Origin of the sequence: Lysinibacillus boronitolerans JCM 21713 = 10a = NBRC 103108 (assembly GCF_000772935.1) — a bacterium.
Lineage (GTDB): Bacteria > Bacillota > Bacilli > Bacillales_A > Planococcaceae > Lysinibacillus > Lysinibacillus boronitolerans.
The window spans coordinates 282,614-340,284 of the sequence record NZ_JPVR01000081.1 but is presented as its reverse complement, the minus strand read 5'-3'; the positions used below and the strand labels follow the sequence as shown (position 1 = coordinate 340,284).

Below are 57,671 nucleotides of genomic sequence, written 5' to 3'. Positions count from 1 at the left end.
TTAATATCCTCTGCTGAGCGGAGTGATGTACAATTTATTGCACAATGGCTAGCCGGAAATGTGTGGGGCACAGATTGGCCATTTTTCTGGGCGCTAATGCCTTGGCTTGTACTGGGCATCCCTTACATTTTCTATAAAGCCAACGTTTTAAATGTCTTGGCCATGACGGAGCAAACAGCAGTCGGTCTTGGTATGAACATTGGGCGAGAACGTTTCCGATTATTAATTGTTGCGGTTGCATTAGCGGCTGCCGCGGTATCCGTAACAGGTGGTGTAGCCTTCATCGGTTTGATGGCTCCCCATATTGCAAAACAGCTCGTTGGTCCGCGCTACCAATTCTTTTTACCACTGACGCTTTTCATTGGCGCAAGCTTGCTAATGCTGGCTGATACCATCGGACGTGTTGCTATTGCAAGTGCAACGGTTCCTGCTGGGATTGTTGTTGCATTTATTGGCGCACCCTACTTTTTGTATTTATTGCGTAAAAATGTGTAGGCACGTATTAGTTATTGCTCACAAAAACAGTCTTTCGATCTAATAAAAATTATGAAAAGAAGATTTTACATCATCTACCTTTCAAGTTTTTGAGAACCTCATTTATTGAGGTTCTTTTTTTGTATAATCAGAACAGGAGGTGAATACATGATTCTATTAGCACGACAACCATCGGATTTGCAAAAAATACTAGAGGTGGTGCTCCGTAGATTGCCACAGACGCATAATAACTACGCCTATTATGGTGAACGTTTGAGCCGTGTCCAAGCAGGTCTTGCGGGGGAACAGCGTGTTGATGCAGAATGGCTCGAAATCGATTTACCAACCCCACATTATTTTCTACATGATTTTCAAACCACAAATAGCTACGGATCTACCTATCAAATGGATACTATCTTTCTCTGCCCACATTTTTTACTTATTCTTGAAATCAAAAATATAACAGGAAATCTCTCATATGATGTCCCTTTTGCGCAGTTTACACGGACAACATTGGATGGCACGGTGGAAGGAATGACTGATCCATTTGTTCAGCTGGATCGGCATGTCATATGGATGAAAAAGCTTCTACTGCGAGAACATTTCGAATTACCTATTGTACATGCAGTAGTGCTGGCAACGAAAAATGGCATTTTAACAAAGGGTTTTGAGGGGCAACCTATATTTCATGTAAAAGGGTTACGATTTCATCTACAAAAATGGATAGAGCATTATCAACCTAGAGAAAGAGTTGATCTTTTACAATTAGCCAACCTTCTATTATCCCTGCACACAAAGTTGAAAAAAGAAGTAGAGGTGCCGCTCAAGGAAATAGCGAAAGGTGTGCTATGTCCACAGTGCGACTCGGGCAGCGTTTAAAGTATCACTATAAGAAATGGATTTGCCCTCGCTGTGGATTGGTGGACGATGATGCATTGGTTCGAAATTAGAGGACTACAGGTTACTAGTCGGGCAGCAGGTAACCAATCGAAGCTTCCGCGAATTCTTTGGCATTGACTCTCCCGATTTAGCGTATAAGTTGTTGCAGCAACTCCCATTAAAAGCGGAGGGTGTCAAAAAGCATCGGAAATATTGGATTAAGGAATAAAGAGCTAAGAGCTACAATTCAAGCGGTCTGAATTGTAGCTTTTAGTGTTGTAGAGGGAAAGGGCGCTTGAAGTAGGTGGATAGAATGCTGAAAGTGACGGATAGAACAAGGAAAGTAGCGGATAGAACGCGCAAAGTGGTGGATAGAGCAGAGAAAGCGGAGGATACGCTTTGTGTAGGTGGATAGAATGCTGAAAGTGACGGATAGAGCAAGGAAAGTAGCGGATAGAACGCGCAAAGTGGTGGATAGAGCAGAGAAAGTGGAGGATACGCTTCGTGTAGGCGGATAGAATGCTGAAAGTGACGGATAGAGCAAGGGAAGTAGCGGATAGAACGCGCAAAGTGGTGGATAGAGCAGAGAAAGTGGAGGATACGCTTCGTGTAGGTGGATAGAATGCTGAAAGTAGCGGATAGAACGTGCAAAGTGGTGGATAGATCAGAGAAAGCGTAGGATACGCTTCGTGTAGGTGGATAGAATGCTGAAAGTGACGGATAGAACAAGGAAAGTAGCGGATAGAACGCGCAAAGTGAAGGATACCACTCTCACAAGCAATCATCCCGCTTTAGCGGTGTTTCGCTTATTTCCTACTAGACAAATAGAGTTTTTAGGTATATAGTTAGCTAGGCTAACTAATTTAAAAGGAAGTGATAGTGTGACAATTGAACAGGATTTTTTTAATCAGTACCGCTTAATGTATCGGCCGTTTATTAATCAGCTGAATGTGCAGCTTGAACCCTATCAGTTATATAGCTCGCAGTGGGCAGTGCTTCGTTTCTTGAATGATAAGGGTCCACATTCATTTGTGGATATCGCGAATTTCATGTCTATAGAGAAGCCAAGTGTCACAAAGCTTGTACATAAACTTGTGGAGCTAGGCTATGTGGAAACGATGGCGGGCAAGGATAAGCGGGAAAAGCTCGTACACCTAACAATGCATGGGGAAGAGCTTGTGCAGGAAATAAAGTCGCATCTAAATCCGTTTTTTGAGCAGGCTTTGGCTGGCGTGCCAAAGCAGGATATTGACATTGCGACACAGGTTTTAGCAAGAATTTGTATGAATATCAATCAATAGGAGAGAGTAACGTGGAAGCAACCAGAAAGAAACTATGGACAAAGGATTTTTTAATTGTCTCACTTATTAATTTTACCATTACGTTAATCTTTTATTTATTAATGGTGACGATAGCAGCATATGCGGTGGAGCATTTTAATGCCTCTACAAGTACAGCAGGGCTTGTATCAAGTATTTTTATTATCGGGACACTATTCGGTCGTCTTGGGACAGGGCGAATTATTGGAGACTGGGGTAGCAAAAAGACATTATTTTGTGGACTGCTATTATTTATGCTATCAACAATGTCTTATTTTATAGCAGGCAATTTACCGCTGCTGATGATCAATCGTTTAGTACAGGGGATTGCACTAGGGATTGCAAGTACAGCAACAGGTACCATTATTGCACAAATTTTACCAGCTGAGCGTCGTGGAGAAGGGATTGGTTATTATAGCTTAAGCGCCATTTTAGCCACAGCCATTGGTCCATTTATTGGCATATTATTAACACAGCTGTTTGCAGATTATCGTATGATTTTTGCAGTTGATTCTGTGTTAGCGATTATTTGTTTCTTTATGTATTACATTGTGACCGTGCCAGATGCACCGAAAAAGGCGAAGGATACAGCTGTAAAGGCTGGCTTTAAAGTGACGAACTTTATTGAAATGCGCGCAGTACCGATTGCCTTTGTGGCACTTGTGATTGGCTTTGCTTATTCAGGTGTGATGTCGTTTATGACGTTTTATGCAAAGGAGCTAGATTTAGTATCAGCAGGTAGCTACTTCTTTATTATCTATGCCATTGTCATTTTGGCTACACGTCCATTTACAGGGAAATTGCTTGATACAAGAGGGGCGAATATAATTATTTATCCATGCTTAGTGTTGTTTGCCATTGGCATGTATGCCTTTAGCTCAGCAACAACTACGCTTGCCTTTTTAATCGCTGCGGCTTGTATCGGAATTGGCTATGGAAACTTCAACTCAGTGGCACAGGCGATTGCCATCAAAGTAACTCCAAATGAGCGTTTAGGACTTGCGACATCTACGTATTTTATTTTTTATGATTTAGGGTTAGGCGTCGGGCCTTATTTCTTAGGCTTATTTGTACCATCTATGGGCTACAGCTCGATTTTCTTCTCAATGGTCTTTGTCATTTTAGGGTCGATTGTGCTTTATTACCTTTTACATGGAAAACATGAAAATTTGAAACAAGCAAAAATTTTGTAGATTAGAATCATTATATTGTAGAAAAAACGTCTTTTTTCTAGTTGTTTGTAAAGAATAACTGAAAAATGACGTTTTTTTCTATTTACAAAAATAGTTGTTGCAATGGATGATGATAATCATTATCATCACAATATAAAACAATTTCGGAAGTAGGTACGAAGTATGAATAACAAAGCATTTTTGTCGGTATTAGTAGCAGGAGGCATTTTAATGGCTGGCTGTGGCAATACAGAAGAAGTAAAAAAAGAAGATAAGCCAGCAACTGAACAGGCGGAGCAAGCAACAAAAGAGGTGGATTTATCTGCTGAACTATCGACCTATCAACAATTTGCGTTAGAGCAAATGGATCAATTTTTACTAGACACAGAGAAATTTGTGAACCTATTCAAAGCGGGTGATATTGAAGGGGCAAAGGCAGCGTATGCGCCAGCACGTATGTATTTTGAACGTTCTGAGCCAATCGCGGAAAGCTTTGGTGATCTTGACCCTCGCATTGATGGACGTTTAGCAGATATCCAAGAAGAAGGTAAAGGTGAGGAGGAATGGTCAGGCTACCATAAGCTTGAGTATGCACTTTGGGAAGAAAATACAACAAAAGGTTATGAGGCTGTAGCAGATCAGCTTCTTGCAGATACGAAGGAATTGCATGCACTTGTACAAACAGTGGAAGTGACACCTGACTTAATGATTACAGGTGCAGTAGATTTATTAAATGAAGTATCAACATCTAAAATTACAGGTGAGGAAGAAATTTACTCTCACACAGACCTGTATGATTTTAAAGCAAATATTGAAGGCGCAGAAAAAATCTTTGAGATTTTACGCTCAAAATTAGAAGCGAAAGATTCCTCATTAGTGGCAACACTTGATGAAAAATTCAAAGCAGTGGACGATTTATTAGCACAGCATGCAACGGCTAATGGTGGCTATGTATCCTATGAGGAATTAACGGAGGAAAATACGAAAGCACTTGCAGCAGCAGTGAATCAGCTTGGAGAACCATTAAGTCAAATGGGAATCATTTTGGAGTGAACATAAACAATGACAACGTCAAACGAGGAAAAATTTATTCATAAAAAAATTTCTAGACGTGATATGTTAAAGCTAACAGGTATCGGGGTGGCAGGTGTTGCCATCGGTGCCTCTGGCTTGGGTGGTGTCATGAAAGCAATGGGCTATGATGTCTTTGAGCCAGTAGCAGATAGCACGACGGCTAGCAATAAGGTCAATTTCTATGGCAAGCATCAGTCAGGTATTGTGACACCTGTACAGACGAATATTTATTTTGCTTCTTTAGATGTATTAGTGACATCAAAGAAGGAACTACAAGCGTTGTTCCAGCAATGGACACCCCTTATTGTGCGTTTAATGAATGGTGAAGCCATGGTCGATGTATCGACAAATTCAAGAGTGCCAACTGGAGATACAGGAGAGGCAGAGGGCTTAGATGCATCAAATCTATCCATTACCATTGGTGTTGGGCCATCATTATTCGATAAACTGGGCATGCAGCATTTAAAACCAGCGGAGCTAAAGGATTTACCACATTTTCCTAAAGATCAGCTACAGAAAGAATATACAGGTGGTGATTTGTGTATTCAGGCCTGTGCAGATGATCCGCAGGTGGCCTTCCATGCTGTTCGTAATCTAGTACGAGCTGCTTCAGGTAAAGTAGAAATTAAATGGTCGCAGGCGGGCTTTAACTCGTTTCCAGCTGGTGGAGGAACACCACGAAACCTCTTCGCCTTCAAGGATGGTACGGTAAATCCAGCGATTACCGATGAAAAAGACTTAAATGAGGTCGTGTGGGTGGATAAAGGCTGGCTAAAGGGCGGCTCTTATTTAATCGCGCGTAAAGTTCAAATGCATCTTGAAACGTGGGATCGTACATCATTGAAAGATCAAGAGGCAACATTTGGCCGTTACCGTGACAGTGGCGCACCATTTGGCAAAACAAAGGAATTCGATGATTTTGATGTTGAGGCAAAGGATGAGAAGGGCAATTATATTATGCCTGATACATCACATGTCCATTTAGCACGGAAATCCGGTGCGCGTATTTTGCGACGCTCCTATTCCTATGCATCTGGCGTGATGTCGAATACAGGGACCCATGATGCGGGTCTTATCTTTATCTCTTTTCAAAAAGACCCAGCCCAATTTACAACAATCCAAAATAGCTTAGGGCGTATGGATAAAATGAATGAGTACATTACCCATCGAGGCAGTGCCGTGTTTGCTTGCTTCCCTGGTGTACAAAAGGGGAGTTATTTAGGTGAAGCACTTTTTAACGCGCTGTAGTATTGTAATCGCCCTTATGCTGACTTTAGCTTTACCTGTGCACGCTGCGCAATCCTATAGTCATCTATATATTGCGATTAGTGATGCACTGATGAATACAAAGCAGGATAAAGAGGCGGAGGCCAAGCAGGCACTTGAACAATTTGCTGTGGATTGGGCTAAAGTATCTTCTGATCAAACTGAGGCAAAAACCAAGATCGATGAAATTCTTCAGCAGGCCACAGAGGCAACTTCCAAGGAAGAACGCTTAAAGGCGTTGTCGGCTCTATCGAATGCATTACGTGATCTAGAAAAGCTTGAAAATCCTGTAGATGAAGCGGCACAACGAGCGGACTTTGGCCAAAAATTTAAGCCAATAATGGCAGACTTTGAAAAGGCTTTAGCAAGTGGTGATAGTGAAGCTATTGATGAAGCTTATAAAGACTTTAATAGTAAATGGAAAAAAGTAGAGCGACCTGTGCGTGAGCAAAGTATTGCAATGTATGGGCAAATCGAAACACAAATGGCGTTTTTACGTATTGCGATTTCAGCTGAGGAACCAGATATCGCTTTAATGAAAACGCAATTTGCTGAGTTGCAAAAAACCATTGAGGATTTTGTAGCTGGTAAGGATACAGCGGAAGTAGTAGAAGGTAACTATTCCTTAGCAACATTGCTCGCCTATATTGACGAGGCACAAGATCTAATTGATGCTGGTGATTATCAGGCTGCTTCTAATAAAGTACGCGAATTTATTACGATATGGCCAAGGGTAGAAATTGAAATCTCCACACGTAATGGCAGTCTTTATACGAAAATTGAAAGTGATATGCCGATTATTGCGAGTGATTTATTAAAATCAAACGTCGATCAGCAAGCCATTACCAAACAATTAAATACATTCCGTACTGAAATTGAGCTGATTCAAGGGGATTCCGATTACACAATTTGGGACGCTGCGTTAATTTTATTACGTGAAGGGCTAGAGGCATTACTCATTATTTTAGCCTTAGTATCATTCCTTGAAAAATCAGGACAGAAGAAGATGCGGAAATGGATTTATATTGGCGCATTTGCGGGTGTGCTAATATCAGCCATTGCAGCCATCCTTATGTCGACCATTTTGAATTCAGCTACGATTGATACGAATCGAGAATTAATGGAAGGCTATGTGGGCTTACTAGCAGCAGCTATGATGATTGGTGTTGGCATTTGGCTGCATAGTAAATCGAACGTAGTCAGCTGGAATCGCTACATTTCCAAGCAAATGGGCCATGCGATTTCTAGTGGCTCTCTTGTAGCGATGGCCGCTATTAGCTTCTTATCGGTCTTCCGTGAAGGGGCAGAAACACTTGTCTTTTATGCGGGCATTGCACCAAAAATGGAGACTGCGCAATTTATCCTTGGGATTGTTGTGGCATTGGTCATACTAGCAGTGCTGGCTATTGTGTTATTTAAAGCAAGTGGCAAAATCCCTATTCACAAATTCTTTGCCGTAGCGACGATTTTAATTTACGTATTAGCCTTTAAAATTATTGGTGTCAGTCTGCATACATTGCAGCTAAATAATCACCTACCAACAACGATTGTCGATGGCTTGCCAGTCATAAGCTTGATTGGCTTCTATCCAACTGTAGAAACAATGATAGGTCAAGCTATTTTACTAGTGTTAGTGGTAGCGACTATCATCTATAAAAAGAAACAAGCTTAGCAAAAAGGTAGATGACCGAAAATGTCATCTACCTTTTTTATTGCCAATGGGCAGGTCGCTTTATATAGGTTGGTAATTTCGTATAGCGATCACCCTGTGCAGCATTGATTTGCATTTGGGTTAAAAACATACTTGTTGAAAGGTCTGCGCCGCACAAATTGGCATCCCGCAAATCCGCCCCAATAAAGTCTACCTCTCGTAAATTAGCATCTTGTAAATTGGCCGCAATTAAATAGCCACCACGAAGGTCCGTTCCACGTAAATCCTTGCCCTTTAAATTTTTGCCCATCCAATCAGCTCCACGCTGATTCAATTGTCTAGAGTTTTTCCCTTTTATGCGATGTTGACGAACTTGTTCACTTGTTTGTAGCAATAATGCATTGACAGGTACACGAATAGCCACGATATCTAGTGCTAATAAGGCATTTGCATCTAATTCGGTTGTTTGTTGGAGCAATTCCAATTCAGCTTGAAGCTGCCCAGAAAGGTCGTGATCCACTTGATACGACAATGCCTCCGCTACATACGCAATCATTTCGTAAAGCTGTTCCATAATGGGGAAAACGCGAAACATCTTGTCAGCATGCTCACGGGATTGTCGCCAATCTTGCCCCTGAAACGTAACTTGGGAAACCTGCTGTCCTGCACCTAAGCAATCAAAAACAGTACAGCCTTTGAAGCCTGTTTCTCTTAGCTGGCTATGAATGTGACAGCTATAGTTTTCTCGCAAATTAGGGCAGGGAGAGCCTGCGGGTTTGTTGATGGCAAAGTCACTTGATGCCACAATATTTAAAGCCGTACAGCATAAGCCAAAACAGTTTTGACAATCGGCCTGTAAGCTCTCACGGATGTTGATGCTAACTGATGAATCTCTATTTGTCACATTTGACATCGTTAATTTCCTCTCTTACCTTCTAAACTTAGTTTTATATTATCACTAAAAAGGTTGTAGTTGAAATAGAGAGAAAATGGTTTTTTGAAAGATCATAGGGGATATGGTATTCTTCTTCAAAAGAGTTGTAAAGAAAAGTGGTGGTGGAACATGGGGTAACGGTCAATGAATTATTACAATTGCCATCTTTTCGAGGGGCAGAGGTGTTAACAGGGCGAGATAATCTGCATCGTACCGTATCATCTCTATCTGTATTAGAGGTATCGAATGTTGATTTTTATTCGAAAATTATTAACCGTGTACAGGAGGAATGGTATGCAGAGGAGCTTGTCATTAGCTCCTTTTACTCCATTCGAGATAGTGTGGAGCAACAATGTGAAACAATTCAGCATTTACATGATTTAGGAGAGCTGGGGCTGATTTTATATTATGTCGGCATTGTATTGCCTGATATTCCAGAGGAAGTGCTTGCGTTAGCGGAGGCACAAGGCTTTATTATCATTTGTATGCCAAAAAATGATTATTCACTGCGCTATAACGAGGTTATTTATGAGGTTATGGAAGCGATTATTAGTCATCAAGGTGTTAATGATCATTTTGTCAAAGAGACATTAGAAAAGGTATCATTACTACCTGAGCATTTAAGAAGTGTTGAAATTACACTGAAAATGCTTTCAGATCGTTTGAAGGCGAATATTGTGCTCACCAATAGTCATTTTGACATTGTGAACCAAGTGATGTGGCCTCGAAATTCATCATTAGATGTAGCGAATGTCATTGAAGAATGCTCCCAATCCAATTTTCAGAGGGAAGCAGGCAAGCTCGAGCTACTAAGAAGTGATGTCTCCTGTGTCGTAGACTATAAAAGAGTACATCAAAAAAATGGCGAGCCGCTATTTTTATTCCTGATTAAAGAAAATACAAAATTACCTGCTAAGACAATTGAAAAAGTAAGTGAGGTTGTGCAAGTAGCTATAAATTTATGGGGAGACAAGCATGATGAGGTTAGTGAATATGCCTTAGTTAAAGCTATTATCAATGATGAGGGGGAGAAAATGAGAAGATTAGCCAATCTTCTTCATATTGATGTTTCCGCCATTCAAATGATGTGGCTTGTCTACATGCATGATTTAGCAGACGAAAAAAGAATTCGCGATGAATTAGAAGAGCAACTGTCCAAATATTATCAAACAAGAGTCATCCAATGCATTGACCATTGTATAATTGTACTGGTAGGCAATTGCTTTTATAAGCATCATGAATTTGAAATTGCCATTGAATATAGTGAAACTACTCAATACGATGCCCAAATCGCTGAAATTGTTTATGCACCTAAAATGAGAAATACAAAGTCTGTTCGTCAAATGTATCAATTGGTCAATCAGGTGGGGGACAAAGCCCATACGATTTATCCGATGCGAAAATTGTTTACTGCTGCGGAAGTGCGCTCCATAAAAAGGGCAATTGATGTCAGTAAGCAGGGCGAGGAAATGATTGAAGAATATTTGTCTGTAATTGAACCCATTTTACGTGACCATGATGCCTTGCAAACATTGATAACCTTTTTATTAGATGCAAATGCTAGTGTGGAGCGCTGTGCAGAGCTCCTCTATATCCATAAAAACACGGTGAAATACCGCATCAAAAAAATTAGTGAGCTGATTGGCACAGATATTACCGTATATTCGGAATTTTATGATGCCTACATGGCTTGCATGCTATATCGATTGATTAATGATTAGAATAATCTGAAATTTTGTCATTTTGAACAAAATTTCAGATTATTTTTTTCATTTGCGCAAAAGACTCGACTCCTACCTTTCTTCTATAATTAAAAACATTAATCCATCACCAATAAGGAGGGAGTCACATGCAAGATGAAAATAAAGGTCAATCTTGGTATAGCTTAGGCATTATTTGGGCTGGTGCCATGATTTGTATTCCCAGTTTATTAGTAGGTAACGCACTGATTACCAACATGAGTTTATCAAAGGCACTGGCTGTTGCTTTTGTAGGCTATGCGATTGTCGTGATCATCATGATCTTGCAAGGCATGCAAAGCAGTGACCTTGGCAAGCCCACTGTCCATATAGCAGGACAGGTGTTTGGTAAAAAGGGCTCTCGTACAATATTATCCATTATCTTAGCTATTGCTTGCTTAGGATGGTTTGGCATTCAGGCCAATGTATGTGGCGTAGCCCTAGCAAATTTATTAGCAATCTATCATTTGAATATACCCATTCCAATCGCTTCATTCATTAGTGGTATGGTCATGGTTGTATCCGCACTTTATGGGATGAAGGTGTTACGTATTTTAAGCTATATCGCCGTACCCTTGCTCGTTATCATTTGCCTGTACGGTTTAGGTCAAATATTAACTGGTGAGCAACTACAGCTCGTTCGGGATTATCAGCCACAGGGCAATATGAGCTTTATGGATGGTTTAGCTGTAACGATTGGGTCCTTTGCATTAGGGGCTGTTATAGCGGGTGATTATTCACAATTTTCTAAAAAGCGTTCAGACGTTTTCAAAGCCGCTACATTAGGGATTATTCCTGCGGGAGTGCTAATGATTGCTGTGGGAGCTGTCTTAACGATTGCCTATCAAACAAGTGATATTACAGCAGTCTTTCTGCATATCGCAACACCCTTTATTGGTGGAGTGGGTCTAATTTTAGCAACATGGAAAACCAATTTGGTCAATGCAATTTCAGGTGGCATTGCCTTAATAAATGTATTCGATGTGGCTAAAAACAAAGAACGATTAGCAATTGGTGTAGCGGGTACAATTGGCACAATCTTAGCCGTTGTAGGGATTTTAAATTATTTTACACCGATCATGTCAATTTTATCGGCGATGATTCCACCTGTTGCAGGGGTGATGATTGCTTCCTACTGGGTCATTCATAAAGGCAAAACAGATAGCTGGCATGCGGTTGAAGGGGTCAATCGATTAGGTGTTTTTTCTTGGCTAGTAGGAGCTGTAATAGCCTGTATGCCAGTGGTATTCTCCTTATTCCCTGCATTGCCAGCACTACCAAACCAACCGATGATTGGCATCATTATTTCATTCGTGATTTATTATGTTGGCTATCGTGTATCTGTACAAAAAACGGTCATATTGGAGGAACATAGATGAGATATTTAGATCAAGCAGCTATTGAACATATTGCCATTGGGGCAGCATTTCTAGGAACAGGTGGGGGAGGAGATCCCTATATTGGAAAATTAATGGCACTTTCTGCCATCGAAAAAAATGGCCCTGTAAAATTGTATTCAGTGGATGAAATTGCGGATGATGATTTTTTCATTCCAGCAGCAATGATGGGTGCGCCATCGGTTTTAGTGGAGAAATTCCCGCGTGGCGATGAGTTCGTTAAGGTTTTCCAAAAGCTTGCCCAATATTTGGGAAGAGAAAAAATTGCAGGCACCTATCCAATGGAAGCAGGTGGGGTCAATTCGATGATTCCTATTGTAGTAGCAGCACAGCTTGGCTTACCCTTGATTGATTGTGATGGCATGGGGCGTGCATTTCCGGAATTACAAATGGTGACATTCCACTTAGATGGGATTTCGGCAACGCCAATGGCCATCACCGATGAAAAAGGGAATATTGGTATTTTTGAAACGATTGATAATAAATGGACCGAGCGTATCGCCCGAACAGCAACAGTAGAAATGGGCGCTAGTTCTTTAGTGAGCCTCTACCCAACAACGGGTGCGCAAATTAAACAAAGCGGTGTTCATCATATAGTGACGCTTTCTGAAAAAATCGGTGAAATTATTGCCTCGAAAGATCAAGAGGTGAACGATAAGCTACAAAGCCTTTTAAAGCTTGCGGATGGATATGAGCTTTTCCAAGGAAAAATAGTGGATGTTATTCGTGAAACGAAGGGTGGCTTTAACCTAGGTAAAATGAATCTTGAAGGTATTGAATCTTATAAAAATGATCAAATGAAGGTTCATTTCCAAAATGAAAACTTATTAGCTGAGAAAAACGAGCAGGTTATTGCGATGACACCAGACTTAATTTGTTTGGTGGATTATGAAACTTTATTGCCTGTTACAACAGAGAGCTTAAAATATGGTAAACGTGTGCGTGTGATTGGCTTACCAGCACATGAAAAATGGCGTACAGCAAAAGGGATTGAAACAGCTGGACCCAAATACTTTGGCTATGAATATGAATATACGCCAATTGAGGAATTGGTGAAAAAGGAGGTAGCAGAGCATGTATAAAATTGGAATCGATGTAGGTGGAACAAACACAGATGCCATCCTTTTAGACCATAATAGCCAGCTTATTTACAGTGTGAAATCACCAACAAGCTTAGATATTAAAACGGGAATTGAAAAGTCTCTACAACAATTACTAGAGGGTGCAAATATTGACAAAACAAAAATTACTCATGCCATGTTAGGGACAACGCAATGCACCAATGCCATTGTGGAACGTAAAAAGCTAGCAAAGGTGGGTGTCATTCGACTAGGCTATCCAGCGACGGCTTCCGTACTCCCTTATACAGCTTGGCCATCCGATATGATTGATAAATTATCAGGAAATTATGCCATCGCACATGGGGGCTATGAATACGATGGCCAGTTATTGAGTGCGCTTGATCAACAGGAAATTACAAAACTACTAGAGGATTGGCGTGATCAAGTAGAATCCATTGCGATTGTGGGTGTCTTTTCCTCTATTAAAAATGATCAAGAATTGCAGGTTCGTGAATGGATTCAAGAAGTTTATGGCGAGGAATTCCCAATTTCCTGCTCCTCATTAATAGGTTCAGTCGGGTTAATAGAACGTGAAAATGCTACGATTCTAAATGCTGCATTATGTAAGGTCATTGAGACAACAACACAGGGCTTTGTACAGGCGCTACAAGCAGAAGGCATTTTTGATGTAGAAGTTTATCTATGCCAGAATGATGGCACATTAATGTCTATCGACTACGCCAAGCAATTCCCGATTTTAACAATTGCCTGTGGACCAACGAATAGTATTCGTGGGGCATCGTATTTATCCCAAATTCAAAACACAATGGTATTAGACGTTGGGGGTACAACTTCAGATATCGGTGTTTTACAGGATGGGTTCCCCCGAGAATCCTCTGTTGCCGTGGAAGTGGGCGACATTCGGACAAACTTTAGGATGCCAGATATTATTTCAGTCGGTCTTGGCGGTGGTAGTATTGTTCGTGTGAACGGCGACAAAATAACAGTTGGACCAGATAGTGTAGGCTATAAAATTAGTGAGGAGGCCCTTGTTTTCGGTGGCTCGACCTTAACAACAACAGATATCGCTGTCCGTTTAGGCTTAGCAGATGTAGGAGATTCCACATTAGTCGCACATATTGATGAAGCCTTTGCCAAAGCCGTTCAAGAAGAAATTTCTTCGTTACTAGAACAGGCGATTGATAAGATGAAAACTTCCTCAGAGGATGTGTCACTAGTCTTAGTAGGTGGCGGGGGAATCATTGTGCCAGAAAAGATTCGAGGCGTTTCCACAATTGTAAAATCTGAATATGGTGGTGTAGCGAATGCCATCGGTGCCTCGATTGCACAAATTAGTGGTCAATATGAGCAAATTTATATTTATTCCAAAGAACCGCGTGAGGAATCCTTAAAGGATGCACAAAACAAGGCTGTGAAACAGGCCGTATTAGCAGGTGCTCTGGAGGATACGATTGAGCTAGTGGAAGTAGAAGAAACACCTCTCGCGTATCATCCAGAAAATGCGACAAGATTAAAGGTAAAAGTAGTAGGGAAAATGGTCTAAAGTTAAAGGAAGAGTCCTAGTCAAACAGGTCTCTTCCTTTTATTAATTGATCAAATGAATGGATCACGGCATCAGGCTTAATGTCAGTATTATTCGTGAGCCGATGAGGATTGAACCATATGCCCTTCATCCTTGCTTGCTGACAACCAGCAATATCTTTTGCTAAGTCATCCCCAACGAATAAAGCTTCATTTGGCTGAACTTGGAGCTGATGTAGTGCTAATTCAAATATGCGTTTGTCAGGCTTAGTTAATCCTACTTCTTCAGAAATAAGGATGACATCAAAATAGCTAGCTAAGCCTGTATGTGTGATTTTAGCCTTTTGTCGCTGAGTAGTGCCGTTTGTGATAATGCCAACCTGTACATGCTTCTTAATCGTTTGGAGAACCTTCAACGTATGTTGATCGATAGAAAAGCAATATGGAAACTGCTGATCCCAAAAATCTTGCATGTCATGGCGAGGCAATTGACAGGCTGATGGAAACGCATCAAAAAACGATGATAAAACATTGGTTTTATCGGCAATCCCATAGTCTCTTTTATCGTATTCCTTAAATTTTTCCAGCATGTCCTTTTTGAGCGTACCCTGAATAGCTCCATAGTATTTTTCCAAAATAATATGAAACAGGTGATCGACAGCATGATCTCGATTAAGTAAGGTATCATCTAAATCAAATAGTATTGCTTTCAACGAGCTTCATGTCCTTTCTTGCTCATCAAGAGGTTTTCGTTTATGTTTTTCATTTATAATTTTCTTGTTAAGGATCGTTACCTTGCCAACCATGAGCAACCTCATATCTTCCACAATATACTTAGCTAGCTCTTCGTCCGATATGTCATCTCCATCAATATCAAGGCGAAAATCCTGCCCTTGTATTCCACCACCATTAGTAAATTCAATTTCAAAATCAAAGACAACTCTTTTATCCATTCAAGTACCACCTTGCGCTTAGTGTTAGAGTGCTATCCATATATTCTGTGTTTAATAGGTGAATACCTTCTTTGAGCATAAGCGTAATTGTTGAATAAATAAAATTTCCTTTTTCTTGTATTTGACACTTGCCAACAAATAAGTCATAGTGTAATATGTGACTAGTACACTATGACACGAGGTGTTGTGATTGAAAAGCTTTACAGGACTTATAAAAAAAGAATGGGTACTTTATCGCTCATGGTTTTTAGTAGGGATATTTATGGGACTTATGCTATCTTGGATCGTTCCCTATATCTTACATCAGTATGTCGATCTCTTTGCACATGAGCATCAACTAGCATTTGCATTTACGATACTCGTTCTTTTTCTAGGTGGATTCTATTCTGTCTTACAATTTTTAGCATCAATGCGATTGTATATTAAAGCGAAGGAGAGCTGGCTCCATTCAACAAGCTCCATTACAAAGCTTATCGGAGCAAAATTGGTTTGCTCATTAGTAGGTTATGTCCTCTTTAATACCCTTTTTACGAGTATAGCCATTTTCAATATTAAGGATGAGCTGATTGCGAGCGCTGGACAAATATTATTGATTTTGGTAATAATTGTTATTATATTAACTATTTTACAATTAATGCTATTTATTATTCTTTTGTTCTTTTTAGCTTTTTATTTGCAATTGAAGCGCATAATAGGTCGTTTTTCGATTGTGCTGACAATGTTTGCGTTTTATGTAACCACAGCTGGTTGGGCGCGGGTAACGGAGAGTCAGCTGTATCGAACAATCTTCCTCCATGGAGAAGTTTCGCTTCAAAACATCGAACACTATCTACCAAAAGCGAAAGAAATGACAATGGAATGGATGCTTGGCTCAATTTATATCGTTGAGGAAGTAGCCATTACGTTATTACTACTACTGCTGTTTTTAGCAGCATCGAAGTGGCTTGAAAGGGTGGTTTTACGATGACGATGGATTTTTCACGTGATAAACCCATTTATAGCCAGCTTGTCGATCGAATTTGTGGAGATATTTTGAAGGGGAAGTTGCAGCTAGGTGATCGACTTCCCTCCGTTCGAGAATATGCAGTAGAAACAGGTGTCAATGTCAATACGGTGCAACGTGTATACAAGGAGTTAGAGGCAATGAATATAACGGAAACCAAACGAGGACAGGGTACATTTATTACGAGCAATGAGGAGCGCATTGAGTTATTGCGGGAAGAGATGAAAAATCAGCTGGCTGAAAATTTTTTAACATCGATTGAGGCATTGGGCTTTTCAAAGGAAGAGATGCTTGTGGTTTTGAAAAATAAAGCGTGAGGTGAAGGGATGTTACAGCTATCAAATGTATCTTTTCAATATAAGAAAAAGCCAGTTTTACAGGATCTATCCTTTTCCTTTCCGATTGGACAAATTATTGGACTAGTTGGGGAAAATGGTAGTGGTAAATCTACGCTTATGAAAGTTTTAGCTGGCTTACTGCGACCCACTGCTGGTGAGATCACACTAGAGGGTGAGCCGGTCACACGTAGAAGTGCTGACAAAATTGCGTATTTACCAGATACAGATTTGTTTTTTGAATACTACACGGGTGAACAGCTCTTCCAGCATTATGCTTCACAGTTTGAAGATTTTTCCTATGATAAGGCCTGTATCGTCGCACAATTTTTACAGGTAGATACACGCACAAAGCTACGGCAATTATCAAAGGGGAATCGTGGTCGTATGAAAATGGCTGCCACCCTTGGGCGAGAGGTTCCTTATTATGTCATGGACGAACCATTTGCTGGGCTAGATCCAATAGTGAGAGAGCAGCTGATTAAAGGCTTAATTCAATTTACGGACATCGAAAATCAAACGATTTTGCTATCCACACATGAATTATATGAGGTAGAGCCTATTTTAGATCAAATTATTTTATTGCAGGCGGGATCTATCATGGCCTATGAGAACGTGGAAACATTACGCGATGTGGCTAATAAGGATGCAGTTGAGTGGATGAAAGGATTTTATCGACCCTCAGTAAAAAATAGTGATAGCTAAAGGGGAAGAAAGAATCGTCAATAAAGCAATGTTGTCGTGCCAGACTGCATAATGCTCAGGCGAAATAGATGAGAAAGGGTGAAAAATATGACAGAACCAATTGTACAATTGCAAAATTTATCGAAAACCATTCGAGGAAAGCAATTAATTCAACAGTTAAACATTGATTTATATCCTGGCCAAATTACAGGATTTTTAGGACCGAATGGAGCGGGGAAAACAACAACGATCCGAATGATGACAGGGCTTATGCATCCAACAGAGGGCAATGTCATCATCGATGGGCTTTCACTGAAGGAGCATTATGAGGAGGCCATTAGTAAGGTTGGTGTGATTGTTGAAAATCCAGAAATGTATAAATTTATGTCAGGCTATAAAAATTTACTACACTTTGCGCGGATGCATAAAAATGTAACGAAGGAACGAATTCAGGAGGTCATTCAACAGGTTGGGCTTGAAAATCGTATACATGAAAAGGTCTCTACGTATTCACTTGGTATGAGACAGCGCCTAGGATTAGCCCAGGCGCTATTGCACAGACCGAAATTTTTAATTTTAGATGAACCGACGAATGGTCTAGACCCTGCTGGTATTCGTGAGTTTCGAATGTACCTGCGTAAGATTGCTTCAGAAGAGGGCGTATCCGTCTTTGTCTCAAGTCACTTATTATCAGAAATTGAATTGATGTGTGATCGAGTGGCCGTGATTCAAAATGGACAGCTAATTGATCTGCGCGATATTCATAATGAAAGCTCATCGTTTTATTATGTGGAGGCACAGCCAAAAGAGCAGGTGTCTGCTTATCTGGAACAGCATGACTTTACCTTTGTAGCAGAGAATCAAGGCTATGTGGTGGAAATGAAGAAAGAGGATGTCCCAGCTATGACTACACAACTAGTCCAAGCGGGTATTCAATTATTTGCTGTACAGCCACATCAGAAAACATTAGAGGATCAATTCTTAGAAATGACTGGAGGCGGACAAATTGCTGAAGCTAATTCAAAATGAGTGGATGAAATTATGGCATAAAAAAGGAACATGGGCAATGGTGGCCATGCTGATACTTGTCATTCTTGTTCCTGCTGGAATCACCAAATATTATGAAGTAAAATCCCCGACGGAGGGCTCCTGGCAGGACATAGAGCAGGAGGCCATTCAATCCTATAAAGAGACGCTAGCAGGGGAAGATTTAACGGAGGAAGATAAGGCATACTTTCAAGAGCAGATGGCTATTTCTGAATATCGTTTAGCGAATGATGCACCAAGTCAAAAGGATAGTAGTCTTGCAAGCTTTATGTCCTTTACAAGCGGCATGCTGACGCTTGTTACTTTATTTACAGTCATTACCGCAGCTAGTATTGTATCGAGCGAATTTTCAACAGGGACGATTAAAATGCTCTTAACGCGTCCAATGTCACGTGCCAAAGTGTTAACGTCTAAATTACTGACAACATTCCTTTTTGGGTTGTTATTGTATGTGGTCAATGTTGTGGTAAGTGCGCTTATCGGCTTAATCTTATTCGGCATGGGAACAGGTGTCGAATTAGAAATGGTCAATGGACAGGTCGTTGAAAAGGCCGTATGGAGTGATTTAGCCTATCATTACCTATTATCTGGTGGCGATTTTGTGATGTCTACATTATTTGCCTTTTTGATTGGTTCTGTGTTCCGTTCAAGCTCGTTAGCAATCGGTTTAACGATGTTCCTTTCTTTTACAGGCGGCATGATTGTTATGTTCTTAAGCCGATACGACATCGTCAAATATATTTGGCTCACACATTCTGATTTAACACAGTATGAACATGGTGGTGGCTCCATGATTGCTGATGTGACGCTGCCCTTCTCATTAATAGTACTTGCTATTTACGCAGTAGTTTTCCTTGTTATTAGTTATTCAACCTTTATGAAACGTGATGTCACGGCATAAGCTATAGAAGAACTGTGCCCTAATTTCGGATTGGGGTGCGGTTTTTTTGTTTGACATCACGAAATATTAAAAAAGTATTTATTTTTTTTTGAATTGCGCCTATAATAATAGCAACTTAGTGAAAACGCTTTTTTTTTACTAAAGTGGTCTAGACAACTATACCAAAGGGGGATAATGAATGTTTGCTTTCTTACAAAAAATCGGTAAGTCGCTTATGTTTCCAATCGCAACATTACCAGCAGCAGCATTACTATTGCGTTTAGGTTCAGCGGATATGCTTGGGGCCATACCGAATGAAGCCATCCAGTACATTGCTAGTATTATGGCCGCTTCTGGTGATGCTATACTAGGGAATTTACCAATTATTTTTGCTATCGGTATTGCGATGGGCTTTGCACACGATAGTAGTGGCGGCGCAGCTCTAGCGGGTGCGATTGCGCATCTTGTTTTAGTCGCCGTTTTAAAGACTGTTAACGAAGAATTAAATATGGGTGTGTTTGGTGGTATTATTGCCGGTATTACGGCAGGCTTATTATATAACAAATATTATAATGTGAAATTTCCAGAATGGTTATCATTCTTCGGTGGACGGCGCTTTGTACCGATTATTACGTCCATCACCATGGCAATTTTAGGTAGTATTTTAGCGATTGTTTGGGGACCAATTCAAGGTGGCATTGATGCTTTCGGCAATTGGATGATCGGTGCAGGAGCACTTGGCGTAGGGATGTATGGCTTCTTCAACCGTCTATTAATTCCAGTGGGTCTACACCATGTAATCAATACAATTATTTGGTTTGATTTCGGTGAATTTACAAATGCTGCAGGCGAAATCGTGAAGGGAGATATCAACCGCTTCCTAGCAGGAGACACATCAGCTGGACATTTCCAAGCTGGTTTCTTCCCAATCATGATGTTTGGCTTACCAGCAGCTTGTTTAGCAATGTATTTTGCAGCGAAAAAAGAAAAGCGTCCAATCGTTGGAGGGATGTTCGTTTCCATCGCTTTAACAGCCTTTTTAACGGGTGTTACAGAGCCTATTGAATTTTCCTTTATGTTCTTATCACCAGTTCTTTATGGTATCCATGCTGTATTAACAGGTATTTCATTGGCTGTGGCCTATCTTGTTGGATTCCGTGATGGCTTTGGCTTCTCTGCAGGCTTAAGTGACTACTTACTCAACCTTGGTCTGGCAGATAAACCATGGCTCTTATTACCTTTAGGTTTAGGCTTTGGGGCGATTTACTTTGTAGTATTCTATTTCTTAATCAAAAAATTAGACTTAAAAACACCTGGACGTGAAGACGATGAGGATGAGGATGGCGAAGTAAATGCTATTGCGGATGATGTCGATTTACGTGCATATTATACAATTGAAGCATTAGGTGGAAAAGACAATATTAAGCAGGTGGATTATTGTACAACCCGCTTACGCTTGTCTGTACAGGATTCTGGGAGCGTCGATGAAAAAACATTGAAGCAAACAGGTGCAAGAGGTGTTATGCGTATCAGTAAAACCAATGTCCAAGTAATTATTGGGACATCTGTTGAGTTTTTAGCTGAGGCCATAAAAGAACGTTTGAAAAAAGGCAATCCAGCACCAGCCAATGCAGGACTTCCAGCTGCACAGCCTGTTATGGAAGAAACAGTGAAGAATGACACGATGACATTCCGTGATTTCGAAATGCCAATGACTGGCGATTTATTACCTTTAACAGAAGTGCCTGATGAGGCATTTTCAGCAGGCTTGATGGGTCCAGGTTTCGGGATTCGTCCGACAGATGGAGCAGTCTATGCCCCATTTGATGGTCAAGTAGTGATGGTGTTCCCAACAAAGCATGCAATCGGCTTAAAATCGGATACGGGCATTGAGGTATTAATTCATGTTGGCTTAGATACAGTCAAATTAAATGGTGAAGGCTTTGATCTGTTCGTTACAGATGGTCAAAAAATTAAGCGTGGGGATGCGTTATTAAAAGCAGACCTTGTACAGATTGAAGATCAAGTACCTTCTGTTATTACTCCAGTTGTCTTCACAAGCTTAATGGGGCAAGAGATTACACTTGAAAAGACTGGCTATCAACGAGCAGGCTCAACGAATATTATTACAATGAAGAAGTAACGACTAATGGGGCTGTTAGCTAAGGTGCACAGGGGCAATGAGCTATTGCAAATGGATACCTTTACGACAGCCCTTGTTCAAGAAGGAGATGTTTTTCTTGAGTTTACTCATTCGAAATATCACAGTAGTGAATGCCAATGGGCGAGATGAGCAGGTAGATGTATGGATGAAGGATGGTAAAATTGCGCAAATTGCTCCTCATCTCGATATCCACGATGTAGAACCGCTTGATGGTTCAGGGAAATTTTTATTGCCAGGATTTATTGATATGCACATTCATGGGTCCGCTCAAATGGATACGATGGATGCTTCTGATGAAGGGCTTCATACGATGGCTCAATCCCTTTTAAAAGAAGGGACGACAAGTTTTTTAGCCACAACGATGACACAAAGCTATGACAACATTGAACGAGCTATTGAAAATGTGGCACAGTTCCAGCCACAGCCAGACGAAGCAGAGGTACTCGGTATTCATATCGAAGGACCATTTGTCTCGAAGCAGCGCGCAGGGGCACAGCCGCTTGAATATATTGTCGAGCTAGATTTAGATATATGGTCAAAATGGCAGCAACTAAGTGGCCATAAAATTAAGCAAATTACGCTAGCACCTGAAGAACCAAATGGCATGGCAGCTGTGCAAAGTATTTCTGCTAGTGGTGTCATTGTTTCAATTGGTCACTCGGATGCGACCTTTGAGCAAATGCAACAAGCGGCTCAATTAGGTGCCACACAGGGAACACACTTATACAATCAAATGCGTCCATTCCACCATCGAGATCCAGGTGTAGTTGGTGGTGTCCTGCTGCTAGATGCGATTAAGGCAGAACTGATTGTTGATTTTATCCATATGCATGAAGGTGCGGTGGAAATGGCTTATCGCTTAAAGGGAGCAGACGGGCTAATTTTAATTACCGATGCGATGCGCGCAAAGGGAATGCCCTATGGAGCGTATGATTTAGGCGGTCAAACAGTTCATGTGACAGAAGCAGGCGCTCATTTGTCAAATGGATCGTTAGCAGGCAGTATTTTAAAAATGGATCAAGCTGTACGGAATATGCATCACATTACGAATTGTCCGCTGGAGGAGCTTGTCAAAATGTCCAGCTTTAATGCTGCAGAGCAATTGAAGCTAGGTAATAAGGGTCAGCTTGTACAAGGCTATGATGCGGACGCGGTAATTTTAGATGAACATTTAAAGCTCCATCAAACGATTAAGGCGGGCAAGGTCCTATATGATGCAATGCAAGCTGACAATTGTCACTAATATGCAGAAGGTATACAAACATCTAGCATGAAACGATGGAAATGAAAAGGTGATAGAACATGAATACCTATTTTCAACAAGTAAATCGATATTTAACAATGGTGGCACAGCAGGAAAGCAACCAACTTATGCATATTGCCAAGCAAATTGTTAAACGTCTCACAAAGGGAGGCATTATCCAGCTCTTTGGCTCTGGTCATTCCATGCTATTAGCACAGGAATGTTACTACCGGGCAGGTGGCTTAGTGCCTGTTAAACCGATACACATAGAATCGTTAATGCTACATCAGGGTGCACGGCAATCCTCACAAAATGAAAAAAAACAGGCTTTTTTAGCCTCCTATAAGGATCAGCTGCAATTTGATGACCAAGATGTTTGTATCATCATTTCAACCTCTGCCAATAATCCAGCCCCCATTGATATGGCTATCTATGCAAAGGAAGCGGGCGCTTTGACCATATCACTGCAGTCGCTGGAATATCAGCACCAGCCATCGCGCCATCCGTCAGGCAAGCGTTTAGAGCAAGTAGTAGATGAAGTAATGAATACGCATGTGCCATTAGGCGATGGTGTGCTAACCGTTGACCAATTGCAATATGCCCCTGTATCAACGGTGCTAGGTGCGACTTTATTAAATGCTTTATTCGCTCAAATCATTGAGCTGATGCATGCACAGGGCGCTAGTGTACCAGTGTTTGGTAGCAGTAATTTAGGGGAAAATAATAACGATGCGCTTATTAATCAATATGGTCAGCGTATTCATTTCTAGGGTACAAAGGAGGATGCGTGGTGAAAGTAAAAAGATTTTCCGCAATGGATGATTTATATACACATGCAGTAGCGACCATCTTGGAAGCCAAAAATAATGGCGCCACAACGTTTGGATTAGCTACTGGTGGAACAATGGAACCGCTATATGCTAAAATCTGTCAAACAGATGTTGATTTTTCACATTGTATTAGCTTTAATTTGGATGAGTATGTTGGGCTTGAGGCAACTCATAAACAAAGCTATGCCTATTATATGAATAAACATTTATTTAACCAAAAGCCATTTCTAGCATCGTATTTACCAGATGGATTAGCAGTAGATCCTCTAGTGGAAACAGCTCGCTATGAAGGATTATTGCAACAATATCCCTTAGATTTCCAACTGCTAGGTATCGGTCAAAATGGTCATATCGGCTTCAATGAGCCTGGTACGCCATTTGCTTCTTTAACACATCTCGTGACACTTGAAGAATCTACTCGTCAAGCTAACGCGCGTTTCTTTTCTTCCATCGACGAAGTGCCAACACAGGCATACACGATGGGTATTCAATCGATTATGCGTGCAAAATGCATTTTGTTACTTGCAGTGGGAGAAGCTAAGCGTGAGGTGTTAGAGCGCTTGCTGTCTTCTGATTATACAGAAGATGTACCAGCAACTGCTTTATCCAAACATCCAAATGTGATTGTTTTAACAGACTTACAAGAAGAGGAGAATAAATTATGAAAACACAACAATTTACAGTAGTCGATCCTTTAGGTATTCATGCAAGACCTGCGAGCCAGCTTGTGGCAAAAGCAACACCGTTTGCTTCATCTATTGAAATACGTACAGAAGAAAAAGCAGCTAATTTGAAATCCATCTTAGGTGTGATGGGCTTAGCCTTAAAGCAAGGTTCCCAATTTACACTTGTTGTAGAGGGGGAAGACGAAGAGCAAGCATTAGCAGCATTAACGACACTCATCACAGAAATGGGGCTTGCACAATGATACAACTCACTGGTATTGCCGCTTCAGACGGCATTGCCATTGCGAAAGCATATCGTTTCGTCCAACCAGATTTAACATTCGCTAAAACTACTGTTCATGATATCGAGGCAGAGCAGCAACGTTTAGCAGCCGCTCTTGCCAAAGCAGAGCAAGAGCTGGTTGTCATTCGACAGCAAACATTAGAAAAATTTAGTGCAGAAGAAGCCGCGATTTTTGAGGCACATTTATTAGTGGTTCATGATCCCGAATTAATTGGGCCCATCAATCAAAAAATTGCAGACGAAGCGGTAAATGCGGAGTATGCCTTGCATGAAGTATCCTCTATGTTTGTGGCATTATTTGAAGGTATGGATGACGAATACATGAGTGCCCGTGCATCAGATATTAAAGATGTGACAAATCGCATATTAGCACATTTACTCGGTGTACATATTCCAAATCCAAGCAATATCAACGAACAGGTAATTATCGTAGCGAATGATTTGACACCTTCAGAAACAGCCCAATTAGATCGCAACTATGTTCTCGGTTTTATTACCGATATTGGTGGGCGGACATCCCATTCGGCCATTATGGCTCGTAGCTTAGAAATTCCAGCTGTAGTAGGGGTAGGGGCTGCTACGACAACAATTCAGGATGGCGATACTATAATTGTTGACGGTTTGACGGGTCTAGTCCTAGTAAATCCAAGTGCCGATGTGATTGCAGACTACCAGGAAAAGGCTCAAAAGTATCGTGCACAGCAGGCGGAATGGTCTACTTTAGTCAATGAGCAAACCGTATCTAAAGATGGCGTGCATGTTGAGCTAGCGGCTAATATTGGATCGCCAAATGATTTGGATGGTGTAGTGCGTCATGGGGCAGAGGGAATTGGCTTGTATCGAACAGAGTTTTTATATATGGGCCGAGAAAATTTGCCATCTGAGGAAGAACAGTTTACAGCGTATAAAACAGTCTTGGAAGGAATGCAGGGCAAGCCAGTTGTTATTCGAACACTCGATATCGGTGGCGACAAGCACCTGCCATATTTACCTTTGCAAGAAGAAATGAATCCATTCCTTGGTCACCGTGCCATTCGTCTATGTCTAGACCAGCAGGAGCTATTCCGCACACAACTGCGTGCACTACTGCGAGCATCTGTCTATGGGAACTTAAAAATTATGTTCCCCATGATAGCGACCATTCAAGAATTCTGTGAGGCGAAAGCCATTTTGCTTCAGGAAAAGGAAAAGCTGATAGCTGGCGGTATTGCAGTAGGCTCATCCATAGAGGTTGGGATGATGGTTGAAATTCCCTCGACAGCCGTAATGGCAGATATTTTTGCAAAAGAAGTGGATTTCTTCTCCATTGGCACAAATGATTTAATTCAATATACAATGGCGGCAGATCGGATGAATGAAAAAGTTTCCTATTTGTATCAACCATATAACCCAGCCATTTTACGCTTAATTCAAATGGTCATTAAAGCTGCCCATCAGGAACAGAAATGGGTAGGAATGTGTGGAGAAATGGCTGGCGATGAGCTTGCTGTTCCACTATTGCTAGGCTTAGGCTTAGATGAGTTCTCCATGAGTGCTACGTCTATTTTAAAAACGAGGGCCTTGCTAAAGCAATTATCTGTCCCAGAGATGCAGGCTTTAGCAACAGAGGCATTACAGTTAGCGACAGCTGAAGAAGTGCTGGAAAAAGTGAAGCAAGCTGTGAAATAGGATAGAACAAAAACCCATCTACCAACAAGTAGATGGGTTTTTTATTATTGGCTGAAAGAGTCAATGAATAGCGGTATTTCTAATAAATCCTCCACGATGGCATCCGCTTCAACACGTTGCCATTGTTTATCCTTTTTCCAAATGCCTTTCATGCCAACATGTTGAGCACCTTTGACATCATTCACCGGATGGTCGCCGATAAAAACACATTCATGAGGAAGTACATTCAGCTTTTCGATGGCATTTAAAAACAGTTGAGGATGGGGTTTTTTCATTCCTGCCCATTCAGAAACTAAAATGACATCAAAATAATGTTCAATTGCTAATGCCTTTATTGTGTCCATCTGAAATTGCCCATAGCCATTCGTAATGATGCCTAAAGCCAACTGATCCCTTTTCAATTGTTCTAGCATAGGGATAAGGTTAGGAAAAGGGACACAGCTATGTTTAAATTCGTTGAGATAATCTTGAAGAAGTTCTTCCCACGTAATATGAACAAAATGAAATTCTTCTACTAATTGCTGGTAGACGCAATCCTTCCAAACGTAGCCTCGCTTATCTAGTTGGATAAAGCGAGTTCTATACTGTTCTTTTGAAATACTACCGAATACCGACTTTAATCGCTCATATTGCTGCTCAATGAAGAGTTCGATAGATGCATCTCTATTTAATAATGTTCCGTCTAAATCAAATAATGCTGCTTTCATCACATCTTTTTCACCTTCCTATTTGATCATAAAAAAAGTAGCTGAAGTTAGGCTTCAACTACTTTTTTAGTTCATTATGCATGTTTTGAAATGATTTGCTGAAGCTTTGCTTGCAGTGTCGGTAGATCATGCATTGTAACCGTTGTGCGAACATAGCTTTCATCCATATCTAATGCTTCAGCAAAAAAGCTACCAATGCCTTTTACTTTGCGATCAATTTGCATTAAAATCTCTGCAGAATGGTTGGATTGAGAAAGGAAAACTAATTCAAGCTCATCTAAATGGCCTCTATATTGTCCAGTTGGTACAAATTCAAATTCCTGAACAAATGGATAGTAGCCACGGAAGCGTGAAGGAGCTTGTTCACATTCTGCTTCACGTAAACGGAAACCTAATCCACGAATCGCATCTAATATATGTCCTGCTAGTACTGTTGGCTCCACACGAATATAATCCTTATCACTCGGATCGACCGCATTTTTAATATCAAGGCCCGTTTGAATCCATACCTGTGTTTTGCCTGCACTAATCGGTGTTTCAAATGGCAATGTTAATGAAATAGGGAAGATTTTTTCCTCGCCCGCACCCAGTGTGAAAGGCTCTGTTACTTTCACCTTCTGCAGTGCGGCAACCTCTGTATGTTTGTGATCATTCGACTCACGGATATAGGTCGTATTGACGGATAGGTAAATCGTGTCGACCTGTTGCTCCACGTGACCGCCCCGCACAACGATTTCCCCCTGCATGACCTCTCCAGCACGATAACTATCCTTCTCTAATCTTGTATCCACTGTTGCTGAACCTATACCAATACTTGCTAATGCTTTATGAAAAAAAGACATCTTTCATTCCTCCTACTGACATCGTTAGCTATACATACGCTTATGTTAAAAAAAGGTTTCAAGACTTACAAATTTTTCGCTATACTAGTTGAAAACGAAAGAGGGATGGCGATGGAAACAGAGTGGCTACGCACATTTATAGTGGCAGCACAAACCGAAAACTTTCGAGAAACAGCTGAAAAACGATTTATTACTCAATCAACCGTTACAAAGCATATCCAGCATTTAGAAAGGGCATTGCAAACCCCCTTATTTGATCGACAGGGCAAACAAGTGACGTTAAATCGGCAGGGGGCTTATTTTAGTCAGCAGGCACAAAAAATCCTGTCCGCTTTAGATGAAGGGCTACATCAAATGGATTCCTTCGTAAAAGGCTACACCGCTAAGCTTACGCTTGGCGTTGCTCCACAAATTGCGAACTCAACATTACCTGCCATCCTCACAGCATTCCGGTGCCGAAAGCCAACTACTCAAGTAGTGATAGAACTTTTAAAATCCAATGAAATTGGGGAAGCAGTGTTTACTGGAGTAATTGATATTGGCTTATCCAAATTAACCTCAACACGTGAGCTTCACACGGTGATGCTCGCACAGGAACCATTGCATTTAATTGCTCCTATTGCTAAAAAGGAATTGGATGCTTTCACCCTTTTACAGCAGGAAACGCTTCTTACACATGAGTATGCGCCCTATTGGGAGGACGTACAACAGGTGCTACAGCAGTTTGCAAGCCATCAAACAATGCATATTAATCAAACAGAGGTGATTAAGCATTTCGTCAAACATGGTCTTGGTATTGCCTTGTTGCCTAAGAGTGTGATAGAAGCTGATTGTCAGCAACATCTTCTACATAGCTATTCGTTAAAAGAATTTTCCCATATTGTATCGGATACTTATTTGCTTACAAAGTATGTCTCGGCAGAATATGATGCTTTTTTAGAAGCGTGTAATAGCGTGTATGGGTGAAGCAGCTTTCTGCACGGTTTATTCATAATGTACCTTTATACTATTTTAGTATAAAGGATAGATAGAGGGTGTTGATATGTATAGTATGTTGTCCACCATTAGTCAGTTTATTAGTGAGCCGATTACGCAATTTGTACAGGGCTATGAGCATTCTGCTTTGATGATGGCCATCCTTCTTGGCTTGATAGGCGCCTTTGCTCCATGTCAGTTAACAGGTAATATGAGTGCCATTACATTTTACGGCAATCGAACACTACAAAAGAGCAGTAATTGGCAAGAAATTATGTTTTTTATTGTGGGGAAAGTGGTTGTTTTTAGTGTGCTTGGGTTTTGTGCTTGGCTTTTTGGCCAATCATTTGAAACAAAGATGACCGTTTATTTTCCAATCTTTCGTCAGGCTATTGGACCGATGATGCTGGTAACAGGGCTGGTGCTAATTGGTTTATTCAAATTAACCTTTCTACAACGCTTAACATCGTTGCTACCACCTGTAGTAAAAGAGGGGAAATTAGGCTCGTTCTTAATGGGCGCTAGTTTTTCGATTGCCTTTTGTCCCACTATGTTTGTCTTGTTCTTTGTGTGGTTAATGCCCCTTGTGGCAAGCACCTCCTATGGATTGCTTCTACCGAGTATTTTTGGCATAGCGACCGCTGTACCGCTCATTATGATGCTTCTGTTGATCTATGTCTTTGATGCCAAGCGCCTTATCCTACGAAAAAGTATGAAGATGGGAAGGGCTATTCAAACGACGGCAGGTATCCTATTAATTTTAATCGGTATAACGGACACTATTACCTATTGGGGCATGTAAGACATGTATAATAGTGTTAAAACGAGAAAGAGAGATACAGTATGACAGCTATATTATTATTTATCCTTGCAGGAATTGGCGAAATAGGCGGGGGCTATTTAATTTGGCTTTGGTTACGAGAGGGCAAACCTTTTTATTGGGGCATTATTGGCGGTATTGCACTTGCTTTGTACGGCGTTGTCGCAACATTCCAGACCTTTCCAACCTTTGGTAGGGTTTATGCAGCCTATGGTGGGGTATTCATCGTGTTGTCTATTTTATGGGGGTGGGGCATTGATGGCAAAAAGCCCGATCATTTAGACTTTATTGGCGCAGGGATATGCTTAATAGGCGTCATTGTAATATTGCTGCCTCGCTCTTAGCATTGAAAAAAGGTTACTACAACAGAATAGTAACCTTTTGTAATCTATTTTTTACGAGCAATAAAGCGCAGACGATAATAATCAATGACCCATTCATTCTGTTGGAAACAAGTTGGCTTTAATAATTCCTCACATGTCGCATAAACCTGCTCTTTCTCATCAGCCTTTAAGTGCTGAAGAAGATTTTCACTAAACATGCCCAACCAGTTGCGAAGCCCATCCTTCCCTTGAAGTGGTGTAGGGCGTTTATAGAGTGTGATATTCTCGACCTGAAAGCCTGCATTCTCTAATTTTGATTGATATTCCTCGATGCTTGGAAAATACCAAGGGAAATAGTGGTCGATATAGGGAAATTGTAAAGATTCCATACTTTTTTGCAGTGCCCAAACGATGGATGCAATATTGCCTTGTCCGCCCATTTCAGCAACAAAGCGTCCACCGTTCTTCAGCGCACCATAGACATTTTCAATAACTACATCAGGCTCCTTCATCCAATGAAGTGCGGCATTGGAGAAAACGGCATCAAAGTGCTGAGAAAAGTGCATCGCTGTAGCTTCCATCGTTTGAAAGGTAATGGCAGGATATTTTTGCTGAGCAGCTAAAATCATCGTAGCCGACGCATCTACTCCGAGCACAGAAGCTCCAAGTGCTGATATGTCATTAGCCAAATCTCCTGTACCACAACCCACATCTAAAATATGTTCATTTTTTTGCGGCGCTAGTAGATCGACCAAGCTTGTACCCAATTTTGAAACGAAATCATGCTTTTCATCATATAAATGAGCATTCCATTTTGTTTTTGTTGTCATCGTATTTCATCTCCTTTAGTAGAGCATAGCAAAGGAGGCCATCCATCAGAAATGCGAAAAATCATGAATTTTGATTCCAAATTGGAATGATAGATTTCTTCACAACAGAGCTTTACAGGCAAATGATTTGCAAAAATTTCGCAACCCTAAAAATTTTGAGTAAAATAAAAAAGGTAGCTGATGTTTTTTCAGCTACCTTTTGCTATGGTTAAAGCTTCGTTAATGTTTTGCCACTCCAGCCAAACAAGATCGTTAGAATCGGACCAAGTAAACAGAAGAAGGTGAATGGTAGGTAATCCAGTGTGGAAATACCGAGGACACTTGTGATAAAAATACCACAAACACTCCAAGGCACAAGAGGATTGACGACCGTACCTGCATCCTCCATGACGCGTGAAAGGTTTTTTGGTGCAAGACCAACCTTTGCAAATTGTGCCTTAAAGGCCTCACCTGTTAACAGAATGGATAAATATTGCTCACCGATCAATGTATTGACACCAATGCCCGTAATGGCAGCACCTGTAATAACAGAGCCAGCACTTTTAAATAAGCTTTCAACCTTCGCTAAAATGCTTTGAATAATGCCTAGTGTGAATAAAAGACCACCCATTGTTAAGGCAAGTAAGACAAGCGCGATTGTAAATAGCATACTATTCATCCCACCACGAGTGAGCAAGGCGTCTACTTCTTTATTACCAGTTTGAGAGACATAGCCATCAAACAGAATCTTGAAGACATCTGCAGGGGGAATTGGGTCAAGTAGAGCGCCAAGCCCTACGCCAATAATGGACACAACAGCTAAGGTAATGACTGCAGGTGCCTTGTAAAAAGTCATGATAACGAGAACAGCAATTGGCAATAATGTATACCAATGAATAAGTCCTGTAGACAGTAAACCCTCTTTAAATTGCTCGACTGTCTCAAAGGATGTAGCAGCTCCTGTTGGCGAGATAATAGCATAAAGCACAAAGGAGATAAGAAAAGCAGGGATGGTTGTCCAGCCCATATTTTTAATATGCTCAAAAAGGTCTACACCAACTGTACCAGAGGCAAGATTGGTTGTATCGGATAATGGTGACATTTTATCACCAAAGAAGGCGCCAGAAACAATCGCTCCAGCTGTAATCGTTAGCGAAATATCCATGGCACCGGCAATCCCCATAAATGCCACACCAACCGTCGCGACAGTTGTTAACGAGCTTCCAATTGAAATACCAACGATACTACAAATTAAAAACACGATGGCAAAGAAAAAGTTTGGCGAAACAGTTAAAAAGCCATAATAGATAAGCGTTGGGATCGTTCCACCCATAATCCAGCTCGAAATTAAAATACCAATAAAGAAGAAAATAAAAACGGCGCCAAGTCCAGCGCTAGCACCAGCAATCATACCACCTTCAAGATCGCGAAAGGGCACTTTTTTCAGTAATCCATACGCGAGTAAAATGGCAATTACAAGAAAAATCGGGATATGCGGCGTAGCCTTTAAATAGCCAATACTATAAGCCATTGTGGCAATAATTAAAATAGTGATAAAGCCTGCCTCAAGAAATCGAGGGTTACTCTTTGCTTCTATTCGAAACATGTGAATCCTCCTAATAAATACTTCTGCGCTTCAATGCGGTGAAGCCCAAAAGTATTATAGCACGCTAATATTTTTTGTCAATTGACTGAAAATTGGCAGTCTCAATGAAAGAAATCATCCCAGGCATTTTTTCTAAATCTATAAACGGTTCATAACAAAGCCCATCGAAAAACCATATAGAAAATGAACTTCTCCTAAAACTAAATACATGATTAATGCCGCTAAAGTTGAGGTGAAATTAATAGCTTTCGCATTACCAGTAGCTTGAAGAAAATCATCGCCTATCATTAATAGAATAAAAAATGAACCCGTACCTGGTCCAAAAAAAGCCTATAGCCACAAATGCTCCTATATAGGCTAAATTTTGGCTGTACTAGGTACACGCTCTTAATATTGCTGTCCCCAATCTTTTTTAAACATTGTATAAGCAGCTACAAGGACGAGCATAACAAGCTTAAGTGGTTTTAAATAGCAGGGGATACAAGATGGATGGTAAAGGCACCGAGAAAAGACCCCACAAAGATAAAGGGGACGATTTTTCCGATTTTCTTGCTATCTACTTTACCTGCACGCCATTACTAATGGTATTGGCCAGTTTATTTGTGGCAAATGGCTGTACTTGAGGTAAACCAACAGCCATTAATGTAGGTAAGGAGATAAGTCCACCGCCAGTAGTAATACTATTGTGAGTGAAAGTAAATCAATATCCATTAATATGCTCCCATCTTTCATCATCGCGTACTGTGAAAGTCAAAAAATAACAATGAAATTCCAGCATTTTCATGTAAATTTCGTTTACAATTCCTTAACATTTCACAAGGTAAACAAATCAGCAAAAAAAAGTTTATTTCAAGTATTTTTATAAAAATAAAAGAAAAAATGGTCATTTTTAAAGAAAAAATAGTGATTTTTAATATTTGATTTCCAACGTTTACAACTTGGGAAATAGCTTAAAAATAAATGTGGCAAATTTTATATTACAGTTTTGTAAAATCAACATCTGAGTGTTTAAAATTTTGTAGAATTGTGTAAATGTTTTGTTATGATGGTTCAGAAATCGACAATATTTTTTCAACAGGAGGAACAGGATGTTCAACTCAAATAAGCAAGATCCATTTTTTCAGTCATTATTAAAAATCGCGAAAAACGTGAATGAGGGTATTTATTATGCTCATAATGCTCGTATTCAAGATATAGATGCGCTCAAAGAAATTGCAGATACAATGAAGCAATACGAAACAAGTGGCGATAAATTAATCCATGAGCTAATCGTTATGCTGAATAAATCCTTTATGACGCCAATTGAACGTGAAGATATTTTAGCATTAGCAAACAAACTAGATGATGTAATTGATGGAATGGAAGGCTGTATTGCGCACTTCAATATGTACAACCTAACAGAAGTAACAGAACCAATGCGCCAATTCCTCACATATATTGCGAAAAGTACGGACGAAATGGTACAAGCCATGGAACTGTTAAATAGTAAAAAGCTTGTGGAAATGCGTAAACATGCTATTCAAATTAAGGACAATGAACGTGAATGTGATGAAATTTTCCGTTCTTCAATGAAGCAATTATTCATCCAAGAAAAAGACCCAATGCGTTTGATTGTTTTCAAGGATATTTATGAGCAATTTGAAGACATTGCAGACTGCTGTCAAACAGTAGCAAACACAATTGAAACAATAATTATGCGTAATGCATAAGATGGAGTGTACGAAATGGATACGATCTTATTAATCACCATATTAGTCGTTATTTTCGCACTTGTGTTCGACTTTATTAACGGCTTCCATGATACAGCAAATGCGATTGCTACTTCTGTATCAACCCGTGCCTTAAAGCCACGTACAGCAGTTTACATGGCAGCGGTTATGAACTTCGTCGGAGCCATTACATTCGTTGGAGTAGCCAAAGCCTTAACAAAAGATATTGTGGATCCTTTTTCTTTAAATGCCTTTGATGGCGATATTACAGGCTCTGTTGTTATTTTAGCAGCCTTATTATCTGCGATTACATGGAATTTATTAACATGGTATTTTGGGATTCCATCAAGTTCTTCTCATACATTAATAGGTTCTGTTGCAGGGGCAGCTATTGCCGCAGCAGGATTTGATATTTTGAACTATGCTGGATTTATTAAAATTCTTCAAGCACTTATTTTTTCACCATTACTAGCGTTCGCAGCTGGTTTCCTGATGATGACATTATTAAAGATCATCTTCAAAGATATGAATTTATATCGTACGAATAAAGGCTTCCGTACAATGCAAATTGGGACAGCAGCCTTACAATCCTTTACACACGGGACAAATGATGCGCAGAAAGCGATGGGGATTATTACCCTTGCGCTAATCGCGGGTGGCCTACACCAAGGAGATGATATTCCTTTCTGGGTACGTTTTGCTGCAGCAACTGCGATGGGTCTTGGTACATCTGTCGGTGGGTATAAAATCATCAAAACCGTTGGCGGAAAAATTATGAAAATCCGCCCCGTAAATGGGGTAGCGGCAGACTTAGCTTCTGCATCGATTATCTTTGGTGCCACATTAATCCATTTACCAGTTTCTACAACACATGTTATTTCTTCATCCATCATGGGTGTCGGAACAGCTCACCGTGTTAAAGGAGTTAAATGGGGGATGGCACGTAAAATCGTTACAACATGGGTCATCACGATGCCAATCTCTGCTGTCATGGCAGCATTGATTTACTATATTCTAAGTTTATTTTTCTAGTTCGCTAAGGAATGCACAATCACAGTGCATTCCTTTTTTTTGTGCTGGAAAACGGATGCGGGTGATAGAACCGGCAAAGTGTCGGATAGCCCAGTTAAAGTAGCGGTTAGGAGCGGCAAAGTGGCGGATAGCCCAGTTAAAGTAGTGGATAGAACCGACAAAGTGTCGGATAGCCCGGACAGTAGCGGATAGCCCAGTTAAAGTAGCGGATAAAACCGGCAAAGTGGCGGAAAGCCCGGTTAAAGTAGCGGATAGAACCGGCAAAGTAGCGGAAAGCCCGGACAGTAGCGGATAGAACCGGCAAAGTGGCGGAAAGCCCGGTTAAAGTAGCGGATAGCCCCCATAAAAGTGGCGGAAAGCCCGGACAGTAGCGGATAAAACCGGCAAAGTGGCGGAAAGCCCGGTTAAAGTAGCGGATAGAACCGGCAAAGTAGCGGAAAGCCCGGACAGTAGCGGATAGAACCGGCAAAGTGGCGGAAAGCCCGGTTAAAGTAGCGGATAGCCCCCATAAAAGTAGCGGAAAGCCCGGACAGTAGCGGATAAAACCGGCAAAGTGGCGGAAAGCCCGGTTAAAGTAGCGGATAGAACCGGCAAAGTAGCGGAAAGCCCGGACAGTAGCGGATAGAACCGACAAAGTGGCGGAAAGCCCAGTTAAAGTAGCGGATAGGAGCGGCAAAGTGTCGGAAAGCGCGGACAGTAGCGGATAAAACCGGCAAAGTGGCGGATAGCTCAGTTAAAGTAGCGGATAGAACCGGCAAAGTGGCGGATAGCCCCACAAAAGTGGCAGATAGCTCAGGCAGGAAGAAAAACTGCTTCGATGAAATCGGTAGCCTCCGCCCCCTTGTGTAAAGTGCGGATTCGCTCTAAGGTAATTATAAAGAAAGTGTAAAGTTCGGAGAAAATCGTTTTTTCCGTAGTAAGGTGAATGCAGGAGGAAAATGATGAAGGAAAAGTTACTACTGATTGAGGATGATACAGCGATTGGGCGTATTGTGAAGGATACGCTGGAGCAGGAGGGCTATTGTGTAACATGGGCTACTACGGGCCTTGAGGGATTGGCAGATTTTCAAACGCAACCTTTCGATTTAGTGCTGGTGGATTGGATGCTGCCAGAAATGGATGGATTAACGGTTTGTCAAAATATCCGTTGGGAGAGTGATGTGCCGATCCTAATGATGAGTGCTCGCAAGGAAGATGCGGATAAGGTGGAGGGCTTGCAGGGGGCAGACGATTATATCGCTAAACCATTTAGCTTAGAAGAATTAAAGGCACGAGTTGCCTCTCATCTTAGACGCTGGCGACGCTACCATAAGCAAGACGTGATAGAAGAGCATACTGCCTATGCGAATGGATTAACAATAGATTGGCAACGACAAATAGTATGTGTTTATCAGCAAGAAATTGCATTAACTCAAAAGGAGTTTGCTCTTGTTAGGCTGCTAGCTAAAAATCCGAGTCAAACCTTTACAAAAGAGGAACTATATCAGCATATTTGGCAGCAAGCAACGTTAGAGGACACTCATACTGTCACCGTTCATATTAAGGCACTACGCGAAAAGCTCAAGGATTCTGTGAAAAACCCAAATTTTATTCAAACCGTGTGGGGTAAGGGCTACCGTTTTATTGGTGAACCATTATGAAAATAAAAGCGTGGTTACTAATCATGTTTTTTATTGTAATGGTATTACCCATAGTAGGAGCTTATAGCCTTTATGTGTGGATTAATGCTTATTACCAAGATAAAAATGTGGCGGAGTTCTTTGACAAGTGGACAGAGCTAAATCATGTAAAAGATGTTGTTGACAATCCAATGCTTTATCAAAAAAATGCCAATCTTAAAGAGGTTGAGGATCTTACCAATGAGCAGCTGGCGATTACCCTCTATACGAAATCTGGCTATGTTTTATATTCCTCCAACCCTTTGCTAACGGGCTATGTAGGGAAAGAGCGCATGTTAAATGGTTTATATGATTTACAGCAAGCATACAACGCCTTTACATACAAGGAGCCTGTATATCTAAAAGGTGATTTGCTTGGCATCTATGAAATTCAATTAATACGAACAGATTGGGTAAAGGGTGTAGAAAAACGTTCATGGCTTGTCATCGCCAGCACGATCCTGTTGTTTCTTATCATTTACTTAACTGTCATCTTGTTGCTTCATCGGAAACTGAATCGGCCAATACGTGAACTGATGCAGCAAATGCGTCATTTTGCGAAAGGTCAGCATGTTAAATCAAATCTAAGCGTAAGAAAAGATGAGATTGGGGCACTTGCCAAAACATTTGAGGCGATGCAGGATGAAATTGAAAAGACTCGGGCTTCTTTAAAAACGGAACAACAGCAAAAAGAAATGATGATTGCAAGTATTTCCCATGATTTGAAGACGCCCCTTACAGCCATTCAAGCCTATGCGGAATCTTTACAAACTAAAGGCTTAACAGAACAGCAGGAGGCAGAATATCAGCAGGTCATCGTTACGAAGGCAGATCGGATGAAGCATATGCTAGAGGATTTAATGATGTTTACATTACTTCAATCAACAAACTATACATTAGAGCTCATTGCTGTGGATGGAGAAGAATTTTTTGACATGGCCTTGTCTGACTATGAACCTTTATGTGAAGAACAAGGATTTACATTAAAAGTATGCTGTGCCGTGGATGGGCTCTATGCTGTGCATCCTAAACAACTTCAGCGTGTCATTGATAACTTATTGAGCAACGCATGGCGTTATGGGGAAAAGGGGACAACAATCGGCTTAGCCGCAGTCAATGCTGGAAATAATCCCGAATGGGGCTTTGATTTCTTGAAGTCTGCTTTAACCAAGCAAGAGGGAATGTATATAATTGTGCAAAATCACGGAAGAGGCATACCACAGCAGGACATTGTAAAATTATTCGAGCCAATGTATCAAGCAGATTATGCGAGATCAAAGGCTGGTGAACGAGGAACAGGACTAGGCTTAAATATTACAAAACAAATTATTGAAAAACATGGTGGCACTGTCGAACTGCTTTCTAGAGAGAGCATTGGAACAGCGGTAATTTGCTGGCTACCACCTTCTAAAGGAGTAAATGAATGATGAATTGGAAAAGATCTTGCCGAGCAGCAGGCTTAATTGCTGTAATGACATTTAGCTTAGTGGGCTGTAATTCAGAGGCATCTTATACACCTCAGGAAATTATCGACCAAGCCCTTCAAGAATCGAAGGAGCCACTCACTTATTATGGCGAATATACGTTAGACATGGGAGAGCTAGGTGGCAAAGCTCAAGTGAAGGAATGGGTAAAGGATAGCAATAGACGGATAGAAATGACAGGTGATAATGGTGAACATGTTATCACAGTCAAAAATGATGCTAAAGTGATTAGCTATGATGTCACTGAAAAGACAGCCTACACAATAGATTATTCACAACATGAATTAGACGGCTTGCAATCACCGAAAGATCAGGTACAGCTTATTTTTAATATGGTTAAGGATACCCATGATATTAAAATAGCGGGAGAAGAGAAGGTTGCAGGTAGAGATACGTATAAAATCGTGGCAAAGACGAAGAAAACGGAATCGTTATTTGGAGATATCGAAGCATGGATTGACAAAAAAACTTGGCTGACATTAAAAATGAAGACAGATAGTGCAGGGAATCATATGATCACTGAATATTCTAAGATTAATTTTGGTGAAAAAATAGATGATCAACAATTTGCGCTAGATCTACCAAAGGATGTAACGATTCAGGAAATTAGCGGACAGGACACTTCAGAATCTATTTCATTGGAGGACGTCAAGCAGCAGCTTGAAAAGTTTTTATTAGTGCCAGAAGTAAATGGTCTTACGTTAGATAACATATCCATGGTCAAAGGGATAGAGGAACGACCAGAATACTCTTTCGATTATGTTTTAGATGGAGAGTTAGCTTTTTTTGTCACAATTTTTAAAGCAGATGCGAGTGTTGCAGATATTGGCCCCATTCTAAATGAAAAAGAAATAGATATTCGAGGACAAAAAGGCACTGTTATGGATGGTGAAAATTTCCGTTCCCTTGCTTGGCAAGAAAACGGCTACCAATATAGTATGGTTGGGCAAAATCCAGAATTAACAGTTGAGGATCTTTTAAGCTATGCGCAACAAATGACCGTTGTACAATGAGGTGATACTATGAAAAAAGCGCAAGGACTAAAATGTCTGGCATTATTTTTATTTACCACTATTTTCTTATATGGGGTAGGGGAAACATATGAGGTGTCTTGGCTACAATTTCACTTTACGGGACAATATCAGGACGCAGGCTTTTATTTCAGTTTTACATCCCTTATTCCAATATTGATTGGACTATTAATGGTGGGTCTATATGAATCAATGTTAAAAAGATTCATTTAAATAATAAGGAGCAGGATCCGAGTGGAGGAGCCTGCTTTTTTTATGGTAGAAATATAGTAAAGAGGATACTAATAGGAGGTTTTTGCAAACATACTAGCAATTAGTGTCCTGCCTGTTTCATAGAAAGCTAGAACAGCTAGCTTAAAAAGAGCAACTCCATATTCCGATGATAAATAATGGTAAACCCACCCCAAGAGAGCATTTAATTAGGAAATTTTTCTAACCCATTTCTACTAAAAATCGCAGTGTTAAATGGCTAGCCATACTTACATTACGCAATTTGCTGTAAATGTGTCTTCTTAAAAGCGTCATCATATTTTAAACCATAGCCAAGTGCGCGATCTAAGAAAATATGCGCGAGCCAAATCAGGGCAGCCATCAGAGGTATTGATGTAGTCGTTAGTAAACCAATCGCCATTATCATGGCAGGTAGCACAAAGCTATGCCCCATATTATAGAAAAGAGCGCCTACTTTTGTATTGATGAGATAGCCAACCATTGTGATGTCTGGGAGCAATAAAAATACAATAAAATACAGCCATGAAAAATTTAGATGACCATAGAAAAAAACAGTGATGACGAAAGCAAGGATATATTCGATTGAGATGATTTTACGTAGTGACATTTAACCACGACCTTCCAGTAAATTTTGATACATATCCTCAATGAGTGAGGCAATTTTTTCTTGATTTTCTTCATACTGTCCGTCAGCCATTAACGTTTTAGTCAGTTGTAACGAATGAAGCGCATGCTGATAGAATCGAAGTTGCTGCTCAATCTGGGCAATCTTTGTGGAAAATAGCTGTACCGTTTCTTCATTACATGCTGTTGAAATAGGCTTTCGTTCGAGTGTCAGTAAATGTTTAATTTCTTGAAGCGTAAAGCCTAGCTGACGTAAAACGATAATAAATTTCATTGTATGTTCACACATGGCATCATACACACGGTAGCCATTGTCTTGTTTTTGCGGCTGTAAGAGTCCCTCTTTTTCATAGTAGCGAACGGTATCGGTTGTTAATTGAAATTTCTCGGCGAATTGTTTAATTTTCATGTAAGTACCTCCTAAATTCATCCTAACATTGGAGTATGCTCCAAGGTCAAGGTGCTTGAGAAAAAAAGTAAAAAAATGAAACGGTCATTCAGTGGCAGTCGTTTATAGTGTAAGAAGGGGAGGTGGACGGCATACTTGAGGAAATGATCGAAGAACATGCAGCGCATTTATTACGTCTCGCCTATTTGTATGTGAAGAACCGACAAACCGCAGAGGATATTGTGCAAGAGGTCTTTATTAAATTTTCTCAGCGTGGCTATGAAGAACGTGGGCAGTTGCGTGCGTATTTATCCACGCTAACGATTAATCAAAGCAAGGATTATTTAAAAAGCTGGCATTATAAGAAATTACTATTACAAGAAAAAATATTTCCTGTTCAGGGGAATAGACAGCGAGATGAGCTGGTGGCAGCAGAGGAACGATCTCAAATTGGGGCAGCTATTTTAAAGCTTTCACTTACCTATCGGGAGCCCATTATCCTTTATTATTTTGAAGAAATGAAGATTCGTGATATTGCCCAGCTACTTGGCATTGCAGAGAATACGGTCAAAACAAGACTGAAGCGGGCAAGAGAAGCATTAAAGTCTCATCTGAAGCAGGAGGAATGGGAGGTGCTTAGACATGAATGAGATACAGAAGGAATTACTCAAAGTCGCTGGTGATATGACAGCAAGCAAAGAACGCGTCAAAAAACATGTACTACAACAGTCTATCAATAGAAGGAAGCCTTTGCGTTTCACCCTATTAACCGTCGTGCTGACACTTTGTGTGGTGGGGTTTATGATGGTGCAGCTTCTTACGAACGAAACAGAGCAAACATCCTCACTATTTCATGAAAGACAGCTTGAGTATTTCGAACGTCTTAATCAGCTAATGTGGCCAGGGAAAGAGCAGGAATTTTATAAAGAGGAAGCCTATCTATCGTATGAGAAGCTCGTTGCCGCCTACTATTTTGCGAAATCAGTAGGGATTGATTATTCTAAGGCAGAGCTAGAGGCGGAGAGAAAGAAGCAGGTAGAACAGTTGGAAATGCTTTATCAAGCATCTGAATACGAAGCACTATTTCAGGGATTAGCACCGAAGCAGTATGTTGAAACATATCTCGAGCCCCTTCTGCCGATGTATACAACGCGAACAAAGCTATATGCTCTCTATAAAGAAAAATATCCAACTTTTTATGCTTACCAAGAAGTAGCCAATATTGATGCGAAACGATATTTCCAAGCGCATTATACTGAGCAGGCAACAGCCTTTCAAAAGGAGCATAACATTGTAATACGTACGAGTTCACATGGCTCTTCAATGGTCGGAACAGTTGCAGAGGTTGAATCGAATGTTTTCTTATTTATTGAAGGGGTGATTCCTGAGGACCTTGATCATATGGCAGAGGAACAGCTTGCTGCAAAATATGAACAAGCCAATTGGTATCCTGTGCTGGATGATTTTCCTGTCGAGCAGGGGGATTATATTACTTTAACTTCTATGGGAACAGGGAGTATTGAGGAAAATGGAATCGTAAGAAAATATGGTTTATTATCTAAACTGGAAAAACTAGAGCCAACCATTACAAAAATGCTTGAGCTAGAAAATGACAAAGAGGTTGCTCAGTTTTTACAGGATATCCCTTGGCAGCCTGCAGCATATATGAAAAGACCACCCGAATATTCATTTGAAGTGGAAGACGTCCGTATTGAAATGTGGAAGGGCTATGGCGGTTCAATTTATCTCCAAAAGGCTGGTAGCGTAGAAATTCACCTTAGTGCCAACAGAGCGAAGGAATTAATAGCCATTCTAGGCATAGAAGAATCTTAACAAGTCTCTTGAAAGAGGCTTGTTTTTTGTTTAGGGGAAAATATAGTAAAAGTACCATGTTAAAATAACCTTTAATTGAATGTAGGAAAAAATACACACTGATTTTCGTTATTAGGCTGAATTACTTAATGTCGAAAAAATAAATGAGTCCAAAGAATTGTAATATTTTAAGGTCAAAGGTAGTATTAAAGAAGTAAGGATGAAGAAAAGGAGGGGCGGTATGAACGCACAAGAATTTGAAGAACTATGGATTACGCTTAATGAGTTATATAATGCGGATCGTTTTTTAGAATATATAGAAATAAGTAGTGCCGCAATTGAAAGTGCCATTAAGCTTGAAATGTATGATAAGGCTATCCTTCTATTACGCTATAGCTGTGCCAGTTATTTTCAAACGGGTGATTTACAGCTTTCTATAAGTGTCCTTGAACAATATCGTGAGTTAACATTTCAACATGGCAACGATATTGATTTAATTCAATATTACAATTTAGCAGCCATTTATTGGGGAACATTTGGTCATTTAAAGAAATCAGAAGAGTTGATGTTGAAAGGCTTAAAAATTGCTGAAGCAATCCAGCACGTGGAGAGCATGGGGAAAATCTATAATAACCTGAGCGACTTAGAAATATCCATGGGAAGCTATCGGACAGCTAAGGAATTTGCCTTAAAGAGTTTATATTATGCGAATGCGTTTGAAATGAAGCATAAAGAGCCTTATACAGGGATTATCCATCCGAAGACAAACCTAGCTGTTGCACTTATTTGGCTTGAAGAATTTGAAGAAGCCAATACGATATTACAAGAATTAATGGCAACCATTCATCATCCACCCTATTCGAAAGTACAACTTGAGGTACTCAATGCCTATGCCTTCCTGTGTGAAAGACAGGGACGTATAAGTGAGGCCATTGATTTATATCAAAAGACAAAGCATTATGCTTTACAAAACAATGACCTTTCTCTACTTCAACTAATTTATAATTCTTTAGTGAAGCTAATTGAGGAGCAAGGCAATAAAATTGTATTATGTGCGATACAAAAGGAATATATAAATATTTTATTAGAAATCCAGCGTGAAAACTATTCACATGTATTGTTTGAAATGGAATATAACGATCATAAGAAGCAGTTTGAAAAAAATGCCTATATTGATCCTCTGACGAATATTTACAATCGTCGCTATTTTGATGAACAGGCCAAAAAGATGGTCGAGAAGGCGGCTGAAAAACATCAGCAATTGGCCTTGATGATGGTGGATTTAGACCATTTTAAAGAAATCAATGACATGAATGGTCATTTATTTGGCGATGATGCTTTGACGAATACAGCCAAAACCTTACAGGACTATTTTCAGCCCTTTGAGTCCATTGTTGCCCGTTTTGGGGGGGATGAATTCATTGTGTTGAGTCAAGTAAAGGAAGGTGAATCAGTGCAAACATTGGCTGACAACCTGTATCAAACCTTAACGGCACTATCACTGACAGTGAATAATCAAACGGTTCAGTTGGAATTTAGTATTGGTGTCAGTACGAATGATCATGGCAAAATTCAGAAAGTAGAGGAGCTTATCCAGCATGCGGATGAAGCGCTCTATAAGTCAAAGCGTAATGGCCGCAACCAAATTACGCACTATAATCATTATTGCGATGTGGGAAATGGTATTTAAAAGAGAGAGAGGCATATCTACGCGGAAAGTGCCTCTTTCGTAAACGTGTTGCTAGTGTGATGGATTAAGCAAGCCATACAACACAATATCTTCAAAAGTCCCGTTTTTATAAATATGATCCTTTAAGGTTCCCTCATAGTGCATGCCACATTTCTCCATAATTTTCCCAGAGGCGGGATTGGAATGGAAATACCGGGCATAAATACGATGATACTGTTTCTCCTGAAAGGCAAATTCAATCATCGCTTGAGCAGCTTCTGTTCCGTAGCCATTACCCCAATAGGGCTCTCCAATCCAATAAGCGATTTCTCCTCTTTGATGTTGGGATTGATTTGACAGTCCTATCGCTCCATATAATTGTCCACTTTGTTTGTCTGTTATCGCGAATTCGTAACTTCGATTTTCCTCAAAGTTTTGTTGATGCGTGGAAATCCATGATAATGCACATTCTAATGTATAAGGATAAGGTAAACTCAATGTGCTTTTATAGATCGCATAATTGTTACATAAAACACTTACTTCTTGTGCATCTGCTTCTGTAAAAAGTCGAAGTATTAAACGAGGTGTTTCTATCGTCTTTTCGGCTGGCGAATAAATCATCGAATACCCCCTTTTTAATGGTTGGATTGATTATAGCACAATAAAAAGTAAAGTAAACCAAATAATGGGTGTTATAGTGCATCTTGAATTGGAATAAAAATTTATTGAAAAACGATAAATTATGTGATAAATTAAACAGGAGAATAAATAAAAGAGGTGCGTAAGATGAAACGAGAAACGCTCTTTTTAAAGATAGCTGTTTTTCTAATAGGTATACCCGTTCTTGCCTTATGTGTATGGGTGGTGCCTCGTGTTGCATTGGATACAGTGGAGCATTCTCCCATTCTAACCATTGTTGCTTTAATTGGCGTCTATGCAACGGCTATTGCATATTTTGTTGCGCTATTTACGACGATCAAACTATTGAGCTATATTGACCAAAACATTGCATTTTCAGAGCTGTCAGTGAAGGCTTTAATTAAGATCAAATATTGTGCAATTATAATTAGTAGTGTTTACGTGGTTGGCATGCCACTGATATACTATGCTGCAGAAGTAGACGATGCCCCTGGTCTAATACTTATCGGAATGGTCATTATTTTTGCTTCCTTTGTCGTGGCAGTCTTTGCTGCAGTGCTGCAAAAGCTTCTTAAAAATGCCATCGATATCAAATCAGAAAATGATCTAACGGTTTGAGGTGAATACTATGGCAATGATCATTAATATTGATGTAATGCTGGCAAAACGAAAAATGAGTGTAACAGAGCTTTCAGAAAAAGTTGGCATCACGATGGCAAACCTTTCGATATTAAAAAACGGCAAGGCCAAAGCCATCCGCTTTTCAACATTAGAGGCTATTTGTGAGGCATTGGATTGCCAGCCTGGCGATATTTTGGAATATCGGAAGAACGAGGAACTACAAAAATAAGGATCTGCGTAAAGCAGATTCTTTTTTTGTAGAAATTATTGCCAACAGAAGTCGTCCTATGCTAGGATAAAGAAAAGATATATCGACAGGCAGTCGGTCAATTATGAGGAGTTGTCTTATGAGAGAAATAAAAAAAGCGGAAGAACGCAGAAATGAAATTTTAGATGCAGCGGATGAATTATTTACACAGAAGGGGTTTGATGGTACGAGTACGAGTAATATTTTGGAGAAAGTAGGCATTGCTCGAGGCACACTCTATTATCATTTTAAATCGAAGGAAGATATTATGGATGCACTCATTGAACGTTATACAAGCACAATGCTAGCAAAGGCGAAAACCGTTGCAGCAGACAAGACTATAGCTGTAAATGAGCGGATATTGCGCGTTGTCATGGCATTGAATATGCAAAATGAACAGGGTGGACAGGAGATGATGGAGCATGTTCATAGGCCGCAAAATGCTTTGATGCACCGCAAAATACAGCAAGTGATCATTAATCAGGTACCACCAATCCTTACCGCCATTATTCGTGAGGGCATTGAGCAGGGTGTTTACCAAACGCCTTATCCCTATGAGTGTATGGAAATGATTATCGCTTATACCAATACGGTATTCGATGATGATCTCGTCTTAATGACAGATGAGGAACGTGCTGCCCGTATTCCAGCATTGATTTTTAATATTGAACGAATGCTAGGGGTGGAAAATGGTAGCCTATTGTATATGATGCAAATGTTTGGAAATAAAGGAGAAGGCACTACAAACTAAGTTTTAGAGGTATTGTTAGGACGGTTAACAACTTACAAAGAGGTGACCTATGTACTGGAAAATTGTGCGAAATGATATGGCAAATAGCAAGCTAATTACAGGTATGACCACCTTATTTGTGGCGGTAGCGGCTTTACTTGTCACACTTTCGGCAGTACTTATTGTCCATTTGACAAGTGCAATTGACACACTGATGAAACAAGCAGAAACGTCTCATTTTCTTCAGATGCATGCAGGGGAAATTGATCAAGTGCGGCTTACTGAATTTGCAGAGCAAAATAAATATGTAGATGAATTTCAAATGAATGAATTTCTAAATGTGGAAGGGACGAAGATCAATATTGCGGGTACCACTTTGGCACACAGTGTGCAGGACAATGGTTTCAGCACACAAAGTGAGAATTTTGATTATTTACTTGACCTTGATGGTCATGTGATTGAAGTGTCCAATGGTGATATTTATGTTCCTGTAAGCTATTGGAAAGATGGCATTGCCGACTTGGGTGATACCGTAATCGTTCATGATCAAACCTTTACAATAGCTGGATTTCTAAGGGATTCACAGATGAACTCTATGCTGGCTTCCTCCAAACGCTTTCTTGTCAGTGAACAAGATTTTGCAGCAATCCAGGAAGCAGGCACGATTGAATATTTAATTGAGTTTCGTTTGAAAGATTTGAAGGATTTAAAGAATTTTGAAGAAGCCTATATAAGTGCAGGGCTGGAAGCAAACGGACCGACCATTACCTACCAACTTTTTCAAATGCTGAATGCCATATCAGATGGGCTTATGATTGCTGTGATCTTACTCATTAGTCTTCTTGTAGTCGCTATTGCTTTTATGTGTATTCGATTTACATTGCTCACTAAAATTGAAGAGGATTATCGAGAAATCGGTGTGATGAAAGCAATTGGCCTACGAGTGGCAGATATTCAGAAAATGTATCTAGCCAAATATGGTGTTATAGCTGTGATCGGCTGTATGCTCGGTATTGCCTGTTCCTTCTTCCTCCGAGACATACTATTAGAAAATATCCGTCTGTTCATGGGAGAAACGGACAATGTTTCACTCATTTGGTTGTTCACGGCTCTGGGGTTGTTGCTCGTATTTATGATGATAATGGGCTATGTACAATCGGTACTGAAACAGTTTCGCAAGCTATCAGCCACGCAGGCTATTCGCTTTGGCACAATGCAAGGAAAAGGGCAACATGCAAAATTATTGAACCTTAGCGCCAATAAAAGGCTACCGATTAATCTTTTCCTTGGCATAAAGGATGTGCTATCACGAAAAACACTTTATGCGACAATGCTCGCAGTATTAGTATTGGCAACATTCATTATCATCGTCCCTCAAAACTTACACAACACAATTGCAGCTAAAAGCTTTATTACGTATATGGGGATTGGGAATAGTGACATCCGAATTGATATCCCACAAGGCAAGCAAAATGAACAACAGGTGGCAGCGGTGATGGAGGCGCTTGAGCATGACACAGCCATTAAGAATTACACTGTTTTGACAACAAAAAAGTTCTCAACAATTGCTGAGGACGGAACAGCGGAAAACCTAAAGATAGAGCTCGGTGACCATACGATCTTCCCCTTAGAATATGCACATGGAGAGGCTCCAATTGCCCCTAATGAAGTGGCGCTTTCAGTGCTCAATGCGAGGGAGCTTCAAAAAAAGGTTGGCGATAGTTTAGCAGTGGTCATTAATGGAGAGAAGAAAAATTTGAGGGTCAGCGGGATTTATTCAGATATTACCAATGGCGGCAAGACTGCGAAGGCAGCTTTCTCTGACCAGTCTACGGATAGCATGTGGAGTGTCATCTATAGTACGATGGCAGACTCTTCTCTTGTCGCAGATAAAAGGGCGGAATATGCAAAAACCTTCTCATTTGCCAAAGTGTCAGGTATTGATGATTATATTTATCAAACTTTTGGTACAACGATTCATGCCATTGAAAAGGCAGCCCGTGCAGCACTCGTCATTGCCTTATTGCTAGGTGTGCTCGTGACATTCTTATTTATGAATATGTTGATTGCAAAGGATCAAGCGCCCATCGCGATCATGAAGGCATTAGGATTCACAAATGTCGATATAGCTACACAATATGCGGCACGTTCGATTTTTGTATTACTGCTAGCAATCTCGATGGGGACGTTGCTCGCAAACACGCTAGGTGAATATTTAACTAGTACGGTCATTGCCTCATTCGGGGCCGCTTCATTTGATTTTATGATTAATCCACTAGCTGCTTATGTTTTTTGCCCACTAGCGCTTACAAGTGTCGTACTGCTAGCCACACTATTTGGTACGTCAAGGGCAGGGCAGGTAAAAATTATTGAGCATATAAAGGAGTAGAACCTATGAATATAGTGAGTGGTGAGCAAATAGCAAAGGCGTTTCAGGTAGGCAATGAAAAGCATCCCGTTTTACTAGATGTATCAGTTACAGTCAGTCAAGGGGAGTTTATTTCCATTATGGGCCCATCAGGCTGTGGTAAATCAACACTGTTGTATGCCCTTAGCGGGATGGACAGTATTGATCAAGGTCAGGTCATCTTTGATGGAATGGATTTAACGACATTAAGTGACAAAGAGTTGGCTGATTTGCGTAGAACGAAAATGGGCTTTGTCTTTCAGCAGCCAACCTTTCTAAAGAGCTTAAATATCCTTGATAATATTCTGTTACCTGCGATGCGTGATGAGCGAAAAAATGTGAGGACATTGACAGAAAGGGCACTACAGATCATGAACAAAATGGGGATTGCAGACTTAGCAAGGCGAGATATTACACAGGTGTCTGGTGGGCAGCTTCAACGAGCAGGCATCTGCCGTGCCTTGATCAGCAACCCACAAGTGATCTTTGGAGATGAACCCACAGGCGCATTAAATTCAACGTCTGCTCAGGAAATCATGGACTTATTAGCCTCCATCAATCGTGAAGGCACAACGGTAATGCTTGTGACCCATGACCCAAAAATTGCCGCAAGAACAGAGCGTATCCTTTTTATGTCTGATGGCGCTATCGTGAATGAGCTGAGATTGCCTCGATTCACAGGCGCTGATTTAGATGATCGAATGGTCAAGGTTGTCTCTTCGATGCAAAAAATAGGTATTTAGCTTGAAGAAATCCGTAATGATTTAAAAATTACGGATTTTTTTTTGATAAAATGAATCGCAATCGTTATGGCGTCCGTCAGTAGTGTAGAAAGTAGGTGAGGGCAATGATGGCTATTGAACAGATAATTGAGGAGCACGGTGATTACTTACTAAAGGTCGCCTATCTATACGTAAAAAATAAGGCGACGGCGGAGGACATCGTGCAGGATGTGTTCATCGCCTTTTATCAAAAGCAGGAACAATTTCGCAGGGAAGCATCCTTACGTACATATTTAGTGAAAATGACGGTTAATCGAAGTCACGATTATTTACGAAGTTGGAAAAGTAAACGACTGACATTGTTTGAAAAAATCAAGGGACGCACAACAGCTATGACACCTGAAAAGGAGATGCTAGAGAAAACTGTAAAAAAAGAGCTGGTGGAGGCCTTGTTTACATTATCAGTTGCCTATCGAGAGGTCTTGATACTGTATTATTTCGAGGAGATGTCGACTGTGGAAATTGCACAGCTTGTTCACTGTCCAGAAGCAACGATTCGCACAAGATTACAGCGAGCTCGTAAACAATTAGCAACAGCAATGGGTGACTTTGATTGGGAGGTGCTACGCCATGAATCAATTTAAAGAGGATGTTTTAAAGGAGCTACAAGATGTCAAGCTTTCACAGCAGCGCAAACAAGTAATTGCGGAAAAAGCACGACGAAAAGTTCAACGCAAAGCGGGTGGTCAATGGACGTATCGTATCGTGTTCGCTACCTTTACTATTTTTGTTATCGGTTTTAGCTATATCTTGACACAACAGAAGGGGCAACAGAGTCCAGGCCATCAGGCGGCTAGCCTGCAGTCAGATACTTGGCATTGGTGGTCACTATTTGCTTCGGATTATATAAGAGGAATGATTTTACTGAGCATTTTTATAGGAGCTACATTTATTGTCAAACGCTATCTATTGAAAAAAGGGTATGGTTTACCTGTTTGTATTGAATGTGGGGAGAGCTGGTCTGAGAAGGATGCTCGTAAATTATATCGCAAAAATAGTGGAATTGTGTGCCCTCATTGTGGACAAAAACAATACCGCACAAAAAAATCCATGCAAATCAGTGGTGTAATGACGATGCCAGTGCCGCTACTGATTATGTTGCAGCATGTTTTCCATCATTTTGTTATCGGTCTCATTTTCTTTTTAGTGGGCATGTTCTTTTACCATTATCAAATTGCGCCATATGTATTTAAGCTACAAGAGAAAGATCCCATGAATGAACCTTTATGGTAATGATTTCGGCAGGAAATTGATAGGCTAATCTAGCAATTTCTTTTTTTATTCTAAAATAGATTGACAATGGTTTTCATTTGCTTTATCTTTGTGTTAACTTATTTTTATTATTAGTTAACGCACAAGGGGAGGCTTTTTACATTGAAAAAAGGAAGTACATATCAATATGTGTTAGCAGCATTTGGGGCAGCGATAATCGCGGTTTTAGCACAGGTAACAATTCCACTACCACTTATCCCGATTACAGGTCAAACGTTAGCGGTTGGCATCATCGTGACGATTTTAGGGACAAGATTAGGCACGTTATCTGTTCTATTATATATTTTACTAGGGGCAGTAGGTTTACCTGTATTTAGCGGTATGTCAGGTGGACTTGGGATTTTAGTTGGTCCAACAGGTGGATATATTGTTGGCTTCCTTGCCACAGCCATTATTATGGGCTTATACTTAGATAAATTTGGTATTACATTTACTCAAGCTATTATTGCGAATATCATTGGGATGTTCGTTACGTTAGTGTTTGGAACAGTGTGGTTAAAAATTGTAGCAGATTATACATGGACAGCTGCCTTTATGGGTGGTGTTGCACCATTTATCGTGGTTGGTATCGTCAAAGCGGTACTTGCAGCATGGATTGGTGTGATTGTTCGACGTCGCTTAGAAAGAGCGCACTTAATTGAAGCAATAGCATAGGACATGGGAGGAATTGTTTTGGCAACATTATGGACAGGTGGTAAGATTTACACGATGGCTCAGGTTGGTGAAACAGTGGATGCAGTCCTTGTTGAAGATGGAAAAATTGTGGCGACAGGCTCAGCGGAGAGCTTGTCGCCACTAGCTGCTTCTATCCAACATTTAGAGGGCAATATCATGTATCCAGGCTTTGTCGACAGTCATTTACATATTATTGGCTACGGAGAAAAGCTCAAGCATCTTGATGTATCGGCGGTTACAAGTAAAGAGGCGTTACTTGTGAAACTTCAGGAGCGAATGGCTGAGGCGTCAGCACATGAATGGGTCATTGCGATTGGACTAAATGAAAACCAATTTGAGGAGCCCATTTTCCCGACCTTAGCGGAGCTAGATGCCCTTGGAGATGCTCATTTAATCATTAAACGGAGCTGTCATCATTTGATCCTAGCCAATTCCAAGGCACTCGCTTTTGCAGGAATTACAAACAGGACTCCTTCGCCAGAGGGGGGTGTCATTGACAAAGTAGATGGTCAGCTCACAGGGATCCTAAAGGATGCCGCATTGTATTTAATTGTTAACCAGATGCCACATATTACACCTGCGTATATTGAGGATGCACTGACAAAGGCGGTGACCTCATTGCAATCCTATGGTTTAGTAGGGGGACATTCAGAGGATTTAAGCTATTATGGACCGCCAAGCCAGCCGATTCAGGCTTATCGCAAAATAGTAGAGGCACAGCAATCCTTTAAGGTGCATTTATTACAGCATCATACAGTCTTTGAAGAGGTTGCGAAGATGAATTTAGCTTCCTCACCATTTTTGGCGTTTGGTGCGATGAAAATTTTTATTGATGGAGCCTTTGGAGGTCGTACGGCTGCACTACGTCAGCCTTACTGTGATGATCCAGACAATGCAGGGATGCTTATTCATACAACCGAGCAATTAGCAAGCTATGTTCAGCTGGCACGTCAATATGGACAAACCGTTGCCGTGCATGCCATTGGCGATTTAGCAATAGACACGATTTTAGACGTTTTTGCGGCATATCCTCCTCAGGAAGGTCAGCTTGATCGGGTGATACACTGTAGCTTAGTTGATGAGGAGCTATTAGCTAAGCTAGCTGCATTACCAGTGGCAGTGGATATGCAGCCGCAGTTTGTACAGGGGGAATACCAAGCAGAGCTATCGAGACTTGGAGAGGAGCGCGCACAGGGCTTACATCCTTTAAAGTCGCTTCTTGACAGAGGGCTGATTGTCGCAGGCGGCAGTGATGCTCCGATTGAAGTGCCAAACCCATTGCATGGTATTTATGCGGCTGTCACTAGAAGAAATTTTGGGGAGTCACATGATGGCTATAACCCGCATGAGAAAATTTCTAGATTTGAGGCAGTCCGTTTGTACACAGTAGGGGCTGCTGAAATCATTGGACAGCAATTGATGCGTGGCAAAATTGCAGAAGGCTTTGCAGCAGACTTTACGATTTTACAAGAGGACGTTTTTACGGTAGAGATGGAGCAGCTTCCACACATTCAAGTCGCATGCACGGTTGTGAATGGTCAGATAGTATATGAAAATCGCTGAGAAGGTTATCCTTCCCAGCGATTTTTTTATGGGACTATTGTTTGTCAGCTAGTTGTTTTACTTGTTGTTCTAAGGTCGACACACGTTTTGATAAGTCCTCTACTTGCTGTTGCATGGTTGGTGGAGGAGACACAGGGGCAGTGGATTTCATTTTTTTGATCATATGGATCATCACGAAAAAGATCGCTAGAAACATACATAAAAGAACGATTGTACTAATGATATCGCCAAGGTTGAATTTCATGTTTGCGCTCCTTTCGGTAGTGGGTATCTAGTTATATACAGGGTGGCATGCTAAAAAGTTTCAAAAAAATGGAGATTGTCACGATTAATACAAAAATTGACGCCTACTTTGGTGTAGAGGAGTGCTATTTTATTGGCTTTGAGGAATGGGCCATAGCAGTCAAAACATACGTTAGTAGTGAGCGATTTTAACAGCATGATAGGGGTGAGTATGTGCACAAGGCAGGACAAGTAATGCGACAGGCTGTCCATAATATTTATATTTATCGATTCGATTATGTACAGGTTTTCGCATTAATTAGAATCTTTCAGTTTTTATTAATGATCCCTGTAACCTCTATCGTTTTGAAGCTCATGCTACGAGTAACAGGGTTTACACATATTACTGAGCAAAATTGGCAAAGCTTTGTGACGCATCCCTTTGTGATGATAATGATTTGTCTATTAATTTTGCTGTTTTTATTATTTGTATATTATGAGATGGGCTTTCTATTTCTCATGGCCTTTCATCAGCAACGAGGACTTCGCTATCGATTTCTTCCTTTATGGCAACAATTAAATCGCAAGGTTGTTTATTTTTTTAGTGTGCAAGTTCTATTTCTCATCGTCTATCTAGCACTATTAATGCCACTAGCTTCCTTTATGCTACCCCTTACATTAACTCAATCCATCTCCCTACCACATTTTCTAACTGAAGAAATCATGAGTAGTCGTGCAGGTAGGCTAGCATATGCTGCTGTGGCAAGCATCGTCGTGATGATAGGTATTCGAAGTATCTTAACGTTGCCTATCTTTACAATCCAGCCGAACATCTCTATTTTACGTTCGTTTAAGCAAAGCTGGCGATTTTCCAAACGTGGATTATTTGAACTAGTCGTGCTTCTAGCTATGCTTTTAACAGGTCATCTGTTGATGATGCTTGGTATAACAGTGGTCGCTACGTTTCCACTCTATTTAATTGAACGTTTAATGCCAAGTGCCGCCTTGGTTACGGCTGGGCTGACACTAGCCTTTTTAGAAATGGTCTTTGTGGTGCTATTTAGTTTATTACAGGCGATGTTTTCACAAGTTATGGTCGCCATCACGTATAATACGCCAGTGATGGGCAAAGTCAGCGCTGCTACACAACGGAAGCGGCGCTATAAGCCATTACTGCTGATCAGTGGCATCGTGTTTCTCGTATTAAGTATGATGAATATCAATTCATTAGAGAAAAGTGTCTATGCCCCAGACACCAAAATTATTGCCCACCGTGGCTATGTAGCAGGTAATGTAGAAAATACAATTAGTGGATTGGTGAGTGCAGCCAATGCGGGGGCAGATTTAATTGAAATCGACATTCAACAAACAGTGGATGGGGAATTCGTCGTCTTCCATGATCGAACATTACGAAGGTTAGCAGGTAAAAATGGTGTCATTGCGAATATGACCCTGAGCGAACTAAAAACATTAACTATACATCAAAATGGCTTTAGCGATAAAATTGCTTCATTAGATGATTGTATTGAAATTGCCAAAGCACTAGATGTGTCTCTTCTAATCGAATTAAAGGTGCATGGTCAAGAAACAGAAGATGTTTTACCGAAATTAGTAGAGAAGCTACGAAAATACAAGGTGCTAGATTCCTACTATGTGCAATCCGCTGATGGACAGAAAATGATGCAATTAAAAAAATTGGTGCCGAATTTGCGAGTCGGTATTGTCTATGCACTTAATATTGGACCAATGGAGGAAAATGTTGATTTTATCGCACTGGAGGAATCCTGGGTAACGGAGCAGCTTATCGAAGAATTGAAGCAACATCCGACCGATTTATTTGTTTGGACACTCAATGACGACCGCTCCCTGCAAACCTTTATCGAAAAAAATGTCAGCGGCGTCATCACTGACCACCCCGACGTCGCCCGCGGGCTAAGAGCCCAGCAAAGCGAAAACCAATATTTCTTACAACGCATCCTGAATCGTCTAAGATTTATCTTTTGATCGGGGTAGAATAAAATCGCGAAGAAGCGAATATCCGCGAAAAAAGCGCTAGCCATAAAAATAGAGACAGTTTGTAACCTTTTTCTTGTGAACACGACTACTTTATTGAATTCGGGAAAATGAAGGAGATGCTTTTTGTATGAAAATGACGAAAGTCGTACCATTTGCTATGTCAGCATTATTACTAGGGGGCGCGATTGGAGCTCCAACTGCATCAGCGAACGAAGGGGAGGCTACTGTGATTAACGCAGAAACTTCAGAGCAACAAGTGCAGCCTATTTTTATTAAAGTGACAGGTACAGTTGAAAACGTAGAAGTACGTGAAAATGCCACATACTATACAGTGGTTGATGGCGACAATACAAATATTGTGATTGCGAATAAAGACTCATTGGTTTTTGACAATATGGGAAAAGAAGTCAAGCTTCAAAAAGGAGATAAGGTGTCAGCTTACTCTTATGCCAAGAAGCCAATGCTTGCGATTTATCCACCACAATACAACCCAGAAGTAATCATTGTAGAAACAAAAGAAATGGGTAGCGTGGAAGTGGATTTCTTCAATAAAGATTTAGTGGATACTGAAAATAACCTCAAGTTAAATGTTGGGGAAGACACGAAGCTAGCGAGTGCTACTGGCAAAGCTGTCAAAGTAGACGATTTAAAAGAGCAGCATTTAGTAGTGTTCTACACAATTGCAACGATGAGCATCCCTGCTCAAACACCGCCTTCAAAAGTAATTGTATTAGATACGATTGAGAAGGAAGAGCCTGTTGAAGTGGATCCAGCTCCAACCCCAGAACCAGCACCAGTGGATTCAGCGGTTCAAGAAATTATCAATAAAGACTTTTACGAAGTAGATGGGACAAAAATGGTGCCGTTACGCTTAATTGCTGAAAAGCTAGGCTTTAAAGTAGAAGTAACGCCAAAAGGTGCCATTGTTTCAAAAGGAGCCCTTTCGTATACAATTACGCGAGGTCAAAAAGAATATGGTTATAATAAAGCGCTTCGCCAATTTAAAGTAGCCCCAGCTTTATTAGAATCTGGCAAAACATATGTACCTGTTGAATTTGTAGAGGAATTAACAAAATAATCCCGTCATCCCCCTTTATGGTTTCTGCCATAAAGGGGTTTTTTCATGGAGAAAAATAGTGTTGTAGAAAAGTATTTTGAAAAAGATTTTTAAGAGCAGTTGAAGCAAATGGAAATTGGTTTTTTGTGGAGTCTTAATTCTGCACTTTGGAGAAATATGTTGCTTTAAAGAGAAAAAATAATACAGGAAATAAAATTCAGAGTATTGACAATTGTTGAACTATTATTTAAAATTCAAAACAAATCCACATGAATACAGAAATAAAGTGTTGGATTTGTGGATTTTGTTGGATTTAACTTTGTGTTTGGAGTGATGATGTATGTCTCTTTCGTTTGAGGAACGTAAAAAAGTAATTTTAGATATTTTAGATTTAGAAGGAAAAGTGAAGGTAAGTGATGCAGAGCAGCTATTAAATGTATCAGGCGAGACTATACGTAGAGATATGGATCGATTGGAGAAGGAAGGGCTTCTACACAAAGTCTATGGGGGGGCTGTGAAGGCAAAGGAAAAGTATGAGAGGACCTTTGAACAGAAAACGTCACTTAACAATATAGAGAAGAGAAGGATTTGTAAGGCTGCTGCAAATATTGTGGAAGACGGAGATGTTATTTTTATCGGTCATGGTACAACAGCCTATGAAATCGTTCGTTATTTAGGTGATAAGCCCAACGTCATTGTCGTCACAAATTCGCTCCCCGTTTTATCATTAGCCGCAGAATGCTTTCAAGGGAAGGTACTCTTTGCGGGAGGAGAATATGAACATCGTCAAAAATTTATGGGTGGTCCATTAGCTGAATTATTTTTTAATCAACTAAAGGCAAATAAAGCCTTTGTTGCTGCAGGCGGGATTTCTTTAGCGGATGGTATTACTGACTATGATATTACGGGCGCAGCGATGTCAAAGAAATTAATCGAGCGGGCAGAAAATACGATTATTTTAGCAGACCATACGAAATTTGGTGTCTCTACATTCGCACATATTTGTCATTTAGAGGACGTTTCGATGGTGATTACAGATCAAAAGAGCTCCACACAATGGCAGGAACGATTACAGCAGAAAAAAGTGGAGTTATTCATAGCAGGTGAAATGTTGGATGACGTCAATGTATAGGAAGGTGGAAACTATGGACTATTTTGCAAATAAACAGGCAACCTTACAAAAATCAATTGACTGGTGGAATCCAGGAAAAACGAAACAGTGGCAAATCGATGGTGTCGATGTCGTTATCGGGAAACGAGAGGGCTATTATTTCTACGATGTGGATGGCAAAAAATTAATGAATGCGCATCTCAATGGCGGAACGTATAACCTTGGCCATCGTAATCCAGAAGTCATTGCTGCATTGGTGGAAGGAACCAATTATTTTGACATTGGCAATCATCATTTTCCATCTACTGCACGTGCACAATTAGCT

General features: G+C 40.5%; 61 protein-coding genes (2 of these 61 running past the window's edge). 49 read left to right on the top strand and 12 right to left on the bottom strand.

Translation table 11 applies throughout. The annotated features are described in order from the left end of the window. The 7 genes from CD31_RS22320 to CD31_RS22290 all read left to right on the top strand — a co-directional run. Positions 1-495, top strand: partial view of a FecCD family ABC transporter permease gene (locus CD31_RS22320; RefSeq protein WP_016992070.1) — the final stretch only. The gene continues 513 nt to the left of window position 1, outside the view; only the last 495 of its 1,008 coding nucleotides appear in the window; the start codon falls outside the window, past its left edge; its stop codon occupies positions 493-495. Positions 496-642: 147 nt separating this feature from the next. After that, positions 643-1,353 carry a nuclease-related domain-containing protein gene (locus CD31_RS23150; protein ID WP_244905002.1) on the top strand — a complete coding sequence of 237 codons (711 nt, stop codon included), beginning with the start codon at positions 643-645 and terminating at the stop codon, positions 1,351-1,353. An 881-nt stretch (positions 1,354-2,234) separates the two neighbouring features. Further along, positions 2,235-2,654 carry a MarR family winged helix-turn-helix transcriptional regulator gene (locus CD31_RS22310; RefSeq protein WP_016992064.1) on the top strand — a complete coding sequence of 140 codons (420 nt, stop codon included), beginning with the start codon at positions 2,235-2,237 and terminating at the stop codon, positions 2,652-2,654. Positions 2,655-2,665: 11 nt separating this feature from the next. Continuing rightward, the gene (locus CD31_RS22305; protein WP_036081414.1) at positions 2,666-3,865 is read left to right on the top strand and encodes an MFS transporter; all 1,200 of its coding nucleotides are present in this window, start codon (positions 2,666-2,668) and stop codon (positions 3,863-3,865) included. Positions 3,866-4,027: 162 nt separating this feature from the next. Further along, positions 4,028-4,897, top strand: a complete 870-nt coding sequence (gene efeO, locus CD31_RS22300; RefSeq protein WP_052125425.1) for an iron uptake system protein EfeO — start codon at positions 4,028-4,030, stop codon at positions 4,895-4,897. A 9-nt stretch (positions 4,898-4,906) separates the two neighbouring features. Beyond that, on the top strand, positions 4,907-6,166 hold the full coding sequence (efeB, locus tag CD31_RS22295) for an iron uptake transporter deferrochelatase/peroxidase subunit (RefSeq protein WP_036081411.1): 1,260 nt from the start codon (positions 4,907-4,909) through the stop codon (positions 6,164-6,166). Beyond that, positions 6,141-7,856, top strand: coding sequence for an FTR1 family iron permease (locus CD31_RS22290; RefSeq protein WP_036081409.1), 1,716 nt, complete (start codon positions 6,141-6,143; stop codon positions 7,854-7,856). Before efeB ends, CD31_RS22290 begins: the two co-directional genes overlap by 26 nt. 37 nt (positions 7,857-7,893) lie before the next feature. Here CD31_RS22290 and CD31_RS22285 read toward each other — a convergent pair whose 3' ends face one another. Further along, positions 7,894-8,748: a pentapeptide repeat-containing protein gene (locus CD31_RS22285; protein ID WP_036081406.1), complete on the bottom strand. Its 855-nt coding sequence runs from the start codon at positions 8,746-8,748 to the stop codon at positions 7,894-7,896. Positions 8,749-8,885: 137 nt separating this feature from the next. Between CD31_RS22285 and CD31_RS22280 the strand changes: the two genes are divergently transcribed. The 4 genes from CD31_RS22280 to CD31_RS22265 all read left to right on the top strand — a co-directional run bounded on the left by CD31_RS22280 (position 8,886) and on the right by CD31_RS22265 (position 14,530). Next, a complete protein-coding gene (locus CD31_RS22280) occupies positions 8,886-10,490 on the top strand; it encodes a PucR family transcriptional regulator (protein ID WP_036081402.1) in 1,605 nt (534 codons plus the stop codon). A 128-nt stretch (positions 10,491-10,618) separates the two neighbouring features. Next, positions 10,619-11,887 (top strand): cytosine permease, encoded by a 1,269-nt coding sequence (locus CD31_RS22275; protein ID WP_036081399.1) that lies wholly within the window; start codon positions 10,619-10,621, stop codon positions 11,885-11,887. Then, positions 11,884-12,987 (top strand): S-methyl thiohydantoin desulfurase family protein, encoded by a 1,104-nt coding sequence (locus CD31_RS22270; protein WP_036081396.1) that lies wholly within the window; start codon positions 11,884-11,886, stop codon positions 12,985-12,987. The genes CD31_RS22275 and CD31_RS22270 overlap by 4 nt, the downstream gene beginning before the upstream one ends. Continuing rightward, the gene (locus CD31_RS22265) at positions 12,980-14,530 is read left to right on the top strand and encodes a hydantoinase/oxoprolinase N-terminal domain-containing protein (RefSeq protein WP_036081393.1); all 1,551 of its coding nucleotides are present in this window, start codon (positions 12,980-12,982) and stop codon (positions 14,528-14,530) included. The genes CD31_RS22270 and CD31_RS22265 overlap by 8 nt, the downstream gene beginning before the upstream one ends. 16 nt (positions 14,531-14,546) lie before the next feature. Here the strand turns inward: CD31_RS22265 and CD31_RS22260 are convergent, their stop codons facing one another. Both CD31_RS22260 and CD31_RS22255 read right to left on the bottom strand, forming a co-directional pair. Continuing rightward, positions 14,547-15,221: an HAD family hydrolase gene (locus CD31_RS22260; protein WP_036081390.1), complete on the bottom strand. Its 675-nt coding sequence runs from the start codon at positions 15,219-15,221 to the stop codon at positions 14,547-14,549. A 6-nt stretch (positions 15,222-15,227) separates the two neighbouring features. Then, positions 15,228-15,461 carry a hypothetical protein gene (locus tag CD31_RS22255; RefSeq protein ID WP_016994653.1) on the bottom strand — a complete coding sequence of 78 codons (234 nt, stop codon included), beginning with the start codon at positions 15,459-15,461 and terminating at the stop codon, positions 15,228-15,230. Between the two features lie 190 nt (positions 15,462-15,651). Between CD31_RS22255 and CD31_RS22250 the strand changes: the two genes are divergently transcribed. From CD31_RS22250 to ptsP, 11 genes are all read left to right on the top strand, one after another. Next, complete coding sequence (locus CD31_RS22250) at positions 15,652-16,428, top strand: hypothetical protein (RefSeq protein WP_036081388.1); 777 nt, start codon at positions 15,652-15,654, stop codon at positions 16,426-16,428. After that, positions 16,425-16,781, top strand: coding sequence for a GntR family transcriptional regulator (locus CD31_RS22245; protein ID WP_004229320.1), 357 nt, complete (start codon positions 16,425-16,427; stop codon positions 16,779-16,781). The genes CD31_RS22250 and CD31_RS22245 overlap by 4 nt, the downstream gene beginning before the upstream one ends. Before the next feature lie 9 nt (positions 16,782-16,790). After that, the gene (locus CD31_RS22240) at positions 16,791-17,504 is read left to right on the top strand and encodes an ABC transporter ATP-binding protein (protein WP_016994650.1); all 714 of its coding nucleotides are present in this window, start codon (positions 16,791-16,793) and stop codon (positions 17,502-17,504) included. A gap of 87 nt (positions 17,505-17,591) precedes the next feature. Next, positions 17,592-18,512 carry an ABC transporter ATP-binding protein gene (locus CD31_RS22235; RefSeq protein ID WP_036081385.1) on the top strand — a complete coding sequence of 307 codons (921 nt, stop codon included), beginning with the start codon at positions 17,592-17,594 and terminating at the stop codon, positions 18,510-18,512. Further along, on the top strand, positions 18,490-19,431 hold the full coding sequence (locus CD31_RS22230; RefSeq protein ID WP_036081383.1) for an ABC transporter permease: 942 nt from the start codon (positions 18,490-18,492) through the stop codon (positions 19,429-19,431). Before CD31_RS22235 ends, CD31_RS22230 begins: the two co-directional genes overlap by 23 nt. A 178-nt stretch (positions 19,432-19,609) precedes the next feature. Beyond that, the gene (gene nagE / locus CD31_RS22225; protein ID WP_016994646.1) at positions 19,610-21,553 is read left to right on the top strand and encodes an N-acetylglucosamine-specific PTS transporter subunit IIBC; all 1,944 of its coding nucleotides are present in this window, start codon (positions 19,610-19,612) and stop codon (positions 21,551-21,553) included. A gap of 97 nt (positions 21,554-21,650) precedes the next feature. Next, entirely contained in the window at positions 21,651-22,817 is a 1,167-nt protein-coding gene (nagA, locus tag CD31_RS22220) for an N-acetylglucosamine-6-phosphate deacetylase (protein ID WP_036081379.1), read from the top strand. A 59-nt stretch (positions 22,818-22,876) separates the two neighbouring features. Further along, positions 22,877-23,587 (top strand): sugar isomerase domain-containing protein, encoded by a 711-nt coding sequence (locus CD31_RS22215; protein WP_036081376.1) that lies wholly within the window; start codon positions 22,877-22,879, stop codon positions 23,585-23,587. A 20-nt stretch (positions 23,588-23,607) separates the two neighbouring features. Further along, positions 23,608-24,312, top strand: coding sequence for a glucosamine-6-phosphate deaminase (locus CD31_RS22210; protein WP_081977536.1), 705 nt, complete (start codon positions 23,608-23,610; stop codon positions 24,310-24,312). Next, positions 24,309-24,575 carry an HPr family phosphocarrier protein gene (locus tag CD31_RS22205; RefSeq protein ID WP_004229305.1) on the top strand — a complete coding sequence of 89 codons (267 nt, stop codon included), beginning with the start codon at positions 24,309-24,311 and terminating at the stop codon, positions 24,573-24,575. The genes CD31_RS22210 and CD31_RS22205 overlap by 4 nt, the downstream gene beginning before the upstream one ends. Next, on the top strand, positions 24,572-26,284 hold the full coding sequence (gene ptsP / locus CD31_RS22200; RefSeq protein WP_036081373.1) for a phosphoenolpyruvate--protein phosphotransferase: 1,713 nt from the start codon (positions 24,572-24,574) through the stop codon (positions 26,282-26,284). Before CD31_RS22205 ends, ptsP begins: the two co-directional genes overlap by 4 nt. Before the next feature lie 44 nt (positions 26,285-26,328). Here ptsP and CD31_RS22195 read toward each other — a convergent pair whose 3' ends face one another. Continuing rightward, positions 26,329-26,994 (bottom strand): HAD family hydrolase, encoded by a 666-nt coding sequence (locus CD31_RS22195; protein WP_036081370.1) that lies wholly within the window; start codon positions 26,992-26,994, stop codon positions 26,329-26,331. Positions 26,995-27,065: 71 nt separating this feature from the next. Further along, positions 27,066-27,833 (bottom strand): sporulation protein, encoded by a 768-nt coding sequence (locus tag CD31_RS22190; protein ID WP_036081367.1) that lies wholly within the window; start codon positions 27,831-27,833, stop codon positions 27,066-27,068. A gap of 111 nt (positions 27,834-27,944) precedes the next feature. On the opposite strand from CD31_RS22190, the gene CD31_RS22185 reads away from it, so the two are divergent. The 3 genes from CD31_RS22185 (at position 27,945) to CD31_RS22175 (ending at position 29,972) form a co-directional block, all read left to right on the top strand. Beyond that, entirely contained in the window at positions 27,945-28,799 is an 855-nt protein-coding gene (locus CD31_RS22185; RefSeq protein WP_036081364.1) for a LysR family transcriptional regulator, read from the top strand. Between the two features lie 76 nt (positions 28,800-28,875). Next, a complete protein-coding gene (locus CD31_RS22180) occupies positions 28,876-29,610 on the top strand; it encodes an urease accessory protein UreH domain-containing protein (protein WP_036081361.1) in 735 nt (244 codons plus the stop codon). Positions 29,611-29,651: 41 nt separating this feature from the next. Next, positions 29,652-29,972 (top strand): YnfA family protein, encoded by a 321-nt coding sequence (locus tag CD31_RS22175; protein WP_036081358.1) that lies wholly within the window; start codon positions 29,652-29,654, stop codon positions 29,970-29,972. Positions 29,973-30,016: 44 nt separating this feature from the next. On the opposite strand, the gene CD31_RS22170 is transcribed toward CD31_RS22175, so the two are convergent. Then, positions 30,017-30,781, bottom strand: a complete 765-nt coding sequence (locus CD31_RS22170; RefSeq protein WP_036081356.1) for a class I SAM-dependent methyltransferase — start codon at positions 30,779-30,781, stop codon at positions 30,017-30,019. Between the two features lie 208 nt (positions 30,782-30,989). Continuing rightward, positions 30,990-32,366, bottom strand: coding sequence for a Na+/H+ antiporter NhaC (nhaC, locus tag CD31_RS22165; protein ID WP_036081353.1), 1,377 nt, complete (start codon positions 32,364-32,366; stop codon positions 30,990-30,992). Between the two features lie 485 nt (positions 32,367-32,851). On the opposite strand from nhaC, the gene CD31_RS23395 reads away from it, so the two are divergent. From CD31_RS23395 to CD31_RS22155, 3 genes are all read left to right on the top strand, one after another. Then, a complete protein-coding gene (locus CD31_RS23395) occupies positions 32,852-32,989 on the top strand; it encodes a hypothetical protein (RefSeq protein WP_156113269.1) in 138 nt (45 codons plus the stop codon). Positions 32,990-33,454: 465 nt separating this feature from the next. Further along, complete coding sequence (locus CD31_RS22160; protein WP_036081351.1) at positions 33,455-34,075, top strand: DUF47 domain-containing protein; 621 nt, start codon at positions 33,455-33,457, stop codon at positions 34,073-34,075. A gap of 15 nt (positions 34,076-34,090) precedes the next feature. Next, the gene (locus tag CD31_RS22155) at positions 34,091-35,107 is read left to right on the top strand and encodes an inorganic phosphate transporter (protein ID WP_016994628.1); all 1,017 of its coding nucleotides are present in this window, start codon (positions 34,091-34,093) and stop codon (positions 35,105-35,107) included. Positions 35,108-35,243: 136 nt separating this feature from the next. On the opposite strand, the gene CD31_RS23390 is transcribed toward CD31_RS22155, so the two are convergent. Continuing rightward, positions 35,244-35,741, bottom strand: coding sequence for a hypothetical protein (locus CD31_RS23390; RefSeq protein ID WP_156113268.1), 498 nt, complete (start codon positions 35,739-35,741; stop codon positions 35,244-35,246). A 307-nt stretch (positions 35,742-36,048) separates the two neighbouring features. Between CD31_RS23390 and CD31_RS22150 the strand changes: the two genes are divergently transcribed. The 4 genes from CD31_RS22150 to CD31_RS22135 are packed head-to-tail and all read left to right on the top strand — an operon-like array spanning position 36,049 to position 39,493. Further along, complete coding sequence (locus CD31_RS22150) at positions 36,049-36,747, top strand: response regulator transcription factor (protein ID WP_016994627.1); 699 nt, start codon at positions 36,049-36,051, stop codon at positions 36,745-36,747. Then, positions 36,744-38,192, top strand: a complete 1,449-nt coding sequence (locus tag CD31_RS22145) for a HAMP domain-containing sensor histidine kinase (protein ID WP_036081348.1) — start codon at positions 36,744-36,746, stop codon at positions 38,190-38,192. Before CD31_RS22150 ends, CD31_RS22145 begins: the two co-directional genes overlap by 4 nt. Next, positions 38,192-39,262, top strand: coding sequence for a LolA family protein (locus CD31_RS22140; RefSeq protein WP_036081619.1), 1,071 nt, complete (start codon positions 38,192-38,194; stop codon positions 39,260-39,262). Before CD31_RS22145 ends, CD31_RS22140 begins: the two co-directional genes overlap by 1 nt. Positions 39,263-39,271: 9 nt before the next feature. Further along, positions 39,272-39,493, top strand: a complete 222-nt coding sequence (locus CD31_RS22135) for a hypothetical protein (protein ID WP_016994620.1) — start codon at positions 39,272-39,274, stop codon at positions 39,491-39,493. Positions 39,494-39,764: 271 nt separating this feature from the next. On the opposite strand, the gene CD31_RS22130 is transcribed toward CD31_RS22135, so the two are convergent. Together CD31_RS22130 and CD31_RS22125 are read right to left on the bottom strand one after the other, a co-directional pair. Continuing rightward, positions 39,765-40,118, bottom strand: coding sequence for a DUF4260 domain-containing protein (locus tag CD31_RS22130; RefSeq protein ID WP_036081345.1), 354 nt, complete (start codon positions 40,116-40,118; stop codon positions 39,765-39,767). Next, a complete protein-coding gene (locus tag CD31_RS22125) occupies positions 40,119-40,544 on the bottom strand; it encodes a MerR family transcriptional regulator (protein WP_036081342.1) in 426 nt (141 codons plus the stop codon). Between the two features lie 122 nt (positions 40,545-40,666). On the opposite strand from CD31_RS22125, the gene CD31_RS22120 reads away from it, so the two are divergent. From CD31_RS22120 to CD31_RS22110, 3 genes are all read left to right on the top strand, one after another. Further along, positions 40,667-41,173: a sigma-70 family RNA polymerase sigma factor gene (locus tag CD31_RS22120; protein ID WP_036081339.1), complete on the top strand. Its 507-nt coding sequence runs from the start codon at positions 40,667-40,669 to the stop codon at positions 41,171-41,173. Continuing rightward, entirely contained in the window at positions 41,166-42,356 is a 1,191-nt protein-coding gene (locus CD31_RS22115) for a hypothetical protein (RefSeq protein WP_036081336.1), read from the top strand. Before CD31_RS22120 ends, CD31_RS22115 begins: the two co-directional genes overlap by 8 nt. A 220-nt stretch (positions 42,357-42,576) precedes the next feature. Further along, on the top strand, positions 42,577-44,025 hold the full coding sequence (locus CD31_RS22110; protein ID WP_036081333.1) for a tetratricopeptide repeat-containing diguanylate cyclase: 1,449 nt from the start codon (positions 42,577-42,579) through the stop codon (positions 44,023-44,025). Positions 44,026-44,076: 51 nt separating this feature from the next. Here CD31_RS22110 and CD31_RS22105 read toward each other — a convergent pair whose 3' ends face one another. Next, complete coding sequence (locus CD31_RS22105; RefSeq protein ID WP_036081330.1) at positions 44,077-44,625, bottom strand: GNAT family N-acetyltransferase; 549 nt, start codon at positions 44,623-44,625, stop codon at positions 44,077-44,079. A gap of 165 nt (positions 44,626-44,790) precedes the next feature. Between CD31_RS22105 and CD31_RS22100 the strand changes: the two genes are divergently transcribed. From CD31_RS22100 to CD31_RS22060, 9 genes are all read left to right on the top strand, one after another. Then, positions 44,791-45,261 (top strand): DUF2975 domain-containing protein, encoded by a 471-nt coding sequence (locus CD31_RS22100; RefSeq protein WP_016994608.1) that lies wholly within the window; start codon positions 44,791-44,793, stop codon positions 45,259-45,261. 10 nt (positions 45,262-45,271) lie between these two features. Further along, complete coding sequence (locus tag CD31_RS22095; protein ID WP_004229042.1) at positions 45,272-45,493, top strand: helix-turn-helix domain-containing protein; 222 nt, start codon at positions 45,272-45,274, stop codon at positions 45,491-45,493. A 118-nt stretch (positions 45,494-45,611) separates the two neighbouring features. Next, positions 45,612-46,262 (top strand): TetR/AcrR family transcriptional regulator, encoded by a 651-nt coding sequence (locus tag CD31_RS22090; RefSeq protein ID WP_036081327.1) that lies wholly within the window; start codon positions 45,612-45,614, stop codon positions 46,260-46,262. A 49-nt stretch (positions 46,263-46,311) separates the two neighbouring features. Continuing rightward, complete coding sequence (locus tag CD31_RS22085) at positions 46,312-48,630, top strand: ABC transporter permease (protein WP_036081324.1); 2,319 nt, start codon at positions 46,312-46,314, stop codon at positions 48,628-48,630. Positions 48,631-48,635: 5 nt separating this feature from the next. Beyond that, a complete protein-coding gene (locus CD31_RS22080) occupies positions 48,636-49,391 on the top strand; it encodes an ABC transporter ATP-binding protein (protein WP_016994606.1) in 756 nt (251 codons plus the stop codon). A 104-nt stretch (positions 49,392-49,495) separates the two neighbouring features. Next, positions 49,496-50,014 carry a sigma-70 family RNA polymerase sigma factor gene (locus CD31_RS22075; RefSeq protein ID WP_026023494.1) on the top strand — a complete coding sequence of 173 codons (519 nt, stop codon included), beginning with the start codon at positions 49,496-49,498 and terminating at the stop codon, positions 50,012-50,014. Continuing rightward, a complete protein-coding gene (locus tag CD31_RS22070) occupies positions 50,001-50,663 on the top strand; it encodes a TIGR04104 family putative zinc finger protein (protein ID WP_036081319.1) in 663 nt (220 codons plus the stop codon). Before CD31_RS22075 ends, CD31_RS22070 begins: the two co-directional genes overlap by 14 nt. A 141-nt stretch (positions 50,664-50,804) precedes the next feature. After that, complete coding sequence (locus CD31_RS22065) at positions 50,805-51,356, top strand: biotin transporter BioY (protein WP_036081316.1); 552 nt, start codon at positions 50,805-50,807, stop codon at positions 51,354-51,356. An 18-nt stretch (positions 51,357-51,374) separates the two neighbouring features. Continuing rightward, the gene (locus CD31_RS22060; RefSeq protein WP_052125424.1) at positions 51,375-52,940 is read left to right on the top strand and encodes an amidohydrolase; all 1,566 of its coding nucleotides are present in this window, start codon (positions 51,375-51,377) and stop codon (positions 52,938-52,940) included. A gap of 34 nt (positions 52,941-52,974) precedes the next feature. Here CD31_RS22060 and CD31_RS22055 read toward each other — a convergent pair whose 3' ends face one another. Next, positions 52,975-53,184 (bottom strand): hypothetical protein, encoded by a 210-nt coding sequence (locus CD31_RS22055; protein ID WP_016994601.1) that lies wholly within the window; start codon positions 53,182-53,184, stop codon positions 52,975-52,977. 47 nt (positions 53,185-53,231) lie between these two features. Here CD31_RS22055 and CD31_RS23655 point away from each other — a divergent pair, with 47 nt between their 5' ends. The 5 genes from CD31_RS23655 to CD31_RS22035 all read left to right on the top strand — a co-directional run. Then, positions 53,232-53,375 (top strand): hypothetical protein, encoded by a 144-nt coding sequence (locus CD31_RS23655; protein WP_016994600.1) that lies wholly within the window; start codon positions 53,232-53,234, stop codon positions 53,373-53,375. Between the two features lie 21 nt (positions 53,376-53,396). After that, on the top strand, positions 53,397-55,166 hold the full coding sequence (locus CD31_RS22050) for a glycerophosphoryl diester phosphodiesterase membrane domain-containing protein (protein WP_036081310.1): 1,770 nt from the start codon (positions 53,397-53,399) through the stop codon (positions 55,164-55,166). Between the two features lie 139 nt (positions 55,167-55,305). Next, the gene (locus CD31_RS22045) at positions 55,306-56,256 is read left to right on the top strand and encodes a stalk domain-containing protein (RefSeq protein ID WP_036081307.1); all 951 of its coding nucleotides are present in this window, start codon (positions 55,306-55,308) and stop codon (positions 56,254-56,256) included. Positions 56,257-56,575: 319 nt separating this feature from the next. Beyond that, positions 56,576-57,367 carry a DeoR/GlpR family DNA-binding transcription regulator gene (locus CD31_RS22040; RefSeq protein WP_036081304.1) on the top strand — a complete coding sequence of 264 codons (792 nt, stop codon included), beginning with the start codon at positions 56,576-56,578 and terminating at the stop codon, positions 57,365-57,367. Positions 57,368-57,380: 13 nt separating this feature from the next. Beyond that, positions 57,381-57,671, top strand: the start of a protein-coding gene (locus tag CD31_RS22035) for a class-III pyridoxal-phosphate-dependent aminotransferase (protein WP_036081301.1). 975 nt of this gene lie beyond the right edge of the window; the window shows 291 of its 1,266 coding nt (coding positions 1-291); its start codon is at positions 57,381-57,383; its stop codon lies off the right edge, out of view.

What these genes read in the sequence shown, in the direction of transcription:
- CD31_RS22170 (WP_036081356.1), bottom strand. Translation starts at nt 30,781, where the DNA reads ATGACAACAAAAACAAAATGGAATGCTCATTTATATGATGAAAAGCAT.
- efeO (WP_052125425.1), top strand. Translation starts at nt 4,028, where the DNA reads ATGAATAACAAAGCATTTTTGTCGGTATTAGTAGCAGGAGGCATTTTA.
- efeB (WP_036081411.1), top strand. Translation starts at nt 4,907, where the DNA reads ATGACAACGTCAAACGAGGAAAAATTTATTCATAAAAAAATTTCTAGA.
- CD31_RS22190 (WP_036081367.1), bottom strand. Translation starts at nt 27,833, where the DNA reads ATGTCTTTTTTTCATAAAGCATTAGCAAGTATTGGTATAGGTTCAGCA.
- CD31_RS22095 (WP_004229042.1), top strand. Translation starts at nt 45,272, where the DNA reads ATGGCAATGATCATTAATATTGATGTAATGCTGGCAAAACGAAAAATG.
- CD31_RS22075 (WP_026023494.1), top strand. Translation starts at nt 49,496, where the DNA reads ATGATGGCTATTGAACAGATAATTGAGGAGCACGGTGATTACTTACTA.
- CD31_RS22040 (WP_036081304.1), top strand. Translation starts at nt 56,576, where the DNA reads ATGTCTCTTTCGTTTGAGGAACGTAAAAAAGTAATTTTAGATATTTTA.
- CD31_RS22045 (WP_036081307.1), top strand. Translation starts at nt 55,306, where the DNA reads ATGAAAATGACGAAAGTCGTACCATTTGCTATGTCAGCATTATTACTA.
- CD31_RS22155 (WP_016994628.1), top strand. Translation starts at nt 34,091, where the DNA reads ATGGATACGATCTTATTAATCACCATATTAGTCGTTATTTTCGCACTT.
- CD31_RS22135 (WP_016994620.1), top strand. Translation starts at nt 39,272, where the DNA reads ATGAAAAAAGCGCAAGGACTAAAATGTCTGGCATTATTTTTATTTACC.
- CD31_RS22080 (WP_016994606.1), top strand. Translation starts at nt 48,636, where the DNA reads ATGAATATAGTGAGTGGTGAGCAAATAGCAAAGGCGTTTCAGGTAGGC.
- CD31_RS22175 (WP_036081358.1), top strand. Translation starts at nt 29,652, where the DNA reads ATGACAGCTATATTATTATTTATCCTTGCAGGAATTGGCGAAATAGGC.
- CD31_RS22145 (WP_036081348.1), top strand. Translation starts at nt 36,744, where the DNA reads ATGAAAATAAAAGCGTGGTTACTAATCATGTTTTTTATTGTAATGGTA.
- CD31_RS22085 (WP_036081324.1), top strand. Translation starts at nt 46,312, where the DNA reads ATGTACTGGAAAATTGTGCGAAATGATATGGCAAATAGCAAGCTAATT.
- CD31_RS22140 (WP_036081619.1), top strand. Translation starts at nt 38,192, where the DNA reads ATGAATTGGAAAAGATCTTGCCGAGCAGCAGGCTTAATTGCTGTAATG.
- CD31_RS22180 (WP_036081361.1), top strand. Translation starts at nt 28,876, where the DNA reads ATGTATAGTATGTTGTCCACCATTAGTCAGTTTATTAGTGAGCCGATT.
- CD31_RS22090 (WP_036081327.1), top strand. Translation starts at nt 45,612, where the DNA reads ATGAGAGAAATAAAAAAAGCGGAAGAACGCAGAAATGAAATTTTAGAT.
- CD31_RS22265 (WP_036081393.1), top strand. Translation starts at nt 12,980, where the DNA reads ATGTATAAAATTGGAATCGATGTAGGTGGAACAAACACAGATGCCATC.
- CD31_RS23395 (WP_156113269.1), top strand. Translation starts at nt 32,852, where the DNA reads ATGGATGGTAAAGGCACCGAGAAAAGACCCCACAAAGATAAAGGGGAC.
- CD31_RS22070 (WP_036081319.1), top strand. Translation starts at nt 50,001, where the DNA reads ATGAATCAATTTAAAGAGGATGTTTTAAAGGAGCTACAAGATGTCAAG.
- CD31_RS22160 (WP_036081351.1), top strand. Translation starts at nt 33,455, where the DNA reads ATGTTCAACTCAAATAAGCAAGATCCATTTTTTCAGTCATTATTAAAA.
- CD31_RS22185 (WP_036081364.1), top strand. Translation starts at nt 27,945, where the DNA reads ATGGAAACAGAGTGGCTACGCACATTTATAGTGGCAGCACAAACCGAA.
- nhaC (WP_036081353.1), bottom strand. Translation starts at nt 32,366, where the DNA reads ATGTTTCGAATAGAAGCAAAGAGTAACCCTCGATTTCTTGAGGCAGGC.
- CD31_RS22235 (WP_036081385.1), top strand. Translation starts at nt 17,592, where the DNA reads ATGACAGAACCAATTGTACAATTGCAAAATTTATCGAAAACCATTCGA.
- CD31_RS22215 (WP_036081376.1), top strand. Translation starts at nt 22,877, where the DNA reads ATGAATACCTATTTTCAACAAGTAAATCGATATTTAACAATGGTGGCA.
- CD31_RS22285 (WP_036081406.1), bottom strand. Translation starts at nt 8,748, where the DNA reads ATGTCAAATGTGACAAATAGAGATTCATCAGTTAGCATCAACATCCGT.
- CD31_RS22130 (WP_036081345.1), bottom strand. Translation starts at nt 40,118, where the DNA reads ATGTCACTACGTAAAATCATCTCAATCGAATATATCCTTGCTTTCGTC.
- CD31_RS22110 (WP_036081333.1), top strand. Translation starts at nt 42,577, where the DNA reads ATGAACGCACAAGAATTTGAAGAACTATGGATTACGCTTAATGAGTTA.
- ptsP (WP_036081373.1), top strand. Translation starts at nt 24,572, where the DNA reads ATGATACAACTCACTGGTATTGCCGCTTCAGACGGCATTGCCATTGCG.
- CD31_RS22205 (WP_004229305.1), top strand. Translation starts at nt 24,309, where the DNA reads ATGAAAACACAACAATTTACAGTAGTCGATCCTTTAGGTATTCATGCA.
- CD31_RS22255 (WP_016994653.1), bottom strand. Translation starts at nt 15,461, where the DNA reads ATGGATAAAAGAGTTGTCTTTGATTTTGAAATTGAATTTACTAATGGT.
- nagE (WP_016994646.1), top strand. Translation starts at nt 19,610, where the DNA reads ATGTTTGCTTTCTTACAAAAAATCGGTAAGTCGCTTATGTTTCCAATC.
- CD31_RS23655 (WP_016994600.1), top strand. Translation starts at nt 53,232, where the DNA reads ATGCTAAAAAGTTTCAAAAAAATGGAGATTGTCACGATTAATACAAAA.
- CD31_RS22055 (WP_016994601.1), bottom strand. Translation starts at nt 53,184, where the DNA reads ATGAAATTCAACCTTGGCGATATCATTAGTACAATCGTTCTTTTATGT.
- CD31_RS22100 (WP_016994608.1), top strand. Translation starts at nt 44,791, where the DNA reads ATGAAACGAGAAACGCTCTTTTTAAAGATAGCTGTTTTTCTAATAGGT.
- CD31_RS22105 (WP_036081330.1), bottom strand. Translation starts at nt 44,625, where the DNA reads ATGATTTATTCGCCAGCCGAAAAGACGATAGAAACACCTCGTTTAATA.
- CD31_RS22275 (WP_036081399.1), top strand. Translation starts at nt 10,619, where the DNA reads ATGCAAGATGAAAATAAAGGTCAATCTTGGTATAGCTTAGGCATTATT.
- CD31_RS23150 (WP_244905002.1), top strand. Translation starts at nt 643, where the DNA reads ATGATTCTATTAGCACGACAACCATCGGATTTGCAAAAAATACTAGAG.
- CD31_RS22240 (WP_016994650.1), top strand. Translation starts at nt 16,791, where the DNA reads ATGTTACAGCTATCAAATGTATCTTTTCAATATAAGAAAAAGCCAGTT.
- CD31_RS22125 (WP_036081342.1), bottom strand. Translation starts at nt 40,544, where the DNA reads ATGAAAATTAAACAATTCGCCGAGAAATTTCAATTAACAACCGATACC.
- CD31_RS22150 (WP_016994627.1), top strand. Translation starts at nt 36,049, where the DNA reads ATGAAGGAAAAGTTACTACTGATTGAGGATGATACAGCGATTGGGCGT.
- CD31_RS22115 (WP_036081336.1), top strand. Translation starts at nt 41,166, where the DNA reads ATGAATGAGATACAGAAGGAATTACTCAAAGTCGCTGGTGATATGACA.
- CD31_RS22245 (WP_004229320.1), top strand. Translation starts at nt 16,425, where the DNA reads ATGACGATGGATTTTTCACGTGATAAACCCATTTATAGCCAGCTTGTC.
- CD31_RS22270 (WP_036081396.1), top strand. Translation starts at nt 11,884, where the DNA reads ATGAGATATTTAGATCAAGCAGCTATTGAACATATTGCCATTGGGGCA.